The organism is Acinetobacter sp. GG2 (genome assembly GCF_000292385.1).
Lineage (GTDB): Bacteria > Pseudomonadota > Gammaproteobacteria > Pseudomonadales > Moraxellaceae > Acinetobacter > Acinetobacter seifertii.
The window spans coordinates 1-57,671 of the sequence record NZ_ALOW01000030.1 but is presented as its reverse complement, the minus strand read 5'-3'; the positions used below and the strand labels follow the sequence as shown (position 1 = coordinate 57,671).

Below are 57,671 nucleotides of genomic sequence, written 5' to 3'. Positions count from 1 at the left end.
AATTGGCAATGAAGTTTAAATATGCTGAACAAGACCTTGCTATTTATGGCCATGATGTAAATGCTGACATGAGCCAAATGAAGCAACGCATTGCTCAAGAATATGAAGCATTTACCCACACTTTAAATGACTGGGCAAAACTCAAAGAACAAGAGTTACAAGCGAAGAAAGCAGCTATGGCTGAAAAGATTCATAAAATGGATCATAAGTTAAAGGTTGATTTCCAATTGCTTGAACATCGTTTGAGTCATCACCGTGAGTGTTTAGAAACTTTAATGCGCAACATTAAAAAGAACACTAACGTCGTACCAGACTAATACGACTCTAGTTCGAAATAGCGCCTGTAAAAGCCATGCTTTACAGGCGCTATTTTTTTGGCTGGTTTTTAACTATGGTATAGTGAAGTTCGCCTCAAATATTTAGTCCAGTCTATGCACTTTAATCCGCTTTATTCCTCACTCAATCCTAAGCTTTTTCATATACAGCAGCCCACTCCTCTTCGTGGAGCGAAAGCTGGACACTTCAATTTAGCTTTAGCCGAAGAACTACAATGGACGGATGAAGAAAAAGAGGCATGGGTAGAAATTTGCAGTGGTCAGCGGACTTTCTCAGAGTTTCCACCTTTAGCAATGGTTTATGCAGGCCATCAATTTGGGCAATGGGCAGGTCAGCTAGGCGACGGACGTGGTTTACTCATTGGACAAATTCTGAATAAAAATGGCCAAACCATCGATTTACATTTAAAGGGTGCTGGCCCTACCCCCTATTCACGTATGGGAGATGGTCGAGCAGTTTTACGCTCTGTTATTCGTGAATATTTAGCAGGACATGCCTTAAACGCTTTAGGAGTTGCTTCTAGTCATGCAGTAGGTTTTACAAGTTCCGCTCAAGGTGTGCAACGCGAGACATTAGAACCTGGTGCAATGCTGCTTAGAACCTCTGAATGTCATATTCGTCTAGGTCATTTTGAATGGATCAATCAATATGCACCTGAGTTATTAACAGAGTTCACTCAAAAATGTATTGAATGGCACTATCCAGAATGCCAAAAAGAAGAACAGCCTATTTTAGCTTTTGCTAAAGCTGTGATTAGAAATACAGCCATCATGATTGCCAAATGGCAGCTGGTCGGTTTTGCTCACGGCGTGATGAATACCGATAACTTAAATATTACAGGTTCTACACTCGATTTTGGTCCATATGGTTTTATGGAACGTTTCCGCCCGAACTGGATTAACAACCATTCTGACTACCAAGGGCGTTACACCTACCAAAACCAGCCAAGTATTGCACACTGGAATTTATGGACTTGGTTAAATAATCTTATTCCACTTGCTGAACCTGAGCAAAAAGAGCAATTCAAAGAAGAATTAGCTGCTTGCTTAGAAGAGTTTGAACCCACCTTTATTGAGTACTACGCCACTGGATTGTGCAAAAAAATGGGACTTCCTCATTTCCATAAAGATAGCCTTGATTGTAGTTTTGCTTTTTTAAGAATCTTACAAACCGAGCAGCTAGATTACACTCAAAGTTTTATTCGACTGCAAAATAAAGAGTATAAGGCTCTACGTGATGACTGCCTCGATATTCGACAGTTTGACGAGTTCCTTAGCCAATATGAAAATATCCGTGAACATCAAGATACAGATGAACTTGATGCAAACATGCAACAAGCAAATCCAGTTTATACTTTACGTAATCATATGGCACAGCGCGCTATTGAAGCAGCGGAGCGAGATGATTTTAGTGAGGTAGACCGTTTGTTTAAGCTACTCAATCATCCTTATACACGACAGCCAGATTTGGAAAAACCAGAAGATTTAGGCCCTTTACCAAGTGATGTGCCTGATGTAGCGGTAAGTTGTTCGTCTTAATATTAAAAAACTAAAACTCTCTTAAGTCACTTAAGAGAGTTTCTTAAACATCAAAGAATAATATATGAAAATTAGACCTATCATTATTTGTACACTTCTATTCATTCCACTTGGAATTGCTTTTTATAAGTATGAAAAATATTTACCTACTTTTGTCACTTCTCATAAAGAACTCACAAGTAATGAGATATCTCACCTTATAAAGACAAAACCTATAACCTCAATTGAAGTGTTTAAAAATCAACACATACTTCTACTTAAAAGTGATCAGGAAGTAATTCGTCGTTACCCTATTCTTTTAGGCTTCAACCCTGAAGGGCATAAAAACTTTGAAAATGACGGTAAAACACCTGAAGGTGTTTATTCTATAGACTGGCGCAATCCCAAAAGTGCTTTCTATAAATCATTGCATATTTCCTATCCTAATATACAAGATGTCGCCTATGCTAAACAGCATAATCAGCCAGCAGGTGGGAATATCATGATCCATGGATCTGCCCCAAAGTCCTTTTTATGGATACCTTTTAGTTCAAGTTATATGCCACACAAAGATTGGACTTTAGGTTGTATTGCAGTTAGAAATATAGATATAGATGAAATTTGGCAATTAGTCCCTAATCATACCAAGATTATAATTTATCCATAATCTTTCAAAACTATCCACATTTTCTGTGGATAACATTGTGGTTATCCACAGAATAACTTTTCTGAACAGTTTACTCTTCTGGATACTCGAAGCGGTAACCAACGCCATAAACAGCTTGAATCCATTCATGACGGTTACCAGTTTCAGCTGCTTCACTAATTTTTCGGCGCAAGTTTTTGATATGGCTGTCAATAACTCGGTCAGCAACATCAAAGCTGTCTGGATTAATATGGTCTAATAATTGCGCACGTGAATAAACTTGTCCGACATGTTCTAAAAATAGCTCAAGTAGGCGAAATTCTGTCGGCGTTAAACTTAACGACTTTTGTTGATACCAAATTCTTTGCTGAGCTTTATCAATACGGAAGGAGTCATTTTGCTCTGGCTCTGCCTTACGCTCTAAACGACGTAAAACGGCCTGTACACGTGCAACTAACTCTTTTGGACTAAATGGCTTACAAACGTAATCATCAGCACCCATATTGAGACCTAAAACTCGATCAATTTCTTCAGTACGTGCAGTCACCATAATAATCGGTAAATCTGACTGTTCACGTACTTTACGGCAAATCGTTAAACCATCCATTCTTGGAACCATTAAGTCCAGAATCATTAAATTAGGTTTCCGTTGCTGAAAGCTCGTATAAGCATCTTGACCATCATGAAACATACTTACTTCAAAACCAGCAGCTTCAAGATAATCACGTACCAGATGCGCTAACTCAACTTCATCCTCAACCAACATTACATGCTTCATGGGCCATTTTTCCTTTTATTTAACTCTGCTTTTTAAAGGTAAGTACACAACGTAAACCACCCAACGGAGAGTGTTCAAAACTTAGTGTACCACCAAGCGCTTGCGCAATTTTACAAGATAAAGCCAAGCCTAATCCTGTTCCACCTGTACTACGCGTACGCGAATCATCTACTCGATAAAAACGCTCACCTAAACGTAATAGTTGCTCATCACTTAAACCAAACGGGCTATCATCAACATACAAAGTCCACTCTTGAGCAGTTTGACTTGTATGAATATGAATTTTGCCACCTGTTTCTGTGTAACGAATACTATTACTAATTAAATTAACAATAATTTGTTTAAAGCGATCACGATCTAACAGTAAAGATACCCCTTCACCTTCAACCTTAATTTCCAGATTTGCTTGCTCAAGTTTAGGTCTAAAGTTTTCAACTTCTTGTAATACAACATCCCACGGATTCACTGAACCTAAGTAGCACTTAAGTTGCTGAGCATCAGCCTGTGCTAGATCTGCTAGGTCTTGAGTAAGTTTCTTTAAGCTTGAAACTTGTCTCATCATGGCATCGAGATGTTCAGGTGTTGCCTTTCGAATACCATCTTGCATTGCTTCGATTTGCGCTTGCAATACAGCCAACGGTGTTTTCAACTCGTGAGATGTATCTGCAACCCATTGACGGCGTGATTCTTCATGTTGATGTAAAATCTCGGCTAAATGGTTCAATTGAGTTGATAAATCACCAAGTTCATCATTTCGTTTAATCACTACTTGATGTTGGTAATTACCTTTGGTTAACTCCTTTGTTGCATTTAATAAACGTTGAATTGGCTTTTTAAAATAAGTTGCCATTAAAAGTGCTGCAACTAAACTCGATAGTAAAGTTAAAGCATAAATTAAAAGTAAATAACGCTTTTGATTACTAAAGAAATTAATACTTAAAGCATCTTCTTTATCTAGAACTGGTTTTAGTCCTAAGTACCCTACCACCTGATCATTTACCATAATAGGACGGTAAGACATTTGATCTGAAGATGGAGGTTCACCAACTACAAATTGATGTTTGGCATCATATAAAGATAAACGAGAACTTAAGCCTAGACGGTCAGGTAAGGCAATAAAGCGCTTTTTGCCATTTTGTGTCTCAATATCTTTAAGACTTCCTTTTTTTGAAGTACCTTTTTTATCATCACGCGGTCGAAACTGGTTTGCGCTTAATGGAAATTTTAAGCCTTCAAATGGTTGATATTCTGAAGGTAAATTCTTTTCAAGTGTACGTAGCTCTTCATCACTAAAAATAGAATTTTTATTTGCTGTCGCTCCATCTGGAGAAACATTAATGAGCGTGTGTTCATCGAACGAATGTTGCTGAATCGCAATATCATATTGACGTCTTAACCACCATTGTGAAAGACGGTCATAATCGTCTGGCGCTGCCGTTCCTTCAATTTGTAAGATTTGCGCCTGAATTGCATTTCCCCAATCATGATAAACGCTATACACATTTCCTAGATTGGTCATGAGCCTATCTAGCTTTTGCATTTCAACATCGGCCACATATTTGGCAAAGTTCTTTTGCATCGTCCAGTGCAGAACACTCAAACTTGCGGTTGCAATTAACAATGTAGTCAGCAAGACTGTTAAAAATAGCCGCAATGCAATTGGAACACGTAGTACGTTCAAAAGTACTCTCTCATTTTTACCCTATATTTTTCATTGTAACTAACAACCAAAAGAAAAACTCTCCATTGTTTCTTCATCTTTATTATCTAATCTTTAAGGTATGTGGAAACAAACATTAAAGGGCTTTAAACATGAAAATTACTGCTAAAATCGCATTATTCAGTGCAGCAATTGTAACTATGGGTAGTTTGGCTGCGTGTCAATCAATGAATCAACCTCCTAAACCAGAACATGGCATGATGCAAGATGGTCCACGAGATGGTCATCACCGTATGAAGCACCGTGAATTTACCCCTGAACAAAAAGCAGCGTGGGAGCAGCACCGCGCAGAGCGTCAAGCTCGTTTTGAACAGATTCAAAAAGCATGTGAAGGTAAAGCAAATGGTCAAGCTGTAAATGTTCAAGTTGGAGATAGAACACTTGAAGGTACTTGTAACTTACGTTTTGAACCAAAGCACCCTCAACCACCAGTTAATGCCCCTACTCCAGCAGCAGTTCAAGCAAAATAAAGCTTAAAGCAATAAAGTAAAAGGCGCTTCTAAGCGTCTTTTTTTATGTACATAACTATTTACGATTTTGACTATTTGTATCATCTAAACTTCACTAAAAGTATTTACACTCAAAGCACTTACATAGTTCAAGTATTTTTTTCTTGACTTTGCAGTCACAAAGTAAAGGCCCCGAGGTGCTTGTACAGTTATGCAAGTTGTTGCACGATGTAATGGTTCAAGGTGCCTCTTATGGCACATTATCGTAGATTAGGATTATAACTCTGGTTTCACCAGTATTGAGGAACCCGATATGCCACAATACAAAGCGCCCTTACGTGATATGCAATTCGTTTTGCATGAATTATTAAATGCAGAAGAGCACTATGCAAAATTACCTGATTTCCAAGGTAACGTAAGCCGTGAATTGGTTGATCAATATTTAGAAGCTGCGGCAGACTTCTGTGAAAATGAACTTTCTCCTTTAAACCAAGTTGGCGACCGCGAAGGTTGTACTTGGAATGATGGTGTAGTCACTACTCCAACAGGATTTAAAGAAGCTTATCAAAAATATATTGAACTTGGCTTCCCGTCTTTATCAGCAGAAGAACAATACGGCGGTCAAGGCCTACCTAACTCTTTAGGTATCGCAATTTCAGAAATGGTTGGTAGCTCTAACTGGGCATGGGGTATGTACCCAGGCTTATCTCACGGAGCAGTACGTACATTAGAACATCATGGTTCTGATGAACAAAAAAATACTTACTTGCCTAACCTTGTTTCTGGTGTCTGGACAGGTACGATGTGCTTAACTGAATCTCATGCAGGTTCAGACTTAGGTATTATCCGTACTAAAGCAGAACCAAATGCAGATGGTAGCTATGCAATCTCTGGCGAGAAAATCTTTATCTCTGCTGGTGAACATGACATGGCTGAAAACATCATCCATATCGTTCTTGCTCGCCTTCCGGGTGCACCTAAAGGTACTAAAGGTATTTCGTTATTCATCGTTCCTAAATTCCATGTAAATGCAGATGGAACTGTGGGCGAGCGTAATGCGGTACGTTGTGGTTCTATCGAACACAAAATGGGTATCCATGGTAACGCGACTTGTGTCATCAACTTTGACCAAGCTAAAGGTTATTTAATTGGACCTGAAAACCGTGGTTTGAACTGTATGTTCACCTTCATGAACACAGCACGTATTGGTACTGCTGTTCAAGGTTTAGCAGCATCTGAGTCATCTTTCCAAGGTGCCTTAACTTACGCGAAAGAGCGTTTAGCAATGCGTTCACTTTCTGGTCCTAAAGCTCCAGAAAAAGAAGCAGATCCTATTATTGTTCACCCTGCTGTTCGTAACATGCTTTTAACTCAAAAAGCGTTTGCTGAAGGTGGTCGTGCACTTGTTTACTTACTTGCTCAATATGCAGATATCGTTGAGAAAGGCGAATCTGAAGAAGAGCGCAAGTTTGCTGACAACATCTTGTCTTTATTGACTCCAATTGCAAAAGCATTCTTAACTGAAACAGGTTCTGAGTCTGCTAAGCACGGTGTTCAAGTCTTCGGTGGTCATGGCTTTATTTCTGAGCATGGTATGGAGCAAATCGTACGTGATACACGTATTGCTTGCTTGTATGAAGGTACAACTGAAATTCAAGCACTAGACTTGTTAGGCCGTAAAGTTTTACAAACTCAAGGTGCAATGCTTCGTGATTTCACCAAGATTGTTCACAAGTTTGTAGAAGCAAACAAAGACAATGCTGCCATGAAAGAATTTGTTGAGCCACTTGCTGCGCTAAACAAAGAATGGGGCGACCTCACTATGCAAATCGGTATGCGTGCAATGCAAAATCCGGATGAAGTGGGTGCAGCAGCTGTAGATTACCTCTACTTCGCGGGTTATGTGACTTTAGCGTATCTATGGGCTCGTATGGCGCTTGTAGCACAAGAGAAATTGGCAGAAGGTACAACTGACGTTGACTTCTATAACGCGAAAGTTACCACTGCTCGTTTCTACTTCAAGAAAATCTTGCCACGCGTACGTTCTCATGTAGACGTGATTGCTGGTGGTCTAGACCCATTGATGTCATTAGATGCTGAACATTTCGCTTTCTAACCATAGTTAGTTGCGATATGCAATGTTAAAAACCAAAAAAGGACTGCTCAGTTTTGACGGTCCTTTTTTTATAAAATCAGTGATAAATTTAGACTTTAAATTCAATATCCATTTCGTTTTACAGGATATCTAGCACAGGTCGATGTGCATAAAAAAGGTGAACGATTATGCCAATTTACAATGCTCCTTTAGCTGATATGAAATTCATCTTAAATGATGTATTTAAAGCAGAACAATTTTGGCAGTCTAATGAGAAACTCGCTCATGTAGATGCTGCAACTGCTGAAGCAATTTTAGAAGAAATGGCTAAATTTGCTCAGAACGTGATTCATCCATTAAACCGTACTGGTGATGAAGAAGGTGCTCGTTACGAAAATGGCGAAGTCTTTACTCCTGCTGGCTTTAAAGATGCATTTCGTCAATATGCAGAAGGTGGCTGGATTGGCTTAGGCGCAGATGAAGAATGGGGCGGTCAAGGCATGCCAAAAATGCTGACCGTTCTTGCCGATGAAATGTTATTTGCGACAAACCCATCTTTCATGCTCTACCCGCTTCTTTCAGTGGGTGCTGGTATGGCTTTAAGTAGCTATGCATCTCAAGAACAAAAAGAAACGTATTTACCTAAGATTTATTCAGGTGAATGGTCAGGTACCATGTGCTTGACTGAACCACATGCAGGTACTGACTTAGGTATTATTAAAACTAAAGCAGAACGTAACGAAGACGGTACTTATAACATTACCGGTACTAAAATCTTCATTACAGGTGGTGACAACGATTTAGCAGAAAACATTATTCATTTGGTACTTGCTAAAACTCCAGATGCACCTGCGGGTTCACGTGGTATCTCACTATTTATTGTACCGAAATACCTAGTAAATGAAGATGGCTCGTTAGGCGACCGTAATCATGTTGGCCCAGGTTCTATTGAACATAAAATGGGGATCAAAGCATCGGCTACTTGTGTAATGAACTTTGATGGCGCAAAAGGTTACCTCGTTGGTAAAGAAAACGAAGGCCTTGCTGCAATGTTCGTGATGATGAACTACGAACGTTTATCAATGGGTATTCAAGGCTTAGGCGCTTCTGAGTTTGCTTATCAAAATGCTGCTCAATATGCGACTGACCGTTTACAAGGTCGTAGTGCTGCGGGCGTTCAATCACCAAATAAACCTGCTGACAGCATTTTAGTACATGGTGATGTACGTCGTATGCTACTTAACGTACGTGCCAACAACGAAGCTTCTCGCGCATTTGCTGTTTATGTAGGTCAACAACTCGATATCACTAAGTTCTCAACTGATGCAGAAGCGGTGAAAAAAGCCAATAATCGCGTTGCGCTTTTAACACCAATTGCAAAAGCTTACCTCACAGATACAGCATTCCAAGCAACTTTAGATGCTCAGATGGTATTTGGTGGTCACGGTTATATTCGCGAATGGGGTATGGAACAATGTATTCGTGATCTTCGTATTGCTCAAATCTACGAAGGTACCAATGGCGTTCAGTCTCAAGATTTAATTGGTCGTAAAACTATTAAATGTGGCGGCGCATTCATTGCTGAATACATCACTGAGATTCGTGACTTTGCAAATGACCTAGACACAGATTTGAATTTCATTAAAGATGCAACACTAGATGCTGCAACTGAAATTGAAGCGATTACTCAGTTTATTATTGAGCAAGCTGCTGAAAACGTAGACTTCCCAAATGCTGCTGCTGTTGATTATTTACATGCAGTGGGCTTACTCAGCTTCGCTTATATGTTTGCAAAAATTTCTGCTGCAGCTAAAGATAAGTCTGGTGATTTCTACCAAAACAAACTTGCTTTAGCTCAATACTTTGTTGAACGTATCTTGCCAGATATTGATGGACGTATTGCTAAAATTAAAGCGGGTGCTGACTTAATTATGGGCTTTAGTGAAGACTACTTTACCAACCAAGCATAATTAAATTTTTCATAAAAAACGCCTGATTACTCAGGCGTTTTTTTATTTTGTATTTACTATTTCTATTGGCATAAAATTTGTTTATTTTCTAGGCATACTCATATCAAGAAAGATTTTACTATGCCTGATCCTAAAAAGTTTGAAAGAACACTCGACCGATTTGGACACTATGCTGTTGAAGCTTTTCATTATTTGGCTTTATTCATTATCGGCTGTATGGTGGCATGGTCAGCGGCACATACTGTTTTTGAAATTTTAACTGTTAAAAAGTATGCTTCAATTGATGATATTTTATTATTATTTATCTACTTAGAACTTGGCGCAATGGTTGGAATTTATTTTAAAACCAATCACATGCCGGTTCGATTTCTTATTTATGTCGCAATTACAGCCTTAACCCGCCTACTTATTTCCGATATTCAACATGACCATAAAGCGGATATCGATCAAGTCATTATTACTGGTTCAATTTTAATTTTAGCGATTTCAATTTTAGTGGTTCGTTTTGCTTCATGGAACTATCCATCGGTCATGAAAGAAAAGCATTCAAAAACCCCAGTATCACTTAAAACTCCTCAGCCACAAGATGATGAGTTAGCATAAAAAAAGGCCTCGATATTGAGGCCTTTTTAATATTCTATATTTTACACTTAACGCACACGATAAACTTGGTGATGTGAATCAACTAATAAATATTGATTCGGTGTTTTCACCCAGTGATACCCACGTGGTGGCTCATATAAACGATGTGCGCGCCAGTCTGAAACAAAGTAACGGTGATCACGGTATTCTACAGGAATACGCTCCCCTCGCTTAACTACGACATATTCGCCACCACGGTTTGCTTTGACCCAACCCGGTCCTCTATGTTCATCGCGATGGTCGTAACGCTGATCATAATGTCGATTATCGTTGCCGTGATAATTATCCCAGCGATTATTTGAATCCGCCATCGCAGTAGCAGATATACCCAACATTAAAGTTGAAAGTACAAGAACGATTGGCTTTTTCATGGTGCATCCCTTTTGTCTTGATATAGAGCTAGATTAAAAGAGAGTCAAGGAGAAACCATGAATAAAACAGGCTTGATTGATATTGTTTGTAATGACTATAAAGAAAATATGAAGAATCTGTATCTATGCTACCATTAGCATTTTCCAAGCTAGGTCAATTGCTGTGTCTGAAATCAGTTTTGAACGTCTTCATCAATTTTTCTGCAAAGTTCCAAGTGTACAAGAAGCCCGTATTATGGGTCATGGAGCAGATGGCGAACACGCTTGGTGGTTTAAGTTCAGTATTGATGTAGAACACCCACTTGCATGGCAAACCGTGCAAGAACTCGGCCATGTTTTAAATTATCTCTCGACAAATGAACGTCTACCAACCTTATTCTTTCCTGTTTCACCACCACCTTATATGAATGGGGAAGCCAAAGATTTTTTATCGTGGATTATTCAGTGTAATCACCCTGAGTTTAATCCTGATGTGGTTTGTGATTGGCTTGAAGCGCGTTTACCAAATCCGGTAGATGATGAATCTCAGTGGAAAATTAAGACTGATTTGAGTGAAATAGAAAAACTTGATGATAAAGCTTTGGATCAATTGATTCCGCCAGCGCCTTAAATCGGACTTATGGCACAGCCTTTACTTACAGTGATGTTCTAATATCTTTTGTATAGGCTAATGCCTCACTTTTGAAAGGTCAAAAGTGACAAAAACCTTTGTTTCACTGATGTTGCTTCCCTGCAACACAGTGGAACGGCGACATCCATGTCGCCAATCACCTTGCCAATTTTGTACAAAATCACGGCAACGAATGAGTTCCAAGTTTAGAACCAAACTAAGCAAGACTCCGTAGTGAACATATCACCTCAACATTTATATAAAAAATAGAATTAGAAAGTCGATAATCCTGACCATTCCATAAAGCGATAAATCCAATATTTCACTTTAGACTCGTCGGCATACTTCGCGTAATCGACACTCATCTGTTTCCCCTGCAAGTTTGACCATGAAGTATTGAAGTAATCCTGAGCATCTTTAAAAACTTGATCTTGAACTTTGCTGATAACCAGCATATCCGTTTCAAGGTTGTAATTTTTTAAATTACGAGCAGTAAAATTGGCAGAACCTACAATCAACTCAGCTTGCTGGTCGTTATATTTCACAATCATTTTGCTATGGTTCTGCTCACCATGCGTGTCACACCAACGGATTGGAATGCCCGCAGCATGTAACTCTGAAGCAACCTGACGGTTTGGAATACCATTCTTTTGTCTTCCAAATGCATCTTTATTTGGATCAAGTAAAACACGAACAATCACACCTCGTGCTTGAGCATTTTTTAGAGCTTGAATAATCTTACGTTCAGACAAATAAAACATACTTAGATCGAGATGTTCTTTCGGTTTAGCCGAGTTAATTAATTTCAGCACAGATTCATAGATCGCACCTTCCGTTAACACTTGAACTTGAGGTTTGGTTATATCTTTTTCAAAGTCACCTAAAATCAGTGAGGGTGAACTACTTCCAGACATTTGTGCAACAGCAGCCTCTGTTTGGAGAACATCAGAAGCCGTGGCTCCTGTTACAACCAACGCCACATTAGAGTGTCTCGAACTACCATCGTGTGGATTTGCTGACGTAACCAATGATTTCCAGCCAGCATCGGTATCAACAACTAATGTTTTACGGTGATTGGCTTTAAAATTAAATAAGTTCAGATAACTTCGTAACGTAATTTTTTCATTACCAAATGGGTTAGGTAACCAGCCCTTTTCAGGGTTATTTCCAACACTCTGACAACAGATATACCAAAACCCTGACCAAAGTGGATTAGATGCACGTAAAGGAATCAGATTCGTTTCGATAACATCAACCCCAGCTTGACGTAACTGACGATAATGCTCAGGGCTTAAACCGCCATAAACCGAGTTAATCGGGTCAGTAATTAGTATAATTTGAATTTGACGGTTTTGTCTTTTCTTACTCACTAATGCATCGGTTAACTCTTGCATCAATGGTCTTTGCTTTATTTTTGAATCACCCACCTCTGAATTGAATAAGAACATATCGACCACAATAGTGGTCTTTGCCTCATCAATCATTTTCAAGATTTCATCGAAAATATGCTGATCAAGTTTCTGTTGACCATTGGCATCCAGATAGGTTTTATCTGCTAAAAATTTGACATCGGCATGTCTAAGCTTGCCACTAAAGTTAATACCCTGTGGTAATGGTTTTACTGTGTGGTAAATTGCCGATGCAACATATGCAATAGCAACAACGCAAAGTAATACCGCCATATAACGACGCCCTGACCAATTTATTTTTTGATGAATTCGCTGAAAAATACGCATAAAAAAGACCTAACTTGATCATTTCAAATTAGGTCTTTTAGCTTGATTTTTCAAGTTTAGTTTCGTGTTAGGCCTTAGAAACTAAAGTTTACACCTACTGTAAAATTACGTCCGACTTGTGGAACATTTGCGAGGAAAGACTCATGCTGATAAATTTTACTATCTAGCAAGTTATTGGCATTCAAGAACACTCGATAATCACCAATATTGCTATATTTACCATTATATCCAACGCCCAAGTTCAACATGTTATAGCTCTGTCCTTTGGTTTCATAATTAGCAATATCATCTTGTTTAAATACATGATAATACTCGGCAGAACCATCCCAACCATCACCAAAATCTGCTTTGACTTTAGTACCTAAACGTCCACCAGGAATACGCGGTGCATTTTCATTATCAATTTTGCCACGGACATAGTCACCAAATAACCCTAAATTATATACAGGCGAAATTTGATAGCTTAGGTCAGCATCGACACCATAAAATTTTGCTGCATCTTGACTATATTCAATGAGGCGGAATCCTTGGAACTCATCTAAGGTATTGGCATAAATAAAATTATCAAAACGGTTGTGGAAAACGCTTACATTGTATTTCAAAAGGTCATTATCAAAGTGCAAACCCAACTCGACATTATTTGAGCGTTCTTTCTTCAGGTCATCATTACCCAACTCATAGGTATTGGTCGCCATATGTACACCATCTGAATACAACTCTTGGGCAAATGGTAAACGCTCTTGATGTGACGTTGTGAAGGACAATTTGTATTGTGGAACAAATTCCCAGCTTGCAGTACCAGCAACCGAATATCCAGTACCCGTGTAATTCTTTTGATCTGACTCAATGTCGATAGTTTGGTGGTCAACACGTGAAGAAACTGCAAGATTGACGTTATTGATTTGTTTTTGTTGCAAACCAAATACACTATAACGTTGGGTTTTACTTGGGTCCATAATCGACTCATCACCAACAATATTTAGTTTTTGTTGGGTATATTGCGCGCCAATCTGTCCTGTCCAACCAGCCCAAGCATTATTTTCTAGTGTAACTCGGCTGTCTACACCTTTGCTTTTAAAGGTTGTTCCTACCTCACTACCATGCATTTCTTCATGCTGATAATCTGTATAGCTTGCTTGCGCTGCAACTTTAGCAAAACCTGCAAATGGATCTTTTAACTCACCTTTTAAGTCATAACGCTTTTCTTTGAGATTAATCCATGAAGCATCATGTTCGTGATCATGCCCATGATCGGTTGGATCATCTGCACCACACACAAGATGCAAGCCATCACGCTCACATGAACCAAAAAGCTCATTCTCAGCAGGAATGCCATATTGATCATGACGTTGGCTAAATGATGCACCGATAAATCCACGGTCTCCAATCCAAGACAGTCCAGCATTATAATTTTTAGAATCGGCAAAAGTGCTATCTTGACGGCGCTCGTCTGTTTGCAAATCTTTAGGCAAGATATAGTCATTCGCATCGCGCTTTAAACCACCCACACGTAGCGCAACATGGTCGCCTAAACCAACTGTTGTTTGCCCCGAATAAAGCAACTCGTCACTACCCGAGTTATAGCGAACACCGGCTTTACCTTGGTAACCCTTATCTGGCATAGCTGTTGGAATTTTTTCATCAACAACATTTACCAATCCCCCAACTGAACCTGCACCATATAGTAGGGCTTCAGCACCATTTAATATCTGAATATCTTGGGCAGAGTTTGGATCGACAGTAACAGCATGGTCTGGCGATACAGATGAAACATCCATTACATCGCCACCATTTTGTACAATTTTGACGCGTGTACCATCTTGACCACGAATGACTGGTCGACTCACCCCACCTGTATATTGAGCCGCATAAACTCCGGCCTGACCATTTAAGGCATTACCAATACTTGTTGCCCCTTCCGTCAAAGACGTGTTGTTAACTGGTTCTGCCTTAACCTTAATTGTTGCCAATTCGGCAGGTTTCTCATCCTTAGTATTTGTATCATCCGCTGCCATCACTTGCTGAATGGAAAATGATAATAATGAAAGAACAAAAAGCTGTGTTTTGAGCTGCATAATGAATGACCCGTATTTTTTTGTTATATTATAACATTCCAAACGTTTTGCAATAAAAAACATTAACCCAAGGTATGTTTCGTTAGACTCGTTGTTTTTGATGATGTGAGAAGCGTCCGTTTCCAATGCCTTTTACAATCTCTCATGCTGTTATTGCACCACCAATTGCCAAATTAAGCAGAAATATACTACCTATTGCCGCCTTAGCGATTGGCAGTATGACACCTGATCTTTATCGCCTATTTACAGTTCAATCCAGCATGCTGACGCATCAATGGAAAGGTTTACTCTATCCAAACCTTGCATTAGGTTTATTGTTCTGCGCGATTTGGTATGTTCTATATAGGCCTGCGGTTTACCGTTTTTTTGGCATTCAACATGATTTGAAATTAGACTCTATTAAACATTTTATATACTTTTTTATTGGAGTTGTATTCGCGCTCATTATCGGTATTGCCACTCATCTCATTTGGGATGGTCTTACCCACTCTGACTTTAGAACGTTTATCTTTCAAGATTTTTTATCCCAAACGGTTCACTTCTTTGGCCGCCCGTATCCTTTGCATCGCCTTCTTCAGCTCGGTTCTTCTGCACTGGCACTACCTTTTTTAGGCTGGATGAGTATTCATTACTATCACAAATATAAACAGCACTGGAAAATAAGCCGTAAAGTTAAAATTTTTGCTTGGTTCCTGTTTACTTTATCTACACTTTTAGGCTTATTTTCTCTTTGGGATTATGCCCGTTACATTCCTCACGAGGTTTGGCATACCGATATCTATTATTTCACGGGTCGATCCATCAATGAGTTCATGCAGGGTTGGTTAAGTACCTTTAGTTTAGGATGCTTATTATTCTTGTTTTTAGATAGACAACAAAGAATGGGATGAATAGGTAAACTTGCTGCCAAATTGCTCATTTTTAGCTAAATTATAGCTGTTTTTTGATCTAGTTCTTGTCGCATGCCACTCAAAAGGGCATAATCGAAAACTTACTTTTTTTGACGGTGCGCGGTTTACGCATCCGTCTTTTCAGCCAATATAGTTTGGATAATCTTCATCATGATGCGAACTCATTACTGCGGCTCTTTAACTGAAGCCCAAATCGACCAAACCGTTACATTATGCGGTTGGGTACATCGTCGCCGTGACCATGGCGGTGTTATTTTCCTTGATATGCGTGACCGTGATGGTCTCGTTCAAGTGGTTATTGACCCAGATACTCCAGAAGCATTTGCAACAGCAGATAAAGCACGTTCTGAATATGTATTAAAAATTACAGGTCGTGTTCGTCGCCGTTATGAAGGTACTGAAAATGCCAACATGGTGAGTGGTCAAATTGAAGTTTTGGGTAAAGACATCGAAGTTCTTGCCACTTCAGAAACACCTCCATTCCCTTTAAATGATGAAAATACCAATATTTCTGAAGAAATTCGTTTGAAATATCGTTTCTTGGATATTCGTCGTCCTGAAATGTTGGATCGTTTACGCTTCCGTTCTAAATTAACTAACCTTATTCGCAACTATTTCGAAGATAATGGTTTCTTAGACGTTGAAACACCTATTTTGACACGTGCAACTCCTGAAGGTGCACGTGACTACTTAGTACCAAGTCGTGTACAAAATGGTAGTTTCTATGCACTTCCACAATCACCACAATTATTCAAACAATTGTTGATGGTAGGTGGTATTGATCGTTACTACCAAATCGCGAAATGTTTCCGTGATGAAGACTTGCGTGCTGACCGTCAGCCAGAATTTACTCAAATCGACGTTGAAACATCGTTCATGAGTGACGGTGAGATCATGGACTTAATGGAAGTCCTTACTGTGAAGATGTTCGATGAACTTCTTGGCGTTAAATTCGATAAATTCCAACGTATGACTTACGCAGATGCAATGCGTGACTATGCATCAGATAAACCTGATATGCGTATTCCGTTGAAACTCGTTGACGTTGCAGACTTAATGCAAGAAGTAGAGTTCAAAGTATTTGCTGGACCTGCAAAAGATCCTAAAGGTCGTATTGTTGCTTTACGCGTTCCTGGTGCAGCTTCATTGCCACGTAGCGCAATTGATGAATACACCAAATTCGTTGGCATCTATGGTGCAAAAGGTTTGGCTTACATCAAAGTTAATGAGCTCGCTAAAGGAATTGAAGGTCTTCAATCTCCAATCGTGAAATTCATTGAACCAATCGTACTCGAACTGTTGGAACGTGTTGGTGCGCAAGATGGCGATATCGTATTCTTCGGTGCTGATAAAGCTAAAGTTGTAAATGATGCAATGGGCGCACTTCGTGTCAAGATTGGTCACGACTTGAATCTTGCAACTTGTGAGTGGGCTCCACTTTGGGTTGTTGACTTCCCAATGTTTGAAGAAACTGACGATGGCAAATGGACTTCTGTTCACCATCCATTCACTCTACCAAAATCAAGCGTAGAAGAAGTGAAGAACAATCCAGGTGAAGCACTTTCAGTTGCTTATGACATGGTATTGAACGGTACTGAAGTTGGTGGTGGTTCTCTACGTATTTATACATTAGAAATGCAAAAAGCGATTTTTGAAGCGCTTGGTATTTCTGATGAAGAAGCGGAAGAGAAATTCAGCTTCTTGCTTAATGCACTTCGTTACGGTGCTCCTCCTCACGGTGGTCTGGCATTTGGTCTTGACCGTTTAGTAATGTTAATGACTGGCGCGACGTCTATTCGTGACGTTATTGCATTCCCTAAAACGAAAACTGCTGAATGTCCACTTACTCAAGCACCTGCTCCAGTTGAAGCTAACCAGCTTCGTGACTTGGGCATTCGTTTACGTGAAAAGCCAAAAGCTGAAGAATCTAAATAATTTTTAGATTTTTTAAATAAAAAACCCTGCTTAAGCAGGGTTTTTTATTAAGTAGTTTCAATGGGATATTTCTTTTTCAAAACTTGAGACTGTATTAAATTTTTGTTCAAAAATTTTAATAATTTCTAATTTTAATTTTTCAAAATCAACCACATGCTCATCATCATTTAGACAAATTTGTGGAGATTGTTCATTCTTAATCACATAATTAATTTCAGAGAGATTTTGCAATCTTAAATTAAAGTTTTGTCCGCGCTCAAAGATATTTACAGGACAAAAACGATTAGAACATAACTGCCAAAGCCTAAACAAATATTGGTTAACATCTAAAGGTTGTCTAAAGCGATGACTTGATACTTCTCTCAAATAGTTTTCTTCTTTTTCCCAAACCTCTTCAAAAACCGACTTCAAAAATGGCTGAGGTAAATGAGTACTATAAAAGCTTGAAAATTTTCGGTTATATAAACTTAAAAAATTATCCCAATTATTGCTTATGGAATATCGAGGATTAAAAAGAGCGTAAGGATTTTTTCGAAATAGTTTTCTCTTATCAAAATATTTATTAATAATTGCAACATCAGTCAAAGCAACAGCGCCTAAAAAATTTTCCTCTCCTACTACCATCAACGGCTGTAGCCGAATACCATCACAAGGTAGTCCATTCTGGAAGAAAAACTCAGGTTCTAAAGGTCTATTAATAAAAGTATCATCATTAAAGTAGACAAATTGCTCTGCAAGCCCTTTTATTTTATGAATATTAATTTCAATAGCATGAGAGTTAAACGTAGGTAAACAGTTTGATTCTATAATTTGATCATGGATAACTAAATTTAACTTCGGATGATTTTTGACTAAAAATTCAGGGAAATGTCCACAGGTAACAAGGTGAATTTTTCGTACCCAAGGGCAAAATTTCTCAACAGATCTAAACCAGAAATGAAGATTGTTCCAATCGCGATAACGGCACTCATCACTGAGTTCTGTAATCTGTTTATTTACTTCTTTAAATTTATAATATGCGTAATCTTGCTGCCATTTCGTATCGGTTGAGTCTACCCAAATCATTACAAAATCAATAGGCTGCATTAAACACATATCCAAATAAGTACAGAAATTTACTAAAAAATCTCAGATAAAAAATGAAATTCAATGTTTATTAATGTTAATAAAAATTCATAATTTGTTCATAATTTTAATTTTTCTACACAATTGACTCAATTTAGGCTCTATTGAGATGAGAGTAGGCAAATGGCATAATAACTGCTCTTTTCTCCCCGTGGTATTTGATTATGGCAATGCGTCCTGAAGTTCGTCGACATGCTTTAGTCGTGATTGTATTCTCTCTTGCGCAGTGGTTTTTTATGCGCTATATCCTTTCTCATGAATTATTCAATTTAACAACGAACCAACGTATTCTTTATTTCTGCGTAAGTAGCCTAGTAGGCGCATTACTTATTTTTGTTGCACTCATTTATATGGTGCTTAAAGGAAATGCGGATAAAAATTAATATCCGCCTCCCTTTGTAAGCTTTGGATAATTCTAAGCTAATTTCTAATATAGTTCTCACATAACTTAAGTAGTTCCGGATGTCTATCATGCTGATGGACAATCGGAATAATTTCTTGATTGCGATTAATAATAAATCCCTGATCATTAACTGCAATTTGCTCTATTGGATATAACCCTAAAGTTACAATAATTGATTCAAATGGCTGACAGCGAGTTATATCACTTAAACTATTAGTAATTAATAATTTATTATGCATGGCTTGATCATAAATTCTTTCAGACATTTTCTGATATGGCTGCTTGCAGAATTCTTCAATCATTTTATTGATATAGACTCTAATTGATTCATGATCACCAATAGTGACCCCTGAACAAGAAACTTGTTCATCTTTTGCAATGTTATAAAAACTCTCTCCATATGCATCCAAAATCCATTTTTGGTTATATTGCTCAGTACCTATGGTGAAATCTGGATTTTCCATCCCAACAAATAGACCATTGCCAAGATTTTTGAAAGGATTACTTTGGAAAAAAACATCTCGAACATCGCTAAGTAATACATGTGAAGCATCAGGATGGCTGTCTACAATTTCTTTGTATTCAAAGAAACGGCTCACATGCGGATAACCTGTAATTCTAAGACCTCTAATTTTTGATTCAGGAATAGTCTCATTTACTGTTAAGCCAATAATTTTCTTAAGAATATCTCTTACAAACTTAAATTTATAAACACCTGAATATTTTGACTTTGATTTAAACTTTCCAATTGCTGAAACTTTAAATTCAATTTTAAAATTTTTGATATCTGAAAATGCATTTACAAATTCTGTCATTTGCTCTTTATATATAATTAAAGCCAATATGCCATCAAAGTTTGCTTTTTCCAAAGAATATACAAAAGAAGAGATAAGGTCAGCATTGTATCCAGTTGCTGACCCGATAATAATATTTTTTTGCTTAATCATAAAATTAATAATAAACCCCAAGAAAATGACTAAATTATATATTTATTAAGTATATATTTCTTTAGTTTAACTCTTAAGTACCGTAATAAATCACTATCATCTTGTGAAACATGTGTAACTAGACTTCTTTCCTTTTCCAAGTAACTTAACGCATCATTATTTTCAATAATCGGATGATCAAATAAAAAACTGACGTAGAAGCTAAAGTCACCTCGACCAACAAGATCTTGCCAATGGTCGTAAATTTTGATCGGCTGATGATAATCCACTAACATCTGCGCCATTTTACGATCTACAACATAAGCATACGCATACGCTAGTTTTTCAAGATAATCATAATCAACTTTTAGAATTTTTTGGCCATACAACTCTTCAGGTAAAAACTTTCCACGAACGCGATTGCATATTTTCATTTGGATACCGCCCAAGCTTAGGAAAAAGCAGGGACCCAAGTTTAAAGAATGAATATGTTTTTCTAAGTCTTGGAAATCAATTTCGAAACGTTCAATCACATCATCTTCAAAAATAACGGCATATTCTTCATCAGAGCTTAAAAAATCTTTTAATGCAGCTATATGTGACATGGCGCAACCAAGCTCACCTGGTGTCATCGGTTTCTTCTTACCTGCTACACCCTGCTGAAAATACTCACTAACACTTAAATTTTTCCCTATAACCCCAAATTGCTTAAATTCATCGCGATATTTGTAAAATGTTGGCTGAGAGTACAGCTTTTTTAAACGTTCACTATTCGTAGATTCAATACTGATTAAATATTTTTTCATTTCATTCAAATGTTAAAATGAGTCAGGGATAGTCTATCTAATTATAGTTATATCGAGTGTAAAATTTAATGCTAAATCGCCTAATCCAAAAAAAATGGTACAAATACCAGCAAGCAAAAAAAGCAAAATCTTATAATTCTCATTGGTATATACGTTTTGGCTGGCTAGAACAACCTTTTACAGCACTTGAACAATTAGATTCACTCTTTGAAATCCATTCACCTAGAAAATTTACATTTGCAGATAGCTTTTATGCTTATGAAAATGATCGTCATTTCATTTTCTTTGAAGAAATTGATGATGAACATCCTGTAGGCTTTCTTTCTGTCTTAGAAGTTTTTAAAGATGGTACATACACAGCACCTAAAGCTATTTTAAAGCTCGACTATCACCTATCCTATCCTTGTGTATTTAAAATAGATAATACTTGGTACATGGTGCCAGAGACTTTTAGCAACAAAACAGTTGAACTTTGGAAATGTACTGAATTTCCACTGAAATGGGAAAAACATTCTAATCTTCTAGAAAATATTGAAGCAGTTGACAGCACACCTTTTTACCACGAAGGTTTATGGTACCTTTTTACCTCAACACGTCGCGATTGTAAGAAATTTGGTGACCGTTTAGATCTATTCTTTACTGAAGATATCTTGAATCCAAACTGGCAAGAACACCCAATGAACCCAGTATGTAAAGGAAAAATTCAATATAGGATGGCTGGAAAACCTTTTTTCTATCGGAATAAACTGGTTCGTCCAAGTCAAGACTCTTTAAAGCGCTATGGTGGACATATTGAGCTTAAAGAAATCATAAAATTAAGTCCGAAAGAATATGAGGAAAGACTGTACGAAACAATATATCCTGAATGGAACAAAGAAGATGATGGATGTCACACTATTGATGTACATTCCAATTTCGTTGTTGTGGATGCAATCCGTTTGACCAAAAAAGATAATTAGCGTTGTTGTCGCAACGCTAATTTATAAATATCTAGTGTTTTATTAACCATTGCATTTAAAGATAATTCAGCTTCTGCTTTATCAAACGCAGGCTTAAACTCATAATGAATATGCTCAAAGTTTTCACTAGCAATTTCAATTAACTTTTTAAGTTCCAATGCAGTATTATCTTTTGCAATATATTTTTCTGGAATAAATTCTCTTACCATCCCCACATCAGTGGCAATTACAGGTTTATGTACCAATAATGCTTCCGCAACAATTAATGGACCTCCTTCTCTCAAGGAAGATACCACCACTAAATCACTTGCTGCCAAATACGGATAAATGTCTTGCTGATAACCCACTAATTTAATTTTATCCTGCAAATGCAGATCTTGAATTAACTGAGTTAAATGTTCATGCTCGGGTCCCTCACCTAATATTTCTAGGTGAATCTCCAAACCTTGCCATGCATCTATAAGTTGATCAAAGCCTTTTACTGGATCTAATCGGCCAATTGCGATAGCTTTTTTTAGAGTTGTTCTAGGTATATCGGCACTCAATCTTTTTTCCTGAGCAACACCATTATAAACAACATGAACTGATCGATATTCACTAACTTTATCTGCAACAGCCTGACTTACAGTAATGACCTCATTAAAATGATGATAACTACGCATGTTATTTTTCATACCATGAATGGTTGCCACACTTGGTACTTTTAAAAAGGGCAGAAGAAAACTCAACATTTTTGATGCTTTTCCGCCTTGAGCATGAATAATATCAGGTGCAATTTTTTTAATTTCTTTAAAAAGTGAATAAAGAAGACTGATATTCATTCTTCCTTTAGAAAAATCAAAATAATGACAATGAAGATGTTCTAATTGAGGTATTACATTTCGATAGTTTAAGTCTAAAAATAAATGGACTTCTTGCTTTTGTGATAATTCTGCGCAGAGTTGAAAAGTATGCTTTTCTAATCCACCGATTTTTCCACCATCTGTTGCCATAATCTGAACAATCTTCATCGCTTGCCTACTTATTTTTTATCTTTATTCATCGTCTGTTCAAACAGTTTGGCTTCTTTTAGAAAAGCATAAAACGCGTTGATCATACTATTTACGAAACCACGCCAACCATTTAAGAAACTACGGCGAATAAAGTAAGACTTTAGAAAAGTCACTGGCATTACCAGAACCAATTTAGCAACACTTGGAGACTTTCCTTTTTGATATTTCTCTAGTGCTTTGAGGTTGGAATATTGGTTATTTTTTTCGACTTTAACGAAAATGCTCGACTCGCCATAATGGTAAATATCATGTTGAGCGCGCTGAGATTCACCATCTACGATCACGTTTTCATGAACTTTATTGGCTAGATCATAGTGTCCTTTAGACTTGCGAAAAAAACGCACCTTCGCATGTTTTTTAGTATGTTTACTATTAGGGACACCTAAAAACACATCATTAATTGGAGTGATTAATGCATCAAGCTTGTTCTGTTGAATGGTCTCAACAATTTCTTGTTTTAACTCTTTAGATAAGACTTCATCGCCATCTAAGTTAAGCACCCAATCATTCTGACACTTTGCTAAAGCCAAACTTTTTTGTCCAGCATAACCTTGCCAATCTTGATGAGAAATATGCGTATTTTCAAAGCGATCTGCAATTTCATAAGTATTATCAGTACTCCCAGAGTCTAAAATAATGACTTCATCAAACTCACTGACACTTTGCAAAGTTCGTTCTAGCCAAGCACCACAGTCCAAAGTAACAATATAAACACTACATGGAATTTTATTCATAACTTATAACGTCCTTTAGCAAGGGCGATACGCATCTGTAAAGCATTCATGGCACCATGCGTGCTGACACGTGGAATATTAAATTGATTAACTACTTCGTAAGCTTCGATTTTTTTACGAGTCGATACAGCGTTTTTAAAGCCAATCTCTTGAGCCATTTTCTGGTGCTTTTCGTTAAATCGACCAAATGGATAAGCAAAGCTTGGGCACTTCCCAACTAATGCTTCAACGTCGCGTTTAGACTGAAGCATTTCATCGTAAGCAGTTTGATCATCAAGCTTAAGTAAGTTCACATGGTGCTGCGTGTGCGCACCGAACTCAATTAAACCAGAGTTGGCCATTTCATGAATTTGCTCATGAGTTAGCTTTTCAATACCTTCAATTTGCGTCGCCAAATAAATGGTTGCCTTTGCATTATATTTTTTAAGTAATGGATAGGCATAAAGATAATTATCCATAAAACCATCATCAAAACTTAAAGCAACGACATTCTTTTGATTACGGTATTGTTCAAGCTCAGAGACAAAGCAAAAAGTAGCTCCTTTACGCGTCAACAACTGTAAAAGTTGTTCAAACTTTTCAGGAGGCATATTCATACCAGAGGCTGCATCTTTAGGAGTAACCTGATGCAACATCACAATGCGTGGTAGTTTGTTCGAACGAAACGGAAGCCAGAAAGTGTAATTACCCAGCACATATAACAGTGCAGCAAGTGCTAGTAGGCCTACCGCAACGTACAAAAACCACATCATGTATAAACCTCATGTGACCATTCATAATCTTCTGAAAGGGGCTGCTTAAATGTCACTTCAACCATATACTGGGTGATGCGTTTAGCATTGAAAGACCTACGTGTTTTCTCCCAGCCCTCTTTCGCTATTTTTTCAGCCTGATCTGGGTTTTGATCAAAGAATTGAATCTTCTTAGCCAAATCAAATTGATCATCAAAGTAAACCACTTCCTGCTCAGTATAGAGTTTCTCAAAACCTGGAATTCTTGGGCTAAAGGTGAGTAAACCATTACCAGTCAGCTGTACAATACGGTCAGAACTATACAAGGTTACGTCATTACGGCGTGAGTAATTAAGTCCCATTTTTGTTTCAGACAAAACCTTATAATAAGCTTTCCCGTAAACGCCAGGTTGCTCAAAACAACCATAATATTGATAGTTTACATGACCTTGTTGTAGAGCATCTGCCAAATCTTTTAAGAACTTTTCACGCTCAGGTTCTTTATAAACCACACCGCAGAAGATAAATGTCTTATCAATCTTAGCGTTTGAAAACTGTTGCAGAATTTCTACATTACGATGACCAACATTAGGTAAATAAGCTACGCTTAAATGTGGCTGCTTTAACTTCTGTAGATACTCACCACCAGTTGTACAGAAGATAGCATCCAAATATGGAGAGAATGCTTTGACAAAACCAAGTTTGCTCTCTAAATAAAGCGGATCAACATACCAAAATGCAATTTTAGTATTTGGATAAGCTTCTTTGATTTGTCTTAGGACATCTGGACTCATCAAATCACTATGACCTATAAGTACCAAATCAGGCTCAATGTTATTGACGACTTTTAATACTTCTTTATTGGCCCAATTAGCACCCAATTTTTTTGTTTTAAAAATCGTCCCCATTCGTGCCATATCACGAAAGCTAAAATCATAAACAAAATGGCCATTTTCAATTAATCCGGCAGAAATTTTACGATCTGTGCAGTAAAAATGTGCGCCTTGTTTATTAAAGCCAAAATTTGCGATATGCAATATTTTCATTCTAAACTCTATAATTCCATCAATTCTGGAGATGAACTAAAATATTATATCATGCCTGAATTTATGTAGACCCTGTTAGCGAAATATAGGATGATATCGCGCTTTTACACTTGGAACAGCTTAGCGTGATTTTTCGATTCAAAACAGGAAAGTTATGGTTCTTTATTTATTGCTTTATGCTGCTTGTTCCATCATTCATTATTTCCAGTGATGGTTTTTTCAAAGCCTTATATCCGCTTATTTTTTTCGTTTTTTTAATTTATCATTACCGCCGTTTTTTCTGGCTTAGCTTACCTATTTACCTTCTAACTCCTTTTGCACTTTATTACGAAATTACCTATAACGCCCCAACTGAAATTTCAGTATGGCTCACAATTTTGGGAAGTTCCACAACTGAAGGTAGAGTCTATTTATCGACACTAGATATTCCTTTAGCAATTGGTTTGATTATTGCCTATATCATTCCTTTGGCTTTCTTTTATCATTTTATTCCAAATCAAAGACTAAACACTCCAATATGGGTACGTATTTTAGCTTTATGTCTTATTTTTTCGCCAATTCAACGCTACCTTAAAGCACCTGATCATCAGCAAGGTTTCCTAAATGTATATCGTCATTTTAAACAATCTTATCCTTTAAATTTAGTGCTCGGTTTACCAGCAGCGAGCCTTGAAGTAAATCGTGTAAAAGACTTCATAGCCACACAAAACGAAATTGAGTGCACACAAGTTAAAGAAACTCGACCTACCATTACAGTATTGGTTATTGGGGAAAGTGCTCGACGCGATCGTTTAAGTTTATTTGGCTATACCAAAAATAATACAACACCATATCTAGCAAAATATAAGAAAGATTTATGGTTATTTAATAATACGATTTCAGGTTCTTATATGACCAGTAAGTCCGTACCAACCTTACTAACAGGAAAGCTCAACGGAACTGATAATTTAAGTCCTTCTATTGTAAATGCGTTCAATGCAGCAGGCTACAAAACTTATTGGTTTAGCGCACAAGCTCAATATGGTGAATATGATTCTCTTGTCTCAGCATATGCATCTTCTGCTCAAGAAACCCAATTTTTGACGCAACATTCATATTCAGCATCACTTGAAACGCATTACGATGAAGAGCTACTCAAATCATTTGACCGAGCTTTAGCAGAGAAAAAACATCATAAATTCATTGTCTTACACCTTTACGGCTCACATGCAGATTTTACAAAACGCTATCCACCGCAATTTAATAAATTTAAAGATACCTATGACAATACGGTACTTTATACAGATTACTTGCTCAACGAAGTCATTCAAAAATTAAAAGCAACTAATCTAGATGCCAACTTAATTTATACATCTGACCATGGATTAAACCTTGGAGAATGTAAAGAAAATAGCTCACTGCATTTAGATATGAAAAATAATTTTGATGTCCCTTTAATTATGTGGAGTTCAAACTCTTGGAAGCAACATCATCCAGAAATGGCGAGTACTCTTTCTAAAGAACAAAGCAATCCTATAAGTTCAATTAATATATTACCTACAGTTTTAGATATGCGAGGGATTCACTGTAAAAATATTTCTCAAGACAGATCATTATTTAATGCAAAGTTCAAAACATATCCAAGAGAAATTTTAGCAACATCAGAAACGGTCAACTATGATAAAGGTCATGATGATAGCCAATGTCATTTAGTGAGCTGATGCACGACCCGATCCGCTTCCTGTAGGAGCTGTCCTTCAGGAAGCAAGTGTATGTCAGATACATTCGCTATAAACTTTTTCTCTAGCAGCACATCAACCGAATTGGTAATACGGTCTTGTTTGAGTCTATCCATTGCAATCACACCGACTCGGCAACCCGCAGTAAGTGCCTCATAAATCATAGAAACACTATCTTCTGTTACCCACACCGCTTCTGCTTTTTGCATTTCCTCAAAAATCCAGCCCTGAGGGGTTTGCTCAACTGGACATATCTGTAAATACTGGGCGAAGCTTTGCTGTCTTAAAATATCGATAAATTCTGCAGGGGTACGACGTGAGGTCGTTAAAATAATTTCAGAGTTTGGATTATGCTCAACTATTTGTTGAACACTCAATAATACTTTTTCTTGATTCCATTGATGTCGTTTAGATGAACCACCCAATGCAATTAAAATTCTGGCTTTTTGATGGCGGTTTTCATTGCGAATTGGATTTAATGCACCGCGAGTAACAATAACGCGGCTATTTGCTGGAATACCATCGTGCTCGGGAATTACGGCATAGTCAAACCAAGCAATCGGCAAATTTGGCTTCATTAAAATAACGGTCTTGGCCTTTTTGAAAATTTTGCCTAGCAACCAGACACGAAAGTGAGTATGGCTTCCGACTCCAAATATAAAATTGGGCACTTGTTTAAACAAAGTTTTTTTTGAAGAGAAAAAAGCATTAATTAAAGAAAAAATAGGCAAATCATGAATGGAAACTTCTTCAAATGTTGCATTCGCCTGTTGTCTTTGCATCGCCTGAAATAAACCCAAAGCCTGTGAGCGATGTCCTGCTTTACCATCAGAGACATAGACAATATGCATAAAAGCTCCCTAAGCCAAAAATAAAAAGGCGAAACTAAAGTTCGCCTTTTTATGTTAACGGATTAACTTATTTTACGTAAGTTAACCAGTGTTCATATTTCGGATTTCTACCCTGAACTGCATCAAAGTAAGTTTTTTGGATTTCAGTGGTAATTGGTCCACGAGTACCCGAACCGATTGGACGGTCATCATATTCACGAATTGGTGTTACTTCAGCAGCAGTACCTGTGAAGAATGCTTCGTCTGCGATATAGAATTCGTCACGTGTAATACGGCGCTCAACAACTTGGTAACCAAGATCTCTAGCGATTGTCATCACAGTTTGACGTGTAATACCGTCAAGTGCACCGCCAGCGATATCTGGAGTGTGTAAAACGCCATCTTTAATCAAGAATACGTTTTCACCTGAACCTTGGCATACATAACCTTGTGGGTCCATGAGCATTGCTTCATCGTAACCAGAGTGTGCAACTTCTTGGTGAGCAAGAATTGACAACGTATAGTTACCAGATGCTTTTGCTTTACACATAGTCACGTTTGGATGATGGTGAGTAAATGATGAAGTTTTAACGCGAATACCTTTAGCCATCGCTTCATCACCAAGGTATGCACCCCACGCCCATGCAGCAACAGCGGCATGAATCGTGTTATTTGTTGCTGCAATACCTAGTTTCTCTGAACCGATCCAGATTAATGGGCGTAAATAGCAAGAAGCTAATTTATTTTCACGAACAACATCAATTTGTGCTTGTTCAAGCGTTGCTTGATCATACGGCACTTTCATTTGATAAATTTTTGCTGAATTTAACAAACGTTTTGTGTGGTCTTGAAGACGGAAAATGGCAGTACCTTTAGGCGTTTCATAAGCACGAACACCCTCAAATACGCCCATACTGTAGTGTAATGTATGGGTTAAAACGTGAATCTTTGCATCACGCCAATCAATTAATTTTCCATCTTGCCAAATAAAACCATCACGATCAGCCAAATTCATGGAACACTCCAAATTGTTATAAAATCATTCACTATCCAACTCAACCGAGACGGTTGGGTCTATTAATCTTTGCCATAAATTGCAAACGACCGCACGGGTACTACGCCAGTCCGCTGCGCTGACTTGCATGGATTGATTTGCAAGGGCTAAGCGGTGGCTTTCGGCACGTTCACTAAGATAGGCTCGAATTAATGCTGTGGCATCTTCACTGGATAAGCAGTCTGCTTTAGCAGCATCTTCTAATATTCTTACATTATCAGAATAATGGGCGAGATCGGGTTTCGTCCCGCTCCATGCAAGTACAGCATACTGTGCCATAAATTCGATATCTACGATACCACCTGCGTCCTGTTTTAAATGAAAAATACCATGTTTTTTTTGTTCAGAAGACGAACCTAGGTGGTCTTTCATTTTCTGACGCATTTTCAACACTTCCTCACGAACATAAGCCTCATCTCTAGATTGAGTCAATATCTCGCGGCGAAATATTTCAAATTTTTGGCAAAGCGTTTCATCACCAGCGATAGAGCGTGCTCGAACGAGTGCTTGGTGCTCCCAAAGCCATGCACTTTTCAACTGATAATGTTCATAAGCTTTCAGACTGGTCACTAATAAACCAGCCTCACCAGAAGGTCTTAAGCGTGTATCAATTTCATAGACACGACCATCAAGCGTTTGAGTGGTCATGAGGGACATGAACTTTTGAGCAACACGCATGGCAAACTCAAAGCCACTAATAGCCTTAGTTCCATCGGTGTCAGCTTGTTCATCTAGATAATGGATAAAGACAAGATCTAAGTCAGAACCATAGCCCAGTTCAATGCCACCCACTTTGCCATAACCAATGACAGCAAAGGCTTTGTAGTCGAGTGAGCAGCGCTTTCCTTCAACATCCTTTGGGTAACCATGACGTTTTGCTACGGTCTGGTAAGCTAAATATAGGGTTGCATTAACACTCACTTCAGCAATATCGGTTAGTGCATCAGATACCTTCATAAGAGGGCTTTCGGCTAATACATCACTTGCAGCAACTGTGAGCACGTTGCTCTTTTTAAATAGGCGAAGTACTCGCATTTGGTCTTCGACTTGATCAATTTCAATACGAAGTAACTGCTGGCGTAATGAGTCTTCCAAGTCCTTACGTTTTGGCAACTCAAAATCCATCGATAAAAACTCATCCAGCAGTACCGGATATTGCGTTAGCTCTTCACAAATCCACGGGCTTACTGTCGCCATTTTCACTAAGCGTTGTAATGCCCCTTTACTTTCAATCAGCATCACTAAATATACGGTTCGACGCATAACTGATTCAATCAGAGGCATTAAACGTAATAATGCAGTTTGTGGTTGTTCGGACTGCAAGATCGCTTCAATCAAATGAGGCCAGAAAGTTTTTAAACGCTGCACAGCATTTGAAGGAAGTTTTTTAAGTGCATGCCCATGCCAAAATTCATGAATCAAATTTTTCGCATTATCATCCAGCACTTCATCTAATTGCTGCTCTAACTGCCCAAAATTTTCAGTTGCTGCATTAGAGCTAGTATCTTCAATCAGTTGTTTAAACTGAACTTTTACCTTTTGACGTTTCTCATTAAGAACATCAAGAAACTCATTCCAGCTTGCGAAACCCAAGGTATCTATAATACGTTGTCTTAGATCAACTTCTTCTGGCAACAATTGGGTTTGCTGATCATTGAGCGCTTGAATCGCGTGTTCAACACGGCGTAAAAACAGGTAAGCATCTTCAAGCTCTAATACGGCCTGCTTTTCTAACAAACCTGCCTCACCAATGTGCTCAAGACTGACTAAGCACTGACGGTCTTGTAACTCACGTTTAGAACCACCGTAAATCAGCTGAAAAACCTGAACAATAAACTCAATTTCGCGAATCCCCCCCGCCCCGAGTTTAATGTCATCCTCAATATGTCGGCGCAGGACTTCACGCTCAATCATGGCTTTCATATCACGCATAGCGGCAAAAGCGGTGTAATCAACATAACGACGGAACACAAAAGGACGTGTCATTTCTAACAAGTCTTGCCCTTCTTTGCCACCAGTCACAACACGGGCTTTAATCCACGCATAGCGTTCCCACTCACGACCATGCTGACTTAAATATTTTTCTAAAGCGGCATGACTAATCGCTAAGGCAGAGCCATCGCCCCAAGGGCGTAGACGCATGTCTACTCGAAATACAAAACCTTCGGCAGTAATATGCTCAAGCAAATAAATAAGTTTTTGTCCCCACAAAATACAGAATTGCTGTACATCTATGCATTTTCGGCCATTGGTTTCACCTTGTTCATCAAAGGCAAAAATCAGGTCAATATCACTCGATAAGTTAAGCTCTTGCGCCCCAAGTTTCCCCATGGCAACTACAATTAAATCTTGAACTTTGCCAGAGTAGCCCACAGGTTCACCATGTTTCGCCACAAGTGCAACACGTGCAAAGTCTTTTGCTGCACAAATACTAGCATCGGCAAAGTCAGAAAGTTCACGAGTGAGTGTCACAACATCGGTAAGCTGATTGGCATCCTGCCAAATCCAACGAAACATTAAACGACTACGTAAAATGCGTAATCCACGCATCCAAGATATTTCGTCAGCAATTCCATTTAATGTAGTTTGGACAAATTGATAAATCTGTTCGGTCGAGAGCGGTGCAGCAAATTGATCTATTTGATAATCTTTTTCTAAAACAGCTTGATGCAAACCTAAAACTTGTTCAGCGTACTGACTAGCACGCAATGTTTTTTGTAACTGCTCCGCATTCATATAAAAAGCTCTTTTCCTCGTACTCTCTTTTTAGTTATAGCAGTTCGAGTAGTGGTAGGAAAAGGGATTAGACTAATTTTGCTTCTGGTGAAGAATGATGGTCGGTTAGTGCGTCATGACTTTCTTGAGCAGAAGGTAGTAAAACCTTAAATGTTGTTCCTACGCCCTCTTTGGAACCAACATTAATTTGCCCTTGGTTAATTTCAATAAAACGCTTACAAAGGCTTAAACCTAGACCAGCGCCTTTCTCGCCTGCCGTACCTTTAAAGCTGGCTGTAATACGTGGATGGAACAAATTTTTGATTTGTTGTTCTGTCATACCCAAACCAGTGTCTCGAACTGTTATTTCTATATTTTTATCAGCTTGTCTAGCTTCTATAAAAACTTTGCCTGAGCCATCAATATCGGTAAATTTCAACGCGTTTGATACCAAGTTTTGAATCACAGAAGTCATCATATTAATATCAGCATAGATTTTTAAATCTTCTGGAACATCATTTACCAGTTCAATATTTTTCTTTATCGCTAAGGTACGCAGTACATCACAAACAATATTACTCACTTGTCTCAGCTTAAAGTTAATTGGGTGATATACAAAACGTCCCCCCTCTGCCATGGCCCATGTTAATAAACTTTCAAGCAAGTTATAGGTCGATTGTGAGGTTTCATATAAATAATCTGCAATATTTTGAATACTAGATTCATCTAAAGTCTCGCGCTCTTTGGCAAGTACCTCGGAAAACCCAAGTAACCCATGAAACGGCGCACGTAAGTCATGCGAAATAATCGAGAAAAATTTTGTTTTACTTGAATTAATTGCCACCTGTTGTTCGTAAAGTTCGTTTAACTCTTCATAGTTAAACTTCAACTCAACCTGTTGCATAAACGTAGAGCAATAATCGAGCAGCAGTTGAATATCATCATCTTCAAAGGTAGCTGCATCATCATCAAAAAAGACAGCAAAGCCCATCGAAGTCTTATCGGGATGTAAAAGATGTACAGCCAATGCTCTACTGCACTCGATGTTTAGTTCTTTTAAATAGTTGGTTAAGTTTTGATAGGAAGGATGATCATGATGAATCATCTGTTGTTTAGCAAAGCACTGTTTCAAATGTTTCGAAGGCTTAAACGAAATTGCAGTTATACCTTCAGGGCAACGGTGCCAAAAGTAAGGTTCCTGATTAAAAGTTAATAAGGCTTTTTGACACTTCAACAGACGAAGACTAAATCGGAAAAATTGCTCGATATAGTTCTGCTCGGCATTTAATCCAAGTAATAGTGATATTCTACAAGCACTTAACTGCTCGATCTGATGTAGTTCTAAACGCTGGAATGTCATTTGCCCGCCTCACAGATTTTGTCGTTGTTGGTCGGAACCGCTTTCAAGAAATGTACTTATAATCATTATGATCTAATACAAACTTTAACACAGTACATAAAAAGAGCAACGTTCTTTTCAAAATAGAAATGTGAAGTTTCAATTAAAGGTTTTCAGATACATAAAGTGGGTATGCTTGAGAAAAATACAACAAATGTTTGAAGCTAGAGAGTTGTAAGATGTTAGAAATGCGAGTTCGTAAATAGTAGAAGAATAGCCAAAAGATACATTTATAGAGCTTAAAAATATTTCCTCTAATACTAAAATTAGAAAAAGTCCTACGTAAAGTTTTAAAGCAAATTGATGCTAAACCAATTACTCCGATTGAATGCCAACTGTGGGATGAACAAGACATCGCTAGTTATTTTAAATATTTGCTGGATTGCACAAACGGCACATCATTAGTAATAAGAACTTTCCACCGAACCGAGAAACTCCCATCTCAGCAACTGGGGATAGAACTGTGCCACACTGGAAAGCCACTGATGTAATAAGCTTTGGAATGGCTTTTGATAAATCGAATATAAGATATTGTTAGATTAATTACAAAAATTATCTAATTAAAACGGATGTTGACCTCCCTCGAATTAAATGAAAATAATATCGTCTAAAATAGTATCAAGCTCATCACATACATTTTTATAAGAATGAAAATGATCATAAAGTTCAATAAATTTTGTTTTTGCACTATCCTCATCGAGATCAGGTAATTTACCTTGCATCTTTAGATCGAAAAAATAAAACAGATTTTTATGTAAATTATTAAATTCTTGATTATATTTTTCATATGAACTTTTTAACTTGGCATTTTTTCTACCTAATCTTTTTAAATCTTTATCTAAACTAGTAGTGCAATTAATCGCTTCTTTTTGTAAATCAAGAATACTTTTTAAAATAAACTCGGGTAAAGTTCTATTATTAATAGGATAAAACTCTGGGTGAGTAATCTCATTTAAATACATTGCAAAGTAAATTTGGCCAAGGTTTTCGCTAACTTTGTTAAGATTCAAAGAACTTTCTTCAGCTAAACTTCGTTCAACTGATTTATTGTGTTGTGTTTTCCAACCTTCAAAAATAAAGAATGCAGTTATAGGTGCAAATAAAGTTGCTGACCATACAAAAATATTAGAAAGCACAGATGTATCTGTAAAAGTTAAGCCAAATAACTTGAAAAACACCAATATACCAAGGGCCAACAACATCAGATAGGCAATTGAGAAAATAAAGAGTATTTTTAGATTTTGCTTCATATTTATTAAGAAATTAATAATAAAACTAGGAACAATCATAAACTTTCATTAATTATTATCAAATAATTTCTAAAAAATTAATTATTATGAAATTAATTTGCTTAGACCAACTGAATTATTAAGCTCTTCAAGTATTTCATCATTAGTCGGGCGTAATAAGTCAAAGCTTGCTTGGGGCCCTTCCAGCCAAATATCTTGCATTAAGTTAAATCCTTTAATCTAGATTTTTAATCATAAAACTAATCTTGAATAGATTTTTACTTATTAAAGGATCCAACAAAAAACCCCTAAGCCGTTAGCTTAGGGGTTTTCGTAGAATCTTACGATTCTGAATATGGTCCCGAGGGTCGGACTCGAACCGACACGTCATCTCTGACAGCGGATTTTGAGTCCGCCGCGTCTACCAATTTCACCACCTCGGGAGAGGAAGTATGTTTGTGTTGCGTATATTAGCGCGTTTGTAAAACTTGTCAAACCCTAAGTGAATATTATCGTTCACTTTTAGATCATTTAAACATTTTTCATGATTTAGGTCAGAAGCACAGCCATAAAAAAGCGAAAAAGTTTATACTAGGCCCAATTTTTGCGGTGTTTTTTCCTAAATATGCAACTGTCTGACTTTTCCTTTGAATTACCTGATGAACTTATTGCCCGTTACCCTCTCGAATCACGTAGTGCTTCACGTTTATTACATTTAGACGCAAAGGGTCAATATCACGATCACATGTTCACAGATATTATCGATCTGTTCGAAGAAGGTGATTTGTTGGTGCTGAATGACACCAAAGTCATGAAAGCTCGACTTAAAGGAAAACGCTCGACAGGTGGGGCTATTGAGATTTTGGTTGAACGTATGTTGAACCACACCACTGCGTATTGTCATATCAAATCGAGTAACTCGCCTAAAGCTGGTGCCGAGCTTTATGTAGGTACAGATAATATTGCTGTGATTGTGCGTGGTCGTCACGAAAACTTATTTGTGGTTGAGTTTTCGCAGCCAATTTTGCCTGTACTTGAGCAATATGGTCAGTTACCTATTCCGCCTTACTTTAACCGTGAAGCAGAAGAAATTGACACTGAACGCTATCAAACGGTTTTCCATAACCCTGAGAAAATTGCCAGTGTGGCTGCGCCAACTGCGAGCCTGCACTTTGACGAAGAGTTACTAGCAAAGTTAGAGCAAAAAAATGTTCAAAAATCTTTTGTGACTTTACACGTCGGCGCTGGCACATTTATGCCTGTCCGTACTGATGACATTACCAATCATGTTATGCACAGTGAATGGTGCGACGTTCCCCAAGAAACTATTGATTTGATTTTGACGACAAAAGCGCGCGGCAATAAAGTAATTGCTGTCGGTACAACCGCAACACGTGCCTTAGAAAGTGCAGCTCAAGCACACGGCGGAAAAATCGCAGCGTGGAATGGTGATACGCAGATCTTTATCTATCCGGGCTATGAGTTCTGTATTGTAGATCGTTTAATTACTAACTTCCATTTACCTGAGTCTACCCTGCTCATGTTAGTTTCAGCATTGTCGAATCGAGACAATATTTTGGCTGCTTATGAACATGCAGTTAAAGACTGCTATCGCTTCTTCAGTTATGGCGATGCAATGCTAATTGATAAATTAGAAGTTTAAAAATTAAAGCTGGGTTAAATCTTATTATTTAATTTGAGGTTTAACCCAGCAACTATAATTAAAATAAAAATAGTCTTGGTATTTCTATTTATCTCTTTCAATTTAAAAGATAATCTAGAGTTAGCACTTTATGATAATCAACTCATTAATTTCATGCCAATTGATACCGTACAACAAGCACTTCATATAAGACGTAAAAAAAATGCACAGGTCTTTCGTAATATTGCTCGACTTTGGGACGCGGGGCAAAAGTCACAAACAGATCAAGAGCTCTTAAACGCGTTACATCCATGGCGTGAAGATCATAACCTTCGTTTTGTAAATGTACTGCCGTATTTGTTAGCTATTTGCAGTATTACGACTTTATTATTTGGATACTTTTTTCATCCTCATATTCAATATATTTTAAGTCTCCTATGGGCATTTTTAACTGGTTTTCTGGCCTATTTGCTCTATGAACCGCAAAAACCTCTAAGCGAAGTCATTCACTATTTAGAGCAGCGTATGACTGCTTTACGTTATGGCTTACAGTTTCAACACTTACCAGCTTATCTTCCAATTCAAGCCCAACCCATTTTAGTCTTGAGCAGACTAAAACAATATTTCCCATTGTTTAATCGAGGCAATGAAGCAAATGAAATTACAGAGTTTGCTTCAGTGACATGGAATGATGGCATTACAGATCATCAAGTCCTGCTATTTAAATATCACTATGTAAATAATTTACCTATTCTTCAAGATCAAAACAGCGATAAAAAAATAGTAAAAGAGATTCATAAAGATTTATGGGGCGCTTTTATTTTTCAAATACCAGCCTTAGGTATTGCCGTAAGTAATCAACGTTCTCGCTTTTTTGCACCCTACTTAAGCGAATGGCAAAGTACTGACATTCTGATTAACCAAGAGCTCAATATTTTCGGTACTGACCAACACCAGTTAGCTAAAGAAATTAGCCCAAGTCTAACTTTAAAACTTCATGATTTTTTTCAACATTTTAAAGGTGATTTAATTTATCATCATGAAGAGCAAATATTATGTTATCTCGGTGAGCAAGATCTTTTTCAAACCACCAGCAAACGTAGTGAAATTCATGATATTCCAGCATTACGTGGACATTTACGTACCATGACCATGCCGCAATATGAAAAATTTCAGCAATTCATGCTTAATTTAATTAAATAAATCTCTCGTAGTGCCGAACTAGCAACTTATTAAAAAAATAAGAAGTTAAAAGGTCCAATGAGGGAATAAAAATAAGAGGAGTGAAAATGAAAGGCTTATTCATTTTCTTGGGGATTTTCGTCGTACTGATTGCGTGGGGCATCCACATTCGTAACAACATTGTGCGTTATTTTAACGCGACCAAACGTGCTTGGGCAGAAGTTGCAAATTTCGAACGCCAAAAAGTAAAAACACTTGAAGCATTAGAAACTACTCTCAATCAATATACTCAGTTCGAGAAGTCGACCTTAGAAAAAGTGACTGCTTTACGTCAGCAAATTCTCAGTTTAAATGTCGATCATACTGATATTGCTCAATTACAGCAGATTGAAAAAATGAGCAAAGAGCTGATCCGTAGCCTAAATGTCGTGGTTGAAAACTATCCTGAACTAAAAGCAGATATGCTCTATAGCAAAATGATGGATGATATTCAGGAACAAAACGAAAATGTTGGCGCTGCAATCAGCATTTTTAACCGCAACGTCGAAGTATTTAACAACCAGATTGAAGTGTTCCCAAATAATCTGATTAATACAGTGACGTTATCTAAAAAAGCAATTCGTCCTTTCCGCGATAATTTGGCTACAGACAATTTTGACTACAAACCTAACTTTTAGTCTAAATAAAAAAGTGATCATTCAATCGGAAAATTGACCTATTTTATAGCCAGCTACATTTAGTAGTAGAACTACTTGGCAGAATCAAGGAAAATAGCCCTCTTATTTTTAGGGCTATTTGTGTTTTTAAATTGGTCTTCCCGTTTAAAGCTCATCATGTTATAGCCCTTATTTAGCAGCGAACTGTTTTTTCGCCCTTGCACTGCCCTACGGTATTGCTTGCTATTGTTCAGGATTTTTAGATGAAGTTTGAAAAATTAGGTCAGTCGGGTCGTGCCCGTCGTGGTCGTTTAACTTTAGAACACGGTGTTGTTGAAACACCTGTTTTTATGCCAGTGGGGACTTACGGTACAGTCAAAGGCATGTTGCCACGTGATATCGAAGATATTCAGGCACAAATTATTTTAGGTAATACCTTTCATTTATATTTGCGCCCGGGCCTTGAAGTAATCAAGCAACACGGCGGATTGCACGACTTTATAAAATGGAATAAGCCAATTTTGACTGACTCTGGCGGCTTCCAAGTATTTAGTCTTGGCGCTATGCGTAAAATTAAGGAAGAAGGTGTTACCTTCCGCTCTCCGATTGATGGTTCAAAAGTGTTTTTATCGCCTGAAATTTCAATGGAAATTCAGCATGTATTGAACTCTGACATCGTCATGATTTTTGATGAATGTACACCGTACCCTGCAACACACGAAGAAGCACAAAAATCATTACAGCTTTCTTTACGCTGGGCAAAGCGTTGTAAAACGCATCACCACGATGAGCTTAAAAATAAAAATGCCTTATTCGGCATTATTCAAGGCGGCATGTATGAAGACTTACGTGATGAATCTTTAAATGGCTTACTTGAAGTTGGTTTCGATGGTTATGCAATTGGTGGTTTATCTGTAGGTGAACCAAAAGAAGAGATGATCAAAGTTCTAGATTATCTTCCAAACAAAATGCCAACGGACAAACCTCGTTACTTAATGGGCGTAGGTAAACCTGAAGATATCGTTGAAGCGGTGCGCCGTGGTGTCGATATGTTTGACTGCGTAATGCCGACTCGTAATGCACGTAATGGTCATTATTTTGTCACTGATGGTCTGGTACGTATTCGTAATAGTAAATATCGCCATGATCAAGGGCCTCTTGACCCACACTGCGATTGCTACACATGTAAGAACTTTACCCGTGCTTATCTGTTCCATCTTGAAAAATGTGGAGAGATGTTAGCATCTATGCTTGGTACCATTCATAACTTACGTTATTACCAACGTTTAACTGAAGGTATGCGTGATGCATTAGATAATGGCACTTTTGATGAATTTGTTCAGGACTTTTATGCCCGCCGCGGATTAGAAGTTCCACCTTGCCCTGTCGATGAATAAGCGAGATTTGCGCTCAACCGCAAGACAAGGTAAATTGCAAAACGAATTAGGATTATGTCAGGTATCTGACTCATATTTTTTAACTTTAGGAAATTAAAATGAGCTTGTTCATTTCTACTGCACATGCAGCTCCAGCAGCAGCCCAAAGCCCGGGTCTTTTGCCAAACATTTTGATGATTGTTGTATTCGTTGCAATCTTCTATTTTTTAATCTGGCGCCCTCAAGCAAAACGCGCAAAAGAACACCGTTCTTTAATCGAAAGCTTAGGTGTAGGTAGCGAAGTTGTTTTTGCTGGTGGTTTAATGGGCAAAGTAACCAAACTTGAAGGTGACTATGCGGTTGTTGAACTTAACCGTGGTGTAGAAGTAAAAATTCAGCGTGCCAGCGTAATTTCTGTATTACCTGAAGGCACTCTAAATAACCTTTAATCATAAAACAGTCGTGCTTTAGCACGGCTTTTTCATTTAAGAAGAAAGCGAATGCGTTACCCTGCATGGAAATATTTACTGATTCTGGTTGTTCTGGTAGTCAGTACATTATACGCACTGCCTAGTCTATATCCGGATGAGCCCGCAGTTCAAATTTCCGGTGCCAAAGCTGGTACCCAAATTGATCAAAGTGTGGTGCAAAAAGCAGAGCAAATTTTAAAAACAGCAAATATTGCGAGCCACGATAATACTTTTACAAATAATGCTGCACTCTTGCGTGTCAGCTCTTCTGAAGCGCAGTTAAAAGCAAAAGAAGTATTACGCCGTGACTTAGGTGATCAATATGTTGTTGCCCTAAACCTTGCACCAACTACACCAGAATGGTTGCAAAAAATTGGGGCTAAACCAATGAAACTTGGTTTGGACTTACGTGGTGGTGTCCACTTCTTGCTAGAAGTAGATATGGACAAAGCCATTTCCCAACGTATGGAAACCTCTGCAACTGATTTGCGTCGTCAGTTCCGTGAAAACAAAATTAAATTTAACAATCTTGCGTTAAATAATAATGTGATCACTGTTCAATTTGCTGACAACGCTGATCGTGATGCAGCAATGGATTTTTTACGCCGTAATGGTAATGAATATACCCAACAGGCATTAGCGAGCGCGACAGGTTCTACCTTAAAACTCTCTTATACCGATGTACGTCGTCAAGAAATTCAGGCATATGCAGTCAATCAGAACTTAACAACACTACGTAACCGTATTAACGAACTTGGTGTTGCAGAAGCATTAGTACAAAGTCAGGGTAGCAACCGTATTGTCGTTGAATTACCAGGTGTTCAAGATACAGCAGAAGCTAAACGTGTTTTAGGCCGTACTGCTAACCTCGAATTCCGTTTGGTATCTGACTTAAATGATCAATATATTGACCCATATACAGGTAAATATAACGGTCAACCTTTACCTCCGGGTACAGAAGTTTTCGCTTATCAATCTTTAGATAGCGGTCGTCAACTTTTGTTGCAACGTAACCGTATCTTGACTGGTGAACGTGTTCAAAATGCGAGCTCTGGCTTTAGCCAAGACTCTGGCGGTGCCGAAGTAAATATTACACTCGACAGTGCTGGTGGTAAGCTCATGTCAGATGCAACCCGTAATGCTGTTGGTAAACGCATGGCGGTATTGTTCATCGAAAACAAGCAAAAGATTAGCTACGTTACAGATCCAAAAACTGGTGCTCAAACAGAAGTTCGTACGCCATATACAGAGTCTGTCGTAATTAACGCTGCAACAGTTCAAGCTGTTTTAGGTTCAACTTTCCGTATTACTGGTTTAAGTTCTCCTCAAGAAGCATCTGAACTTGCATTAATGCTGCGTGCTGGTGCTTTAGCTGCGCCAATGTACTTCGTTGAAGAACGTGTTGTTGGTCCAAGCCTTGGTCAAGAAAACATTGATAAAGGTGTACTCTCAACTCAAATCGGTTTCTTACTTGTTGCAATCTGGATGGTCGTGTTCTTCCGCGTATTCGGTTTAATTGCGAACTTTGCACTTGTATTTAACTTGGCAATGATTTTAACCGTGATGTCTTGGATAGGAGCTTCCCTCACCTTACCGGGTATTGCGGGTATCGTTATTACCATTGGTATGGCGGTCGATGCCAACGTACTGATATGTGAGCGTATTCGAGAGGAAATGCTCTGGGGTGCCTCACCCAAACAGGCCATTGTGGCAGGTTATGATCGAGCCTATAACACCATCTTTGACTCGAACTTAACCACGTTCCTTGTTGCATTCATTCTATTTGCAATTGGTACAGGCCCGATTAAAGGTTTCGCCGTAACATTAATGATTGGTATTGTATGTTCGATGTTTACTGCAATTACAGTAACACGTGCTATCGTACAGCTCATTTATGGTAAACGCCGTAATTTGAAAAAGTTGAGCATTTAAGGAGATCTATGATGACTAAAGTGACTCAACAGCCTTCAAAACAATATGGTCGTCCGGATGATGCAAAAATCATCCCGTTCATGAAGATTGCTAAACCAGCAGCAATCTTCTCGATCCTTATTACTTTAGCGAGTATTTTCTTTATCGCGACTAAAGGTCTTAATTTAGGTTTGGACTTTACAGGTGGTGTTTCTGCCGAGCTTAACTATGCACAACCAGCAAATCAGTCTGACGTTATTCAGGCACTCGACAAAGCTGGTTTTAAAGATGCAGTAGTACAAACGCTAGGTAGTAATAAAGACTTACTCGTGCGTATGCCGGTACAAGAAGTTAAGGTTGAAGATCTTAATAACGCGATTACTAAAGCTGTGCAATTACCAAATAACGCTGCCGAAGTTCATAAAGTGGACTCTGTAGGCGGTCAGGTGGGTAATGAGCTTTATGTTCGTTCGGCTGGAGCGGTTGCTCTTGCGCTTATCTTAATGTTGATCTATGTGACCATTCGCTTTGAGTTTAAACTCGCGATGGGTGCCGTAATGTCTTTATTTCATGACATCATCATTATTATTGGTGCATTTGCATTATTCCAATGGCCATTTGACCTTACCGTATTAGCTGCGGTACTTGCAGTGATTGGCTTCTCGCTTAACGATAACATCGTTGTTTCAGACCGTATCCGTGAAAACTTCCGTAAGATTCGCGGCGCGACTCCACGTGAAATCGTAGATATTGCTTTAACTGAGACTTTACGTCGTACCATCCATACCTCAATGACCTTATTGCTTGTTGTACTCGCAATGATGTTCTTGGGTGGTGATGGCTTACATTGGTTCTCTGTTGCAATGTTTGTGGGTGTCTTTGTGGGTACTTACTCTTCAATTTATATCGGTACAGCATTTGCGTTGTGGCGTGGTCTTAACCGTCAAGACTTCATCGTTCAGGTTAAACCTGAATTTGAAGATGAAATTCCTTGATTGTCTAAATAAGCCTATAAAAAAACCGCGATTTATTCGCGGTTTTTTATTAAGCTCAAAATTTATTTACGGCGTAATGCATCCGAAATAGCTTCAACCAATTGTTGAGAAATTTCTTGCTTAGATGCTTTCTCTAACTCACGCTTTTTCATATGGTAGCTTTGGGCAAAGAAAACAGTCATCGCATTTTCATCCGAAGCAAAACCAATATCAGCACGAGAAACATCGTTACACGCAATCATGTCTAGTTTTTTAGCAACCAGTTTACCTGCTGCATATTCTTCAACATTTTGCGTTTCGGCAGCAAAGCCCACCATAAATGGACGTTTTTCCTGAGCTGCAATGGTTGCCACAATATCCGGATTTTTCACAAGGGAAACATTCAGTTCATCCCCTGCTTTCTTAATCTTGTGCTCAGCGACTTCCGCAACGCGATAATCGGCCACTGCCGCTGTCGCAATGAAAATATCACAACCAGTCTCAAGTGAGTTCATGCTGACATCTAACATTTGTCGTGCAGATGCAACGTTGACACGTTGAACACCATTTGGTGTATCTAAACTTACAGGACCAGCAATTAAAGTGACTTTTGCCCCTGCCGCATAACATGCAGCCGCTAAAGCAAAGCCCATTTTTCCAGTACTATGGTTTGAGATATAACGAACTGGGTCAATCGCTTCACGTGTTGGTCCAGCAGTAATCACAACTCGCTTACCAGCCAACAAACCAAATTTTTCAGCAATGGCGCGTTGGGCCTGATGGAAATAACCAGCCACTTGACGGGCTATTTCTTCTGGTTCTGGCATACGGCCTAAACCCACATCACCACAAGCCTGTTCACCTGAATCTGGCATAATCACATGCACGCCATCTTCAACTAGCGTTTGCAAATTACGCTGAGTTGCTTTTGCAGCCCACATTTGCTGATTCATTGCTGGAGCAACCCACACAGGTGCTTTAGTGGCTAAAAACAAAGTACTGAGTAAGTCATCTGCCAAACCATTAGCAAACTTAGCCAAGGTGTCACAGCTTGCAGGAGCAACCAGTAACAAATCAGCCCAACGAGCTAATTCAATATGGCCCATTCCAGCTTCAGCCTCAGGGTCTAAGAGTTCGGTATGTACAGGATTTCCAGAAAGAGCCTGAAACGTTAGAGGGGTAATAAATGCTTGAGCTCCGTGTGTCATCACAACCCGAACGTCAAAGCCATAATCTTTAAGACGGCGGACCAAAATGGCACTCTTATAGGCAGCAATCCCACCTGTAACAGCTAAAACAATGTTTTTATGAGGAATAACACTTAAATCAAAGCTCACGAACAGGATACCTTACTGTTGCAGTGGCGCTCACAATAGCATTAAATACGCGCAGACCCAAGATTGATTGGGCAAACAAAATAAAATTTTAAGCAAAATATTGCTGGGGAATATGAATACTTCTATTAAAAATTGGCCAGAACAAGAACGACCAAGAGAACGGTTATTACAGCAAGGCCCTCAAAGCCTCTCTGACTCTGAATTACTTGCGATCTTTCTTCGCTCAGGTTCACGCCAACATTCAGCAGTTGAACTCGCACGCTTACTGATTCAACAATTTGGAAGCCTAAATGCCGTTTTTGATGCATCTTTCAATGAATTGACTCAATTTAATGGTATTGGAGCCACCAAGTATTCGCAATTACTGGCCGTAAAAGAACTTGGACGGCGTTATCTCGATCATCACTTTCAGAAAAATAATCTTAGTCTTCATTCTTCTGATTTAGTTTTGGATTATTTGCGCTATGAATTAAAAGGTGAAAAACAAGAAGTCTTCGCAGTACTTTGCTTAGATGCTGAATTAAGAAAACTGCATTTTAAAAAATTATTTTTTGGATCAATTCAGCACTGTGCAGTCTCAGTGAATCAAACCTTACGTTATGCCTTACAACAACATGCTTGCCAACTGGTAATAGCACATAACCATCCTTTTGGTTCCGCTCAGCCATCTCCTGAAGATATTAAACTTACACAGCAACTTCAACAGGCTTGTCAGTTGGTTGAAATACCTTTACTGGACCATTTTATTATCTCACCAGAGGGTAGCTTTTCATTTGCTGAACAACAACTGCTCAACCCCATCCCAATAGCCGTTCAATGATATTGACAAAGCTTCACTAAGCTTAGAATATCAAAAACAAAAATAGCGACGTTTAAAATAAAATGATTGTTCGTGAACAGCCTGGTATTTTTAAAGTTTTATTCTCTTGGCGAGGGACGATATTACCAAAAATTCTACCCTCTTTAGGGGTACTCATGTTGATCTCGTCAATCATTGGTGGAGTTGAATATATCAATCTCTACCGTTTTCCAGAAATTCCTTTAGTTAGTTTTACCCTAATTGGCGTGGTCATTTCTATTTTTTTAGGTTTTAAAAATACTGCATGTTATGACCGTTGGTGGGAAGCACGCAAACTATGGGGTGTCCTGATCGCAACTTCACGTCATTTTGATCGAGACTGCCGTATTTTAACTCAGGCTCGCCGCGAACGTGTCATTCACCATGTTATTGTTTTTGCAAACGTATTACGCGACCGTTTACGCCGCCAAACAGCCAACCCAACTGAGTTAATTCAAACTAGTGGCATGAGTCAACAAGCATTAACCCAGTTATATCAACAAAATAACGCGCCACAATATACGCTTAGCCTTATTCAGTGGGAATTATTACAAGCGCTTAAAGAAGGCGAAATCTCAGATATTATTTATGCTCAAATGAATAAGAATGTTGCAGATTTAAGTGTGGTACAGACTGGCTGTGACCGTATTGCAAATACGCCTATACCTTTTGCCTATTCAGTTTTGCTCAACCGCACTGTTTACTTTTTCTGTTTTATGCTGCCATTTAGTTTGGGTTCTTTGCTTGGATTAGCTACACCTTTACTGGTTGGAATTTTGGCATATACATTTTTAGGTCTAGATGCCCTAAGCTCTGAAATTGAAGAGCCTTTTGGTACTCAAAGTAATGATTTACCTTTAGATGCAATGGTACGTAATATCGAAATTGAACTCTTAGGAACGCTGGGGAAACCAACGCCTCCTCCAATTCAAGCTCAAGATAACAACTTGCTCTAGAGCTGTATTAGAGAAAACGCTCCCAAATCCCCTGCTGGTCACTTTTTGGTTTAGGGGTATTACCTAATTTAATCCATGGCATATTTTCACCATGAAAATCACTGCCAATTGAAACAGCCAAATGATGCTGATCAATCATACGATCAATCATTTGGCGAGTAGATAATGGATCTACAGGAGGCGGCAACTCCACAGCGTCTCCACCACAACTGGCAAATAACTCAATCAGATATCGCGTATTAGTTGCCGACAAATCATAACGAGTTGGATGAGCTAAAACTGCCAAACCTTGACTGTTATGAATAACTTCAATTGTTTCTTTTAAGCCCAATCCTTCAAACTTTACAAAGGCGCGCTTACCTTCTTTTAAAAAACGATCAAAAGCTTGTTGAGGACGACTCACCACATTCTTTTCAACCAAGGTTTTAGCAATGTGGGTTCTGGTAATACGGTCTGGTTGATTTTCAACTTTATCAAGCACATCTTGGTAAATATCAAAGCCAATACACTTTTTTAATAGTTCGCAAATAACTTCAGCCCTTTGTGCTCTAATTCTTTTTTGTTGTTCTAATGCTTCCAAAATTGGTGCTTCATCCTGCATGTTCAAAGCCACAATATGTACACCATAGCTTTTTTTTGTGCTTGGTCTAGACCATTGGCTTGAAATTTCCACACCAGAAATAATTTGTAAATCATGAGCTTGTGCAGCATTTCTCGCACGTTGCAAGCCATCCATTGTGTCGTGATCCGTGAGTGCTAAAGTATTCAACTTCACATCCACAGCAGCTTGCACCAACAATTCCGGAGACAAAGTTCCATCAGAAATATTGCTATGTGTATGTAAATCTATGCCTTGCATCTTTTATACTATGCCATTCACCAAACCTGATCAGATACTCTAACATGAAAGCACTTCTGGACTTTGTTCCATTAATTATTTTCTTCTATTTATATAAAACTGTTGATCCTGCAAATGCTCATCACCCGTTGCTTAAACTGATCGGTTCCACTGGCGGTGTAAATAACAATAATATTCTTGTCGCAACAACAGGCTTAATTATTTCAATGCTTGTGGTATATGGCGCCTTATTTATTTTCCAAAAATTCCGTCTAGATAAACAACAATGGTTTGTATTGTTTATGACCGTTATTTTTGGTGGTATTACGCTCATGTTAAGCGATGATTTTTATATTCGTTTAAAAGCTGCAATTTTGAACTTGGTATTTGCTGGTGCTTTCTTGGTTTCACCTTGGTTTGGTAAAGAACGTAAGCCGCTTATTAAACGATTATTTGACCCGATTTTAGACCTAAGCGAAAAAGCTTGGAAAAACTTAAATTTTGCTTGGGCTGCAATGTTTGTCGTCATGTCTGGTTTACATATTTTCTTCGCGTTTTTATTTCACGGCGGAAAATATTGGGGCGAATTTACCGCATTTGGTGACATGATCGTCATGTTTTCATTTATCATTATTCAGTTCATTATTTTACGTAAACATTTTAAGTCACCAGAAGCTTAATGTTATTTCGGTTTGATTATAGAGATACGATGACATGCCTTTTTTTGTTCTAAGCTGTACCGATAACGAAGGAACTCTAGAGAAACGTTTAGCAGTTCGCCCTCAACACATCGAACGTTTACAAAAGCTTGATGATGAAGGTCGTCTTGTTGCCGCTGGAGCTATGCCTAAAGACCCGAATGATCCTCAGGCTGGTTTTTATGGCAGTACCATGATCGTAGAGTTTGATAGCCGTGAAGCTTTAGATGAATGGTTAAAAGAAGAACCATTCATGAAAGAAGGTATCTATAGCCATATTGATGTCAAACCGTTTAATAAAGCATTTCCAAAAGGGTAAACGCATGCAGCTTGCAACCAAAAGCTTTCTTGGCTTGTGTTTGATATGTTCAACTGCTGGCGCAGTTGAACCTGCTGCGACACCAGCAACACCAACAACTGCACCTTCAACTCAGGCTGCCAAACCAGCACCTACTGCTGCAACTATAGCTAAACCCGCGGCTACCACGACGGCAGCCACAGCACAGCCGCTTACAGCAGAACAAATCGCAAAGAATAAGCAGCAGCAAGATGCAAAAATCAAAGCTTTAGTTCAAGATCAAGCATCTCGCCTTAAACAGTTAGAACATGCAAACCTTGAAGCACTTGCACAAAACCAAGAGCTACAGCTAAAAAACGATAACTTGTCTGTTCAGGTGCAAGTTTTACAGAGCGAACGTAGCGCACAAATGTTTTTATATGGTGCGGTAACTCTAGCGGGTGGCGTACTCCTTGGTTTCTTTATCGCTAGTTATATTCATACAAAACGTCGTCGTCAGTGGTAAACCTGAGCGACTTATTAAACCGAATGAACAAATCAAATCATATACAAACTGCTGAGCTGGATTGGGTATCTATTGATGGTATTGAGGTGCCCATTTCCAAACAATTTGGTGATGTCTATTTTTCTAAAGATAATGGTCTACTTGAAACAAGACATGTATTTTTAAATGGCAATGACCTATCAGAACGATTAGCCAATTTACAAGACTTTGAATATTTTAGTGTAGGAGAAACTGGTTTTGGAACTGGTTTAAATATTCTTGCACTCTGGCAGCTTTGGCAACATGTCCGCCCCAATAACCACAGTCATTTACATGCAATTAGTGTAGAAAAATTTCCATTAAGTAAAACAGACCTCATTCGTGCTCTCAATGTATGGGATGAACTTAAACCGCTTGCTAAACAACTTATTGAGCAATATCCCTTACCTCTGGCTGGCTGCCATCGTTTAAGTTTTCCCGAGGAACGTTTTAGCATCGACCTATGGTTAGGAGATGCACAAGATATTTTTCCAAGTATGGTAAAAACGAAAGCAGTGAATGCTTGGTTCCTAGATGGTTTTGCACCTTCGTGTAATCCAGACATGTGGGAACAAAACGTTTTAAACAATATTGTTCGTCTTTCTGACTATGGCACTACCTTTGCCTCATTTAGTGTAGCGGGTGTTCTCAAACGTGGACTAAAAGCCCATGACATTGATATTTCACGTCCTCGCGGCTTCGGGCATAAACGTGAAATGCTTAAAGCAGTTTGGAAAGCACCGTTAAGTGAAGACACTGCACTAGAACCAGATAATCATACTTTCAATTTTAAACAGCAGCATATTGCCGTTATTGGCGCAGGAATCGCTGGTTTAAGCACAGCATGGGCTTTTGCTGAGCGTGGGCATCAAGTTACCCTATTCGAGCGTACAGCGCCTTTATCAGGAGCTTCTGGCAACCCTCTAGCATTGCTCAACCCAAAGCTCTGCCCGATTGAACAAAGTCATGAGCATCTAATGACTTTAAGCTGGCAACATGCGCTGAATTTCTATAAAAACTTTCAGGCATTTCGCCCAATTCAAATACAGCAAATGGCATTAAAAAATGCCCAAGATCTTCTCGATCTTGCTGATCAATATCCTGCTGATATTGTTACGCATCAAACAAGCTCACTTGAATCAGACTATCCCCATATTGTATTAAATGAGGCTGGAGCAGTTTCTCCACACCAGTTACGTGATGAAATTTTGCAGCATTCAGGTATTGAATTAAAAATTGCTAATATCACGGCACTCAAATCTTTTGACAATACAGTTCAATTAAAGACTAATAATGATGTTATTGCAGAGGCAGATCATGTTGTGGTCTGCTGTGCCCGAGAAAGTGCCGCTTTATTTGAGAACTACCCGCCTTTAAAGCCAATACGTGGACAAGTGAGCTGGGTTAATAACTCATTTGCACCTCTACCTTTGCATGAAGCATATAGCTATGGTGGCTACTGCATGCAGCTTGACTCATCTCAACTCATTTTAGGGGCATCTTTCTATCCGAACCGAGAAGATCAAGATGTACTTAGCGACGATCATGTGCATAACTTTGAATTAATCCACAGCATCTTCCCTACTTATGCAAAACAATTGCCACCTGTAGAACAATGGCAAGGTCGAGCAGCGGTTCGGGCCCAAAGCCCAGATTATTTCCCAGTAATAGGTAAAATACAGAATGAACGTCGTATTTCAACTTTTGCAGGGTTAGGTTCAAAGGGCTTTTTATTTGCACCGCTTTGCAGTGAAGTACTTGTAGCGGAAATTTTAGGAGAGACTTGTCCTGTCCCGGAAAGTCTATTACAGAAATTAAGTACTCGACGCTTTCAAAAGAAAGTTAAACCAAGGAAACCTTATTTTAAATCTCAATAGTGCGCTTGAGAAAATTTGGTTCCAATAAAAAAGCACCCGAAGGTGCTTTTTTTTATGCGCCCTGCTCTAGAGGTAAACCTGCATCACGAGCTGCACGCGTCCCCCCCATCAGCACGACATATTCACGCGAGGCATCTAAGTCTTCTAGTTTCTCAGCTGCACGAGGAGCTTTGCTACCACCACCACATAAAATATAAATCGGCTGATCCGCAGCGACTTGGCTCAAAATATCAGCATTTAAATCATTAATCGGGCGACTTATCGCACCTTTAACATGCCCTTCTGCATAAGCACTTGAATCACGGACATCCCAGATAACAGCATTTTCTGGGAACTCAAATGTTGTAATTTCTTGTTTACGGATCATTGTGCACTCCTTTGATGTAAACAACACTTGGCAAATGAAGAAAACCCTCTTAGCATCTCAAATATTCTTTCACTTTGTAAAGGTCTAAACCATGCCTTCTTTCGATATTGTTTCTGAATTAGAGTTATTTGAAGTTAATCATGCGGTTCAAAACACACAAAAAGAGATTGCAACACGCTTTGACTTCCGTGGTCACGATGTTTCTATCGAACTAAACGAAAAAAATAAAGAGATAAAAATCAGCACTGAAAGCGATTTCCAGTGTGAACAAGTTTATAACATGTTAGAAAACCATTTTTATAAACGTAAAATTGATGTGCAAGCACTAGATCCGCAAAAAGCTGCTGCTTCAGGTAAAAATTTTGTACAAGTCATTAAACTTAAAGATGGCCTTGACTCTGATACAGCAAAAAAAATTAATAAAGCCATTAAAGAAAGCGGCGTTAAAGTGCAATCTTCTATTCAAGGCGACAAAATCCGTGTAACCGATAAAAAACGTGACACTTTACAACAAGTCATGACTTTTTTACGTGAACAACAATTTGGTGTGCCATTACAGTTTAATAACTTTAAAGATTAATATCTTTTAGTGACATTCAAATTTAAGGTAATCCCATGTCTCAATCCAATCGACTATTAAAACTGGTAAAAGCAACTTCAAAATTTCCTAAAGGTGTTCGAAGTACGCTTTGGAGCAAGGCATTTGGCCGTATTGTGCCAATGGTGGGTACAGCCAATATTCGCTATCTAGAAGTAGATGTAAACCATGTGACTGTTCGCTTAGAAAACCATAAAAACATGCAGAACCATATTAAAGGTGTTCATGCTGCTGCAATGGCACTTTTAGCAGAGACTGCAACAGGTTTTTTAACGGGTTTACATATTCCTGATAACCGTATTTTATTAATCAAATCATTACATGTTGATTATTTAAAAGTGGTTGAAGGTGGTTTAACAGCAACGGCTACGCTCTCTATCGAACAGCAAAAATATATTGCTGATCATGAAAAAGGCGAACTTGTCATTCCTGTTACTGTCATTGATGATGCAGGCAACGAACCAATCCAATGCCAAATGCTCTGGGCATGGTTACCTAAACGTAAGAAATGATAACTAATTTAAAATATTTTTAGATTGTTATTTACCTCAAGATATAAAACTACAAATTTATATCTTGAGGTCACAATGAAAAGAACACTGATTCTATCCTCGTTATTTACCAGTTTTATATTTACAGCAGTGGCTACTCAAGCTGCCGAACCTACAAACAAAACCAGTAAAATTATTCAAACTAAAACTGAAGCAGCAGATAAAATAAGCGCCCAGAATAAAAAAATCGTAACCGATTTCTATGAAGGTGTCTTTTTAAAACATCAAGTTAAAGAATATGCCGACCGTTATATTGGTCATGAATATATACAACATAACCCTAATGTTCCTGATGGGAAAGCACCATTCGTTAATTTCTTTACTGAGAAATTCCAGAAAAATCCACAAGCAAAAAATGAAATTAAGCGTGCAATCGCAGAAGGCAACTTGGTTGTTTTACATGTCCATTCTACTGAAAACGAAAAAGATCGAGGCAGAGCAATTGTTGATATTTTCCGGGTAGAAAATGGAAAAATCGTAGAGCATTGGGATGTGATACAAAACATTCCACAGCAAAGTAAAAACTCTAATACAATGTTTTAGTGACAAAAATTAAAGCCTGAATACTGATATTCAGGCTTTATAATACGTTTTATTGAGTTTCTAAAAACTTTTGTTTCGCCTCTTCTGGAATTTGGCGCTTGTTACCTTTTACATCAACAGCGACAAAAGTGAAGACCCCTTCGGTAATACGAATTGGAGCACGAGAATCATCATGACTATCCCAAACTTCAATTTGCATTTGAATAGAGGTATTACCCACTTTTAAGATTTTAGTATAGCAGCTAATCACAAAGCCTACTTTTACCGGAACCAAAAAGGTCATCTGATTAATGGAAATCGTGGCACAACGTCCACGACTAAAGCGTTCCGCGTGGATTGCTCCAGCCAAGTCCATTTGCGACACGATCCATCCACCAAACACATCACCACTCCAGTTTGTATCTGCTGGCATGGCAATCGTTTGTAAGGATAAAATTCCTTCTGGTTTGGTATAAGCTTCTGACACCTTAGCTCCCGAAATTCGTTTGAAGTTGTTGATCTAGCCACTGTTGCAATTCAGGCGCGCGTAATGCACCACTCATTCGAGCAACTTCTGTGGTTTTATTCATTAATACAAGGGTAGGAATACTTCTCACATTAAACGCTTGGCTTAAGCGAGGAGACTCTTCGGTATTAATCTTGGCAAAAATGACACGTGGATTCTGTTTTGCAACTTGTGCAAAATGTGGCGCCATCATTTTACAAGGTCCACACCATTCTGCCCATAAATCTATCAAAATAGGCAGATCACTATTTGTGATGTAGTTACTAAAGTTTTGTTCATTTAACTCAATCGGTGCAAGCGGAAGTAATGGCTGATGGCATTGACCACAACTCAGTTGCGCGCTAAGTTTTTCCTCTGGCACTCTATTTTTTGCACCACACGATGCACATACAATAATCATTTACATCACTCCTATATGCTGATGTAAAAATTCTAATTGGGTCGTCACTGCTTTTTCAAACCATGAGCCATGATAAATATCAAAATGTTTCATATCCCATTCATGATAACTCACAAAAGGTGCAATATTAGTCGCAGTTTCACGACTCGACTCAATCGGGATCAAAGAATCATGCTGAGCAGCAATAAATAAAACGGGAATATTAATCTGACGTACGAGTTGAATTGGACGGTAACGCATCAAATTAAAAAATACACGTGCCGGTACTTCACCACCCCAATAATAATCTGGATTTACAATCGACAAATACCCATAGTAACTATCTGCTGTTGGCATAAAACATAATTTAAGTTGATCAACAACAGGTAATCTCTTTGGATTAAGGCCCATTTTTGAACCCATATAATCTTGGCTCGATAACTTCAAAGCTTGGGGGTAACGCTGTAACGGATATAGTTTTGCAGTTTCTGCACCATCTACATATGGAATTTGTACCATAATCGCCTGAATATTTTTCAGTTCAGAAGCTAGACTTAAAGCATATCCTCCACTTAAAGATGTGCCCCACAAAACAATTCTTCGATTATCTATTAATTTACAGGTAGACGCGTATTGAATAATGGTCTTCCAGTCTTCAAGTTGAGAATTAATAGAAATCATCTCTCGTGGCTTACCTGTACTCCCTCCCCAATATCGATAATCAAATAAAATAACGGCATAGCCTGCCTGAGCAAAACGCTGGGCATATTGGATAAGCTTGAATTGACGTAATCCGGCAAAACCATGTGCCATGATAATTACCGCAGATTTATTATTTGTTTTTGGAATATAAAAGTCAGCTGCGATCATTTCCTGATCACATGGAACATATAAAGGCTCAACCGTATAAGCGTGCATATGTGCTCCGTGGCATTATGGTCGAAGTAATGAATTTACAAAAAACATCCTGATCGCCTTTTTAAAAATCTATAGCTGTTCTTTTACATAATTTTTATCTATGTAGGAACAACGTTTTAGTGTCTTGTATCTCAGGTTAAGCTTAATGCTATGATACAGCATAAGAGGTTTTATTAAATTTTGGAGTGACGAAATGTCAGATAATGTTGGTTTCGCAGGTCAAATTGGTCCAGAACATGTGGAGCAAGTTGTAGAAAAAGGATTTAAATCTATTATAAATAACCGTCCTGACATGGAAGGCGGTCCAGAGCAACCAACAAGTGCTCAAATTGAAGAAGCAGCACGTCAAGCAGGTCTAGATTACGTTTACCAACCTGTAGTTGCAGGTCAAATTACTGAGCTTGATGTCCGTACTTTTGCAAATCACTATAATGAACTTCCAAAACCTGTACTTATGTTCTGCCGTACAGGAAACCGTTCAAACAATCTTTATCAATTAGCAAAACAAATGGATTTGTTAGACGATTAATTTTAAGAAATTAATATTCTATAAAACCCTATTTGTTCCTTAAAGTAGGGTTTTTGAATAACTTATTTTGCATAAGTCTGCACAAATTCAACAGAACTAATAATAATGTTAATCTAAAGTATTTAAGTCTTTTGTTGAATCATTTATTAATTTTTATGAATAAGTTCATATTCGCACTTTTAAGCTGTTTAATTCTTACAGCATGCTCCTCAATTCAAGTAAAACCTACGGTTGGAGTAACTATGGGTACAAGAATTTGATTAGCTAACCGCTCATAAATATAATGAGCAACCTCATGAAATCTATGTTATTTTATAAATCTAAAAAATTATTTTAAATAACTTATCATTTTAATTGGGGATAATGATGAAACTTACTCATGGGGTATGTGGGATTACTCTGGCTGCTTTTTTGACAGCTTGTGGTGGAGGTGGCGGTGATGGCTACTATAACCAAAATTCAAATTCTGGCTCTACAACGACACCAACCACACCATCAACAGATCAAGAGTTGGCTACTTCTGTTTTAAAAAGCGTACAGCAAGAAGGAAAATATTTATTTGGTGCCTATGACCTTAATGATGAAAACTTATCAAAAGGTTATATCGATCATGCATTAGATACTTTCGCACAAGGACCCTTAAAGTTAACTCTAGATATTAGAAAAGTAGATCTCACTCAATATTCAGATCACTATCGTGACAAATGTTTTATTAATAGTACTACAGACTATCGCGCTTGCTACATTTTTAAAGGGGAAGAAATAAAATCATTATTTACAGGTTATAATGATTGGGATTTTGATATTACAGCAGATGATTTAAAGAATATTAAACTAGCATCTGACAATATCTCACCAAATCTACAGGAATATCAATCTAATACCAGAATTTATATTTTTGAAAATGAAAATAAGGATAAAAATTTCCAAGATGTAACTATTACTGGAGCTTTTGCATATCCATTCCAACAATCATGGGGACTTCAACAAACCAAACAAAAGAGATTTGTATTAATTAACTCAACGACAAGCGATTATAAAATTACCACAACGACTACTGTTCAAGATCCACAAACAGGTCAACCAACCGAAAAAGAAGTCACTACAGGTGCAATGAGCGTATATAAAGATAATACATCAACTGATGGTGATCTATACGTAATTCAAGGGGGATCTGGTTTTAACGTACTTATCAATGATAACCCTAATGTTCCTTACGCAGAACCAATTTCATTTGTTATAAATTCGACTCCTGGGAATACGAATAATGCGACATATCAAGTGAAACTCAGCGGTAATCAAGTATTGAGTTTACCAAGTATTACTGGTATTGAAGGAAGTCGCGTTGAGAATCAATCTCCAACAACAAATACACAGAAATTTAATGGTAGCATCTATCTGGAAGGACAAAATATTTTCACTTTTAAACAGTCTCCGAATGGAACTATATTAAATTTCAAACATGTAATTAATAGTATAAATATTGAAGGTCAGTCTATTAATCAAAATGGAACTGTTTCAACTACTTTAAAATCACCTTTTGAGCAAAAATTTACATTTTAAAGCTAAATAATTAGAACCAAACCCTCTGTTCAAGAGGGTTTTTCTATATATTCTAAATATCTATTAGCATAGCTTAATCACAATGTTCGATATAATTATCATTGGCGCAGGTACTGCTGGTATTAGCGCATATAAAGAAGCCGTTAAACATACCAATAATATTTTAATTATAAATGATGGACCATGGGATACCACTTGCGCACGTGTAGGGTGTATGCCAAGTAAAGTTCTTATCTCTACAGCAAATCGTATGTATGACATCCAAAATGCTCAAAAAGTTGGACTGAGTGCTTCCGTAGATATTAATACTGATCAGGTTATGGAGCATGTAAGAACCTTACGTGACCGCTTTACGAAGGCGACCCTTAAAGATGTAGAGCAATGGCCAACTGAACATAAAATTTCAGGTAAAGCACATTTTATTGATTCAGAAACTATTGAAGTGAATGGTAAACAATACCAATCAAAAAGCTTTATTCTGGCGGTTGGTTCCACTCCTAATTATGATCAAACATGGAAACAAGAATTAGGTGATCGTCTTATTACCACAGATCAAATATTTGAATTAGATACTCTACCTAAATCTATTGCCGTTATTGGAAGTGGAGTAATTGCTCTTGAGATCGCACAAGCTATGCATCGGTTAGGAGTGGAAACAACTATATTTGCTCGTAGTAAAAGAATTGGAATATTTACTAGCTCTAAATTACAGCAACTTGCTCAAGAAGAGTTAAGTAAAGAGTTAAAATTTTTATTTGAGACATTACCGACCGAAGTAAAGTCTACTTCTGATGGTGTTATACTGAATTATAAATTTGATGAAAAAGAAAAGTCTATTCAAGCTGAGTATGTATTATCTGCAACAGGCCGTTCAAGCTTACTAGATACACTAAAATTAGAGAATATTGATAAATCTTTTCAGGATATTAAGTTATTACCTATAAATGCTAAAACAAAACAACTAGATAACTATCCAATTTTTATTGTTGGGGATGCTTATACTTCAACGCCACTACAACATGAAGCTGCCCATGAAGGCAAAAAAGTCGTTCAGAACTGTCTGAATTATCCACAAGTTAAATCAGTTAAGACTCTCACTCCATTAGGAATAGTGTTTAGTCATCCAGAAATGGCAATTGTAGGGCAAAGTTATAAGCAGCTAAAAGATAATGGAGTAGATTTTGTTACGGGTGAAGTTTCTTATGAAAGACAAGGAAGAGCTATTGTTCTAGGAAAAAATAAAGGTGCTATTGAAGTTTATATAGAACGAGAAACTCAAAAACTACTTGGTGCCGAGTTATTTACAGAAGCAACAGAACATATGGCTCACCTATTAAGCTGGATCATTAGTGAAGAATTAACTTTAAATGATATTTTAGAAAAACCTTTTTATCATCCCACCCTTGAAGAGGGCTTACGCACTGCTCTAAAACATGCACTTAGACAGTTAAAATAATACATTTAGAAGAGCTTTCTTAATTTTAAAGTTAGCTCTTATTCATTTCTCATTAAGCATTTGAATAAAACCAGTCCATAATTTCTTCATAAATTTAATCTCTAAAGGATCAGTAATTAACTTTCCGCTTTTATCCCGCGCAATAAGAAACACCCCGGACTCTATTGA

General features: G+C 38.0%; 55 protein-coding genes, 1 tRNA gene and 2 pseudogenes (1 of these 58 running past the window's edge). 33 read left to right on the top strand and 25 right to left on the bottom strand.

Features of this window, described 5'->3' with window-relative positions; all coding sequences use genetic code 11:
• The 3 genes from B554_RS0107020 to B554_RS0107010 all read left to right on the top strand — a co-directional run.
• A protein-coding gene (locus tag B554_RS0107020; RefSeq protein WP_019457498.1) for an acyl-CoA desaturase crosses the window boundary here: on the top strand, positions 1–317 show its end. It extends 856 nt beyond the left edge of the window; the window shows 317 of its 1,173 coding nt (coding positions 857–1,173); the start codon falls outside the window, past its left edge; the stop codon is at positions 315–317.
• 114 nt (positions 318–431) lie between these two features.
• Positions 432–1,874, top strand: a complete 1,443-nt coding sequence (locus B554_RS0107015; RefSeq protein WP_019457497.1) for a protein adenylyltransferase SelO — start codon at positions 432–434, stop codon at positions 1,872–1,874.
• A 64-nt stretch (positions 1,875–1,938) separates the two neighbouring features.
• The gene (locus B554_RS0107010) at positions 1,939–2,520 is read left to right on the top strand and encodes a L,D-transpeptidase family protein (RefSeq protein ID WP_019457496.1); all 582 of its coding nucleotides are present in this window, start codon (positions 1,939–1,941) and stop codon (positions 2,518–2,520) included.
• A gap of 70 nt (positions 2,521–2,590) precedes the next feature.
• Here the strand turns inward: B554_RS0107010 and B554_RS0107005 are convergent, their stop codons facing one another.
• Together B554_RS0107005 and baeS are read right to left on the bottom strand one after the other, a co-directional pair.
• Positions 2,591–3,277, bottom strand: a complete 687-nt coding sequence (locus B554_RS0107005) for a response regulator (protein ID WP_019457495.1) — start codon at positions 3,275–3,277, stop codon at positions 2,591–2,593.
• Between the two features lie 19 nt (positions 3,278–3,296).
• Positions 3,297–4,958 carry a sensor histidine kinase efflux regulator BaeS gene (baeS, locus tag B554_RS0107000; protein WP_019457494.1) on the bottom strand — a complete coding sequence of 554 codons (1,662 nt, stop codon included), beginning with the start codon at positions 4,956–4,958 and terminating at the stop codon, positions 3,297–3,299.
• A 131-nt stretch (positions 4,959–5,089) separates the two neighbouring features.
• Between baeS and B554_RS0106995 the strand changes: the two genes are divergently transcribed.
• The 4 genes from B554_RS0106995 (at position 5,090) to B554_RS0106980 (ending at position 10,114) form a co-directional block, all read left to right on the top strand.
• Positions 5,090–5,467 carry a hypothetical protein gene (locus B554_RS0106995; protein ID WP_019457493.1) on the top strand — a complete coding sequence of 126 codons (378 nt, stop codon included), beginning with the start codon at positions 5,090–5,092 and terminating at the stop codon, positions 5,465–5,467.
• Positions 5,468–5,759: 292 nt separating this feature from the next.
• Positions 5,760–7,562, top strand: coding sequence for an acyl-CoA dehydrogenase C-terminal domain-containing protein (locus tag B554_RS0106990; RefSeq protein WP_019457492.1), 1,803 nt, complete (start codon positions 5,760–5,762; stop codon positions 7,560–7,562).
• A gap of 167 nt (positions 7,563–7,729) precedes the next feature.
• Positions 7,730–9,511, top strand: a complete 1,782-nt coding sequence (locus B554_RS0106985) for an acyl-CoA dehydrogenase C-terminal domain-containing protein (RefSeq protein ID WP_019457491.1) — start codon at positions 7,730–7,732, stop codon at positions 9,509–9,511.
• 120 nt (positions 9,512–9,631) lie between these two features.
• Positions 9,632–10,114: a phosphate-starvation-inducible protein PsiE gene (locus tag B554_RS0106980; RefSeq protein ID WP_019457490.1), complete on the top strand. Its 483-nt coding sequence runs from the start codon at positions 9,632–9,634 to the stop codon at positions 10,112–10,114.
• A 47-nt stretch (positions 10,115–10,161) separates the two neighbouring features.
• On the opposite strand, the gene B554_RS0106975 is transcribed toward B554_RS0106980, so the two are convergent.
• A complete protein-coding gene (locus B554_RS0106975) occupies positions 10,162–10,524 on the bottom strand; it encodes an RcnB family protein (RefSeq protein ID WP_019457489.1) in 363 nt (120 codons plus the stop codon).
• A gap of 163 nt (positions 10,525–10,687) precedes the next feature.
• Here B554_RS0106975 and B554_RS0106970 point away from each other — a divergent pair, with 163 nt between their 5' ends.
• Positions 10,688–11,134, top strand: coding sequence for a hypothetical protein (locus B554_RS0106970; protein WP_019457488.1), 447 nt, complete (start codon positions 10,688–10,690; stop codon positions 11,132–11,134).
• A 272-nt stretch (positions 11,135–11,406) separates the two neighbouring features.
• Here the strand turns inward: B554_RS0106970 and B554_RS0106965 are convergent, their stop codons facing one another.
• Together B554_RS0106965 and znuD are read right to left on the bottom strand one after the other, a co-directional pair.
• Positions 11,407–12,870, bottom strand: a complete 1,464-nt coding sequence (locus B554_RS0106965) for a phospholipase D family protein (RefSeq protein WP_019457487.1) — start codon at positions 12,868–12,870, stop codon at positions 11,407–11,409.
• A gap of 74 nt (positions 12,871–12,944) precedes the next feature.
• Positions 12,945–14,945, bottom strand: coding sequence for a zinc piracy TonB-dependent receptor ZnuD (gene znuD, locus B554_RS0106960; RefSeq protein ID WP_019457486.1), 2,001 nt, complete (start codon positions 14,943–14,945; stop codon positions 12,945–12,947).
• 125 nt (positions 14,946–15,070) lie between these two features.
• On the opposite strand from znuD, the gene B554_RS0106955 reads away from it, so the two are divergent.
• Entirely contained in the window at positions 15,071–15,835 is a 765-nt protein-coding gene (locus B554_RS0106955) for a DUF4184 family protein (RefSeq protein WP_019457485.1), read from the top strand.
• A 171-nt stretch (positions 15,836–16,006) separates the two neighbouring features.
• The gene (gene aspS / locus B554_RS0106950; RefSeq protein ID WP_019457484.1) at positions 16,007–17,791 is read left to right on the top strand and encodes an aspartate--tRNA ligase; all 1,785 of its coding nucleotides are present in this window, start codon (positions 16,007–16,009) and stop codon (positions 17,789–17,791) included.
• 57 nt (positions 17,792–17,848) lie between these two features.
• Here aspS and B554_RS0106945 read toward each other — a convergent pair whose 3' ends face one another.
• A complete protein-coding gene (locus B554_RS0106945) occupies positions 17,849–18,877 on the bottom strand; it encodes a stealth conserved region 3 domain-containing protein (RefSeq protein ID WP_019457483.1) in 1,029 nt (342 codons plus the stop codon).
• Positions 18,878–19,080: 203 nt separating this feature from the next.
• Here B554_RS0106945 and B554_RS0106940 point away from each other — a divergent pair, with 203 nt between their 5' ends.
• Positions 19,081–19,299 carry a hypothetical protein gene (locus B554_RS0106940; RefSeq protein WP_019457482.1) on the top strand — a complete coding sequence of 73 codons (219 nt, stop codon included), beginning with the start codon at positions 19,081–19,083 and terminating at the stop codon, positions 19,297–19,299.
• Between the two features lie 37 nt (positions 19,300–19,336).
• On the opposite strand, the gene B554_RS0106935 is transcribed toward B554_RS0106940, so the two are convergent.
• A complete protein-coding gene (locus tag B554_RS0106935; RefSeq protein WP_081400318.1) occupies positions 19,337–20,287 on the bottom strand; it encodes a lipooligosaccharide outer core biosynthesis glycosyltransferase GtrOC6 in 951 nt (316 codons plus the stop codon).
• Between the two features lie 8 nt (positions 20,288–20,295).
• Positions 20,296–21,051, bottom strand: a complete 756-nt coding sequence (locus B554_RS0106930; RefSeq protein WP_019457480.1) for a glycosyltransferase family 25 protein — start codon at positions 21,049–21,051, stop codon at positions 20,296–20,298.
• Positions 21,052–21,119: 68 nt separating this feature from the next.
• Between B554_RS0106930 and B554_RS0106925 the strand changes: the two genes are divergently transcribed.
• The gene (locus tag B554_RS0106925) at positions 21,120–22,010 is read left to right on the top strand and encodes a hypothetical protein (protein WP_019457479.1); all 891 of its coding nucleotides are present in this window, start codon (positions 21,120–21,122) and stop codon (positions 22,008–22,010) included.
• Here the strand turns inward: B554_RS0106925 and B554_RS0106920 are convergent.
• Genes B554_RS0106920 through B554_RS0106905 form a run of 4 tightly spaced genes read right to left on the bottom strand, consistent with a single transcriptional unit; the run spans position 22,007 to position 25,573 of the window.
• Positions 22,007–23,020 (bottom strand): glycosyltransferase, encoded by a 1,014-nt coding sequence (locus B554_RS0106920; RefSeq protein ID WP_019457478.1) that lies wholly within the window; start codon positions 23,018–23,020, stop codon positions 22,007–22,009. The two genes, B554_RS0106925 and B554_RS0106920, sit on opposite strands and share 4 nt — an antisense overlap.
• Positions 23,021–23,031: 11 nt before the next feature.
• Positions 23,032–23,796 carry a glycosyltransferase family 2 protein gene (locus B554_RS0106915; protein WP_019457477.1) on the bottom strand — a complete coding sequence of 255 codons (765 nt, stop codon included), beginning with the start codon at positions 23,794–23,796 and terminating at the stop codon, positions 23,032–23,034.
• The gene (locus tag B554_RS0106910; RefSeq protein ID WP_019457476.1) at positions 23,793–24,548 is read right to left on the bottom strand and encodes a polysaccharide deacetylase family protein; all 756 of its coding nucleotides are present in this window, start codon (positions 24,546–24,548) and stop codon (positions 23,793–23,795) included. Before B554_RS0106910 ends, B554_RS0106915 begins: the two co-directional genes overlap by 4 nt.
• A complete protein-coding gene (locus B554_RS0106905) occupies positions 24,545–25,573 on the bottom strand; it encodes a glycosyltransferase (protein WP_019457475.1) in 1,029 nt (342 codons plus the stop codon). Before B554_RS0106905 ends, B554_RS0106910 begins: the two co-directional genes overlap by 4 nt.
• 125 nt (positions 25,574–25,698) lie before the next feature.
• Between B554_RS0106905 and B554_RS0106900 the strand changes: the two genes are divergently transcribed.
• Positions 25,699–27,273 (top strand): phosphoethanolamine transferase, encoded by a 1,575-nt coding sequence (locus tag B554_RS0106900; protein ID WP_227501325.1) that lies wholly within the window; start codon positions 25,699–25,701, stop codon positions 27,271–27,273.
• Here B554_RS0106900 and B554_RS0106895 read toward each other — a convergent pair.
• The 4 genes from B554_RS0106895 to B554_RS0106880 all read right to left on the bottom strand — a co-directional run bounded on the left by B554_RS0106895 (position 27,258) and on the right by B554_RS0106880 (position 33,250).
• Positions 27,258–28,142 (bottom strand): mitochondrial fission ELM1 family protein, encoded by an 885-nt coding sequence (locus tag B554_RS0106895; RefSeq protein WP_019457473.1) that lies wholly within the window; start codon positions 28,140–28,142, stop codon positions 27,258–27,260. The genes B554_RS0106900 and B554_RS0106895 overlap by 16 nt on opposite strands.
• Positions 28,143–28,209: 67 nt before the next feature.
• Positions 28,210–29,136, bottom strand: coding sequence for a branched-chain amino acid transaminase (locus B554_RS0106890; protein ID WP_004705670.1), 927 nt, complete (start codon positions 29,134–29,136; stop codon positions 28,210–28,212).
• 24 nt (positions 29,137–29,160) lie between these two features.
• Positions 29,161–31,911, bottom strand: a complete 2,751-nt coding sequence (gene glnE, locus B554_RS0106885) for a bifunctional [glutamate--ammonia ligase]-adenylyl-L-tyrosine phosphorylase/[glutamate--ammonia-ligase] adenylyltransferase (protein ID WP_019457472.1) — start codon at positions 31,909–31,911, stop codon at positions 29,161–29,163.
• A gap of 67 nt (positions 31,912–31,978) precedes the next feature.
• Positions 31,979–33,250: a sensor histidine kinase gene (locus tag B554_RS0106880; RefSeq protein WP_019457471.1), complete on the bottom strand. Its 1,272-nt coding sequence runs from the start codon at positions 33,248–33,250 to the stop codon at positions 31,979–31,981.
• Between the two features lie 296 nt (positions 33,251–33,546).
• Between B554_RS0106880 and B554_RS19120 the strand changes: the two are divergent.
• Positions 33,547–33,827, top strand: a pseudogene (locus B554_RS19120) (hypothetical protein).
• A gap of 49 nt (positions 33,828–33,876) precedes the next feature.
• Here B554_RS19120 and B554_RS0106875 read toward each other — a convergent pair.
• The 3 genes and pseudogenes from B554_RS0106875 to B554_RS0106865 form a co-directional block, all read right to left on the bottom strand.
• The gene (locus tag B554_RS0106875; RefSeq protein WP_019457470.1) at positions 33,877–34,578 is read right to left on the bottom strand and encodes a hypothetical protein; all 702 of its coding nucleotides are present in this window, start codon (positions 34,576–34,578) and stop codon (positions 33,877–33,879) included.
• A gap of 45 nt (positions 34,579–34,623) precedes the next feature.
• Positions 34,624–34,739 (bottom strand): annotated as a pseudogene (locus B554_RS18885) (site-specific integrase); the annotation flags it as partial.
• 135 nt (positions 34,740–34,874) lie between these two features.
• Positions 34,875–34,961 (bottom strand) — tRNA-Leu (locus B554_RS0106865).
• Positions 34,962–35,143: 182 nt separating this feature from the next.
• On the opposite strand from B554_RS0106865, the gene queA reads away from it, so the two are divergent.
• The 7 genes from queA (at position 35,144) to secF (ending at position 42,750) form a co-directional block, all read left to right on the top strand.
• A complete protein-coding gene (queA, locus tag B554_RS0106860) occupies positions 35,144–36,181 on the top strand; it encodes a tRNA preQ1(34) S-adenosylmethionine ribosyltransferase-isomerase QueA (protein WP_019457468.1) in 1,038 nt (345 codons plus the stop codon).
• A gap of 153 nt (positions 36,182–36,334) precedes the next feature.
• A complete protein-coding gene (locus B554_RS0106855; RefSeq protein WP_019457467.1) occupies positions 36,335–37,363 on the top strand; it encodes a hypothetical protein in 1,029 nt (342 codons plus the stop codon).
• Positions 37,364–37,449: 86 nt separating this feature from the next.
• The gene (locus B554_RS0106850) at positions 37,450–38,019 is read left to right on the top strand and encodes a LemA family protein (RefSeq protein WP_019457466.1); all 570 of its coding nucleotides are present in this window, start codon (positions 37,450–37,452) and stop codon (positions 38,017–38,019) included.
• Positions 38,020–38,261: 242 nt separating this feature from the next.
• The gene (tgt, locus tag B554_RS0106845) at positions 38,262–39,395 is read left to right on the top strand and encodes a tRNA guanosine(34) transglycosylase Tgt (RefSeq protein ID WP_019457465.1); all 1,134 of its coding nucleotides are present in this window, start codon (positions 38,262–38,264) and stop codon (positions 39,393–39,395) included.
• Positions 39,396–39,493: 98 nt separating this feature from the next.
• Complete coding sequence (gene yajC, locus B554_RS0106840; RefSeq protein WP_000051669.1) at positions 39,494–39,823, top strand: preprotein translocase subunit YajC; 330 nt, start codon at positions 39,494–39,496, stop codon at positions 39,821–39,823.
• A gap of 51 nt (positions 39,824–39,874) precedes the next feature.
• Positions 39,875–41,776, top strand: a complete 1,902-nt coding sequence (gene secD, locus B554_RS0106835) for a protein translocase subunit SecD (RefSeq protein WP_019457464.1) — start codon at positions 39,875–39,877, stop codon at positions 41,774–41,776.
• An 8-nt stretch (positions 41,777–41,784) separates the two neighbouring features.
• Complete coding sequence (gene secF, locus B554_RS0106830; RefSeq protein ID WP_019457463.1) at positions 41,785–42,750, top strand: protein translocase subunit SecF; 966 nt, start codon at positions 41,785–41,787, stop codon at positions 42,748–42,750.
• Between the two features lie 62 nt (positions 42,751–42,812).
• On the opposite strand, the gene coaBC is transcribed toward secF, so the two are convergent.
• The gene (coaBC, locus tag B554_RS0106825) at positions 42,813–44,066 is read right to left on the bottom strand and encodes a bifunctional phosphopantothenoylcysteine decarboxylase/phosphopantothenate--cysteine ligase CoaBC (protein WP_019457462.1); all 1,254 of its coding nucleotides are present in this window, start codon (positions 44,064–44,066) and stop codon (positions 42,813–42,815) included.
• Positions 44,067–44,166: 100 nt separating this feature from the next.
• Here coaBC and radC point away from each other — a divergent pair, with 100 nt between their 5' ends.
• Together radC and B554_RS0106815 are read left to right on the top strand one after the other, a co-directional pair.
• A complete protein-coding gene (radC, locus tag B554_RS0106820) occupies positions 44,167–44,886 on the top strand; it encodes a RadC family protein (RefSeq protein ID WP_081400323.1) in 720 nt (239 codons plus the stop codon).
• 62 nt (positions 44,887–44,948) lie between these two features.
• Entirely contained in the window at positions 44,949–45,860 is a 912-nt protein-coding gene (locus B554_RS0106815) for a bestrophin family protein (RefSeq protein WP_019457460.1), read from the top strand.
• A 7-nt stretch (positions 45,861–45,867) separates the two neighbouring features.
• Here the strand turns inward: B554_RS0106815 and B554_RS0106810 are convergent, their stop codons facing one another.
• On the bottom strand, positions 45,868–46,719 hold the full coding sequence (locus tag B554_RS0106810; RefSeq protein ID WP_019457459.1) for a PHP domain-containing protein: 852 nt from the start codon (positions 46,717–46,719) through the stop codon (positions 45,868–45,870).
• A gap of 44 nt (positions 46,720–46,763) precedes the next feature.
• On the opposite strand from B554_RS0106810, the gene B554_RS0106805 reads away from it, so the two are divergent.
• The 4 genes from B554_RS0106805 to mnmC are packed head-to-tail and all read left to right on the top strand — an operon-like array spanning position 46,764 to position 50,094.
• Positions 46,764–47,378 (top strand): septation protein IspZ, encoded by a 615-nt coding sequence (locus B554_RS0106805; RefSeq protein ID WP_019457458.1) that lies wholly within the window; start codon positions 46,764–46,766, stop codon positions 47,376–47,378.
• Positions 47,379–47,412: 34 nt separating this feature from the next.
• On the top strand, positions 47,413–47,715 hold the full coding sequence (locus B554_RS0106800) for a YciI family protein (RefSeq protein ID WP_019457457.1): 303 nt from the start codon (positions 47,413–47,415) through the stop codon (positions 47,713–47,715).
• A 4-nt stretch (positions 47,716–47,719) separates the two neighbouring features.
• A complete protein-coding gene (locus B554_RS0106795) occupies positions 47,720–48,199 on the top strand; it encodes a hypothetical protein (RefSeq protein ID WP_019457456.1) in 480 nt (159 codons plus the stop codon).
• A 23-nt stretch (positions 48,200–48,222) separates the two neighbouring features.
• Positions 48,223–50,094: an FAD-dependent 5-carboxymethylaminomethyl-2-thiouridine(34) oxidoreductase MnmC gene (gene mnmC, locus B554_RS0106790; protein ID WP_019457455.1), complete on the top strand. Its 1,872-nt coding sequence runs from the start codon at positions 48,223–48,225 to the stop codon at positions 50,092–50,094.
• A gap of 52 nt (positions 50,095–50,146) precedes the next feature.
• On the opposite strand, the gene B554_RS0106785 is transcribed toward mnmC, so the two are convergent.
• Positions 50,147–50,461 carry a rhodanese-like domain-containing protein gene (locus B554_RS0106785; RefSeq protein WP_019457454.1) on the bottom strand — a complete coding sequence of 105 codons (315 nt, stop codon included), beginning with the start codon at positions 50,459–50,461 and terminating at the stop codon, positions 50,147–50,149.
• Positions 50,462–50,552: 91 nt separating this feature from the next.
• Here B554_RS0106785 and B554_RS0106780 point away from each other — a divergent pair, with 91 nt between their 5' ends.
• From B554_RS0106780 to B554_RS0106770, 3 genes are all read left to right on the top strand, one after another.
• Complete coding sequence (locus tag B554_RS0106780) at positions 50,553–51,041, top strand: YajQ family cyclic di-GMP-binding protein (RefSeq protein ID WP_002051423.1); 489 nt, start codon at positions 50,553–50,555, stop codon at positions 51,039–51,041.
• 35 nt (positions 51,042–51,076) lie between these two features.
• A complete protein-coding gene (locus B554_RS0106775; protein WP_019457453.1) occupies positions 51,077–51,571 on the top strand; it encodes a DUF4442 domain-containing protein in 495 nt (164 codons plus the stop codon).
• 75 nt (positions 51,572–51,646) lie between these two features.
• Complete coding sequence (locus B554_RS0106770; protein ID WP_019457452.1) at positions 51,647–52,153, top strand: ester cyclase; 507 nt, start codon at positions 51,647–51,649, stop codon at positions 52,151–52,153.
• 49 nt (positions 52,154–52,202) lie between these two features.
• Here the strand turns inward: B554_RS0106770 and B554_RS0106765 are convergent, their stop codons facing one another.
• From B554_RS0106765 to B554_RS0106755, 3 genes are read right to left on the bottom strand one after another with little or no spacing between them, the layout of a single operon-like run.
• Positions 52,203–52,619 (bottom strand): acyl-CoA thioesterase, encoded by a 417-nt coding sequence (locus B554_RS0106765; protein ID WP_002051216.1) that lies wholly within the window; start codon positions 52,617–52,619, stop codon positions 52,203–52,205.
• Position 52,620: 1 nt separating this feature from the next.
• Positions 52,621–53,058, bottom strand: coding sequence for a thioredoxin TrxC (trxC, locus tag B554_RS0106760; protein WP_019457451.1), 438 nt, complete (start codon positions 53,056–53,058; stop codon positions 52,621–52,623).
• Positions 53,059–53,955, bottom strand: coding sequence for an alpha/beta hydrolase (locus B554_RS0106755; protein ID WP_019457450.1), 897 nt, complete (start codon positions 53,953–53,955; stop codon positions 53,059–53,061).
• A 193-nt stretch (positions 53,956–54,148) separates the two neighbouring features.
• Here B554_RS0106755 and B554_RS0106750 point away from each other — a divergent pair, with 193 nt between their 5' ends.
• From B554_RS0106750 to B554_RS0106740, 3 genes are all read left to right on the top strand, one after another.
• Positions 54,149–54,484 (top strand): TIGR01244 family sulfur transferase, encoded by a 336-nt coding sequence (locus tag B554_RS0106750; RefSeq protein WP_004705641.1) that lies wholly within the window; start codon positions 54,149–54,151, stop codon positions 54,482–54,484.
• 366 nt (positions 54,485–54,850) lie between these two features.
• Positions 54,851–56,047: a hypothetical protein gene (locus B554_RS0106745; protein WP_019457449.1), complete on the top strand. Its 1,197-nt coding sequence runs from the start codon at positions 54,851–54,853 to the stop codon at positions 56,045–56,047.
• 82 nt (positions 56,048–56,129) lie between these two features.
• Positions 56,130–57,503 carry a dihydrolipoyl dehydrogenase gene (locus B554_RS0106740; protein ID WP_019457448.1) on the top strand — a complete coding sequence of 458 codons (1,374 nt, stop codon included), beginning with the start codon at positions 56,130–56,132 and terminating at the stop codon, positions 57,501–57,503.
• The last annotated feature ends 168 nt before the right edge of the window (positions 57,504–57,671 follow it).

Bases quoted from the DNA above. Each gene is read 5' to 3' on its own strand.
- B554_RS0107015 (WP_019457497.1), top strand. From the start codon at position 432: ATGCACTTTAATCCGCTTTATTCCTCACTCAATCCTAAGCTTTTTCAT.
- B554_RS0107010 (WP_019457496.1), top strand. From the start codon at position 1,939: ATGAAAATTAGACCTATCATTATTTGTACACTTCTATTCATTCCACTT.
- B554_RS0107005 (WP_019457495.1), bottom strand. From the start codon at position 3,277: ATGAAGCATGTAATGTTGGTTGAGGATGAAGTTGAGTTAGCGCATCTG.
- B554_RS0106995 (WP_019457493.1), top strand. From the start codon at position 5,090: ATGAAAATTACTGCTAAAATCGCATTATTCAGTGCAGCAATTGTAACT.
- B554_RS0106990 (WP_019457492.1), top strand. From the start codon at position 5,760: ATGCCACAATACAAAGCGCCCTTACGTGATATGCAATTCGTTTTGCAT.
- B554_RS0106985 (WP_019457491.1), top strand. From the start codon at position 7,730: ATGCCAATTTACAATGCTCCTTTAGCTGATATGAAATTCATCTTAAAT.
- B554_RS0106980 (WP_019457490.1), top strand. From the start codon at position 9,632: ATGCCTGATCCTAAAAAGTTTGAAAGAACACTCGACCGATTTGGACAC.
- B554_RS0106975 (WP_019457489.1), bottom strand. From the start codon at position 10,524: ATGAAAAAGCCAATCGTTCTTGTACTTTCAACTTTAATGTTGGGTATA.
- B554_RS0106965 (WP_019457487.1), bottom strand. From the start codon at position 12,870: ATGCGTATTTTTCAGCGAATTCATCAAAAAATAAATTGGTCAGGGCGT.
- znuD (WP_019457486.1), bottom strand. From the start codon at position 14,945: ATGCAGCTCAAAACACAGCTTTTTGTTCTTTCATTATTATCATTTTCC.
- B554_RS0106955 (WP_019457485.1), top strand. From the start codon at position 15,071: ATGCCTTTTACAATCTCTCATGCTGTTATTGCACCACCAATTGCCAAA.
- aspS (WP_019457484.1), top strand. From the start codon at position 16,007: ATGATGCGAACTCATTACTGCGGCTCTTTAACTGAAGCCCAAATCGAC.
- B554_RS0106945 (WP_019457483.1), bottom strand. From the start codon at position 18,877: ATGCAGCCTATTGATTTTGTAATGATTTGGGTAGACTCAACCGATACG.
- B554_RS0106940 (WP_019457482.1), top strand. From the start codon at position 19,081: ATGGCAATGCGTCCTGAAGTTCGTCGACATGCTTTAGTCGTGATTGTA.
- B554_RS0106930 (WP_019457480.1), bottom strand. From the start codon at position 21,051: ATGAAAAAATATTTAATCAGTATTGAATCTACGAATAGTGAACGTTTA.
- B554_RS0106925 (WP_019457479.1), top strand. From the start codon at position 21,120: ATGCTAAATCGCCTAATCCAAAAAAAATGGTACAAATACCAGCAAGCA.
- B554_RS0106920 (WP_019457478.1), bottom strand. From the start codon at position 23,020: ATGAAGATTGTTCAGATTATGGCAACAGATGGTGGAAAAATCGGTGGA.
- B554_RS0106915 (WP_019457477.1), bottom strand. From the start codon at position 23,796: ATGAATAAAATTCCATGTAGTGTTTATATTGTTACTTTGGACTGTGGT.
- B554_RS0106910 (WP_019457476.1), bottom strand. From the start codon at position 24,548: ATGATGTGGTTTTTGTACGTTGCGGTAGGCCTACTAGCACTTGCTGCA.
- B554_RS0106905 (WP_019457475.1), bottom strand. From the start codon at position 25,573: ATGAAAATATTGCATATCGCAAATTTTGGCTTTAATAAACAAGGCGCA.
- B554_RS0106895 (WP_019457473.1), bottom strand. From the start codon at position 28,142: ATGCATATTGTCTATGTCTCTGATGGTAAAGCAGGACATCGCTCACAG.
- B554_RS0106890 (WP_004705670.1), bottom strand. From the start codon at position 29,136: ATGAATTTGGCTGATCGTGATGGTTTTATTTGGCAAGATGGAAAATTA.
- glnE (WP_019457472.1), bottom strand. From the start codon at position 31,911: ATGAATGCGGAGCAGTTACAAAAAACATTGCGTGCTAGTCAGTACGCT.
- B554_RS0106880 (WP_019457471.1), bottom strand. From the start codon at position 33,250: ATGACATTCCAGCGTTTAGAACTACATCAGATCGAGCAGTTAAGTGCT.
- B554_RS0106875 (WP_019457470.1), bottom strand. From the start codon at position 34,578: ATGATTGTTCCTAGTTTTATTATTAATTTCTTAATAAATATGAAGCAA.
- queA (WP_019457468.1), top strand. From the start codon at position 35,144: ATGCAACTGTCTGACTTTTCCTTTGAATTACCTGATGAACTTATTGCC.
- B554_RS0106855 (WP_019457467.1), top strand. From the start codon at position 36,335: ATGCCAATTGATACCGTACAACAAGCACTTCATATAAGACGTAAAAAA.
- B554_RS0106850 (WP_019457466.1), top strand. From the start codon at position 37,450: ATGAAAGGCTTATTCATTTTCTTGGGGATTTTCGTCGTACTGATTGCG.
- tgt (WP_019457465.1), top strand. From the start codon at position 38,262: ATGAAGTTTGAAAAATTAGGTCAGTCGGGTCGTGCCCGTCGTGGTCGT.
- yajC (WP_000051669.1), top strand. From the start codon at position 39,494: ATGAGCTTGTTCATTTCTACTGCACATGCAGCTCCAGCAGCAGCCCAA.
- secD (WP_019457464.1), top strand. From the start codon at position 39,875: ATGCGTTACCCTGCATGGAAATATTTACTGATTCTGGTTGTTCTGGTA.
- secF (WP_019457463.1), top strand. From the start codon at position 41,785: ATGATGACTAAAGTGACTCAACAGCCTTCAAAACAATATGGTCGTCCG.
- B554_RS0106815 (WP_019457460.1), top strand. From the start codon at position 44,949: ATGATTGTTCGTGAACAGCCTGGTATTTTTAAAGTTTTATTCTCTTGG.
- B554_RS0106810 (WP_019457459.1), bottom strand. From the start codon at position 46,719: ATGCAAGGCATAGATTTACATACACATAGCAATATTTCTGATGGAACT.
- B554_RS0106805 (WP_019457458.1), top strand. From the start codon at position 46,764: ATGAAAGCACTTCTGGACTTTGTTCCATTAATTATTTTCTTCTATTTA.
- B554_RS0106800 (WP_019457457.1), top strand. From the start codon at position 47,413: ATGCCTTTTTTTGTTCTAAGCTGTACCGATAACGAAGGAACTCTAGAG.
- B554_RS0106795 (WP_019457456.1), top strand. From the start codon at position 47,720: ATGCAGCTTGCAACCAAAAGCTTTCTTGGCTTGTGTTTGATATGTTCA.
- mnmC (WP_019457455.1), top strand. From the start codon at position 48,223: ATGAACAAATCAAATCATATACAAACTGCTGAGCTGGATTGGGTATCT.
- B554_RS0106785 (WP_019457454.1), bottom strand. From the start codon at position 50,461: ATGATCCGTAAACAAGAAATTACAACATTTGAGTTCCCAGAAAATGCT.
- B554_RS0106780 (WP_002051423.1), top strand. From the start codon at position 50,553: ATGCCTTCTTTCGATATTGTTTCTGAATTAGAGTTATTTGAAGTTAAT.
- B554_RS0106775 (WP_019457453.1), top strand. From the start codon at position 51,077: ATGTCTCAATCCAATCGACTATTAAAACTGGTAAAAGCAACTTCAAAA.
- B554_RS0106770 (WP_019457452.1), top strand. From the start codon at position 51,647: ATGAAAAGAACACTGATTCTATCCTCGTTATTTACCAGTTTTATATTT.
- trxC (WP_019457451.1), bottom strand. From the start codon at position 53,058: ATGATTATTGTATGTGCATCGTGTGGTGCAAAAAATAGAGTGCCAGAG.
- B554_RS0106755 (WP_019457450.1), bottom strand. From the start codon at position 53,955: ATGCACGCTTATACGGTTGAGCCTTTATATGTTCCATGTGATCAGGAA.
- B554_RS0106750 (WP_004705641.1), top strand. From the start codon at position 54,149: ATGTCAGATAATGTTGGTTTCGCAGGTCAAATTGGTCCAGAACATGTG.
- B554_RS0106745 (WP_019457449.1), top strand. From the start codon at position 54,851: ATGAAACTTACTCATGGGGTATGTGGGATTACTCTGGCTGCTTTTTTG.
- B554_RS0106740 (WP_019457448.1), top strand. From the start codon at position 56,130: ATGTTCGATATAATTATCATTGGCGCAGGTACTGCTGGTATTAGCGCA.